We start from the raw sequence: 43199 nt of genomic DNA on the forward strand, positions 1-43199 counted from the left end.
CGCACGGTCCGCTCCAGCGCATCGCGGCGGGCCCGGTGCGCGGCGTGCGCCGCCATGGCCTCGGCCCGCCTGCTCTCACCGGCCCGGCCGCCGACGACGCCGTACCCGTACAGGGCGGCGTGCTCGGCGGCGAGCGCGGCCTGTGCCGCGTGCAGCGTGCTCATGCGCGGGCCCCTTTCGTCAGCAGGTAGGCGTGCGCGGCCCCAGCCGCGGCGACCGACGCGAGCAGCCGGGCGAATTCCGGCGGGGCGTCGGCCAGCGCGGCGGTGTGTGCGTCGGCGGTACTCCGCTCGGCCGAAGCCAGCTCCCGTACGGCCGTATCGGCGTCGGTGGCCACAGGCGTCGCGCCGGGGCGTGCGGTCGGGGACGCACCGGGGGTGGCCCTGCCGGACGCGGCCGCGGACGCGGACGCCGAAGGCCTCACTCCCGTGGGCGACAGCGCCTCCACATGGCGTGCGACCGCTGCTCGCAGCGGCGCCAGCCGGGACGCCAGCTCCGGATGGGTGATGAGGACCTCGTCGTATCGCCCGAGCAGCGCACTGCTCGCTGCCGCACTGCGACGCCGCAGCACGGTCTCCGCCGAGACGGGCGCCGGCGAGGTCCGCCGGACGGGGGGCTCGTCCGACGAGCACCCGGTCAGGGCCGCGGCCGCCGCCGCTCCCGTCGCCATGAGCGCACGTCTGCGTGTCGTCCCCGTGCGCTCCACGCTTCTCCCCTCGGGCCCGGGCCCTGTCCTTGCCGTGATCACCGCAGGCGAGCGTACCTGCGGGTCAGCCGTGGGTGGACGGCAACACCCCCCGGGACCGGATACCCTTTGTGCTGACACACGACGAAACCCACAACAGCACACGCGGCCGAGGAGTCACCCGGATGAGCACCACCCAGAGCGAGAGGCTGCGCGGACTGCTCGAACCGCTCGTCAGCGCCGCGGATCTGGATCTGGAAGAGATCGAGCTGTCCCGGGCCGGCCGGCGCCTTGTGCTCCGGGTCGTCGTGGATTCCGAAGAGGGCGTGGACCTCGACGCCTGCGCCGAGCTGAGTCGTGTCATCTCCGACAAGCTCGACGAGAGCGACGTCATGGGAGACGGCGAGTACCAGCTCGAAGTGACCTCCCCCGGGGCCGAGCGCCCGCTCAAGGAGCACCGCCACTACGTACGCGCCGTCGGCCGGCTGGCCAGGTTCCAGCTGCTCGAGAGCGGCGAGCTGGTCGCGCGGATCCTGACCGTGGATGACGATGGCCTCGACCTGGAGGTGCCGGGTGTGAAGGGCCGTAAGCCCACCGCCCGCCGGATCGCCTTCGACGAGATCGCCAAGGCGCGCGTCGAGATCGAGTTCAGCCGCAAGGACAAGAACGACATTCAGAAAGAAGAGGAGGCGTAGCCGTGGACATCGACGTGAAGCTCCTGAGGGGCTTGGCACAGGAGAAGGAGATTGCCTTCGACCTGCTGGTCGAAGCGATCGAGTCGGCCCTCCTCATCGCCTACCACCGCACCGAGGGAAGCCGCCGCCACGCGCGCGTCGTGCTCAACCGTGAGAACGGGCACGTGACCGTGTGGGCGAAGGAGGACCCTTCCGAGCTCGAGGAGGGGCAGGAGCCCCGTGAGTTCGACGACACCCCGCACGACTTCGGCCGGATCGCCGCGTCCACGGCCCGTCAGGTCATCCAGCAGCGGCTGCGGGACGCCGAGAACGATGTCACCTTCGGCGAGTACGCCCGCCGCGAGGGCGATGTCGTCGCCGGCCAGGTCCAGCAGGGCAAGGACCCCAAGAACGTCCTGGTGAAGCTGGACGACAAGCTGGAGGCCATCCTGCCGGTGCAGGAGCAGGTGCCGGGCGAGGAGTACACGCACGGCCTGAGGCTGCGCACGTACGTCGTCCGGGTGGCGAAGGGTGTGCGCGGTCCGTCCGTCACCCTGTCCAGGACCCACCCCAATCTGGTGAAGAAGCTCTTCGCCCTGGAGGTCCCGGAGATCGCCGACGGCTCGGTGGAGATCGCCGCCATCGCCCGCGAGGCCGGTCACCGCACCAAGATCGCCGTACGGTCCACCCGTAGCGGGCTGAACGCCAAGGGTGCGTGCATCGGTCCGATGGGCGGCCGTGTGCGCAATGTCATGGCCGAGCTGCTCGGCGAGAAGATCGACATCGTCGACTGGTCGGACGACCCGGCGGAGATGGTCGCCAACGCGCTGTCCCCGGCCCGCGTCTCGAAGGTCGAGATCGTGGATCTCAGCGCCAGGTCCGCTCGGGTGACGGTGCCCGACTACCAGCTGTCACTGGCCATCGGCAAGGAGGGGCAGAACGCTCGCCTGGCCGCCCGGCTCACCGGCTGGCGCATCGACATCCGCCCGGACACGGAGCAGGCCCCCGACCAGGCCGATCAGGGCTGAGGCCCGGCTCCGGCCGAGGATGACCCCCGGTCGACCGGACCGGGAATGGATCACGGCGGGTACCCGTTCGAGCACGGGGAGATCGCCACGAGTTTTGAGCCATCAACTGTTCGATTTTTGCCCCAAAGGGGTGAGGTCGGTACGGGGAGGTAGACTTAGTCGTGTCTGGCCGGACGCAAGACCGCGCATGCCCTGAGCGAACCTGCGTGGGATGCCGGGAGCGAGCGGCCAAGAGCGATCTGCTGCGCATCGTGGCGATCGAGGGCGAATGCGTCCCCGATCATCGCGGTACGCTGCCCGGCCGGGGTGCGTATCTGCACCCCGCCTCGGTCTGTCTCGACATGGCGGTGCGACGTAGGGCGTTCCCGCGGGCCTTCCGGGTCCAGGGGCCGCTCGACACCGCGGATGTACGCCGGACCGTCGAGGAGAAGGCGCAGCCGGCACCGTAAGAAAAGAAGTACGGCACGGAACCCCGTGCGGTCAGGTACCTCGCGAGTTGGAAGTAGGTCGAGATTGCGATGAGCACTCGATGAGTACGCGATGAGTACGCCCATGAAGTAGCGACGGTCCGGCGGTAACCCGGACCTAAAAGGAGCGAAGTGGCTAAGGTCCGGGTATACGAACTCGCCAAGGAGTTCGGTGTGGAGAGCAAGGTCGTCATGGCCAAGCTCCAAGAACTCGGTGAATTCGTCCGTTCGGCGTCCTCGACGATCGAGGCGCCGGTTGTACGCAAATTGACTGACGCTTTCCAGCAGGGCAGCGGCTCCGGCCGCGCCGCCGGAAAGCCTTCGGCGCCGCGCAAGGCGACGCCTTCCCCCGCAGCCAAGCCTGCCGCGCCGTCTCCGGTCTCCCCGGCACAGACGGCCCGTCCGGCTGCCCCGAAGCCTGGCGCGCCCACCCCGGCGCCCAAGCCGGTTGCTGCAGAGAAGCCCGCGGCGCCCACTCCGGGTCCGCGTCCCACCCCGGGCCCGAAGCCCGCGGCCGCGCCGAAGCCGGCTCCGGCCGCTCCGGCCGCGCCCGAGTTCACCGCGCCTCCGTCGGCTCCGGCCGCCGGTCCCCGGCCCGGTGCCACTCCGGGGCCGCGTCCTGCTGCCCGTCCGGGCCAGGGCGAGCGTGGCGGTGCCCGTCCGGGTGCCCCGCGCCCCGGTGGCGAGCGTGCCCCGCGTCCGGGCGGTGCCCGTCCCGCGGGTCCGCGTCCGGGCAACAACCCGTTCACCTCTGGTGGCTCCACCGGCATGGCGCGCCCGCAGGCGCCCCGTCCGGGCGGCGCACCCCGACCGGCCGGGGGCCACGGCGGCCACGGTGGCCAGGGCGCACCCGGTGGTCCGCGTCCGCAGGGCGCCGGTCAGGGCGGTCCCCGTCCGCAGGCCGGTTCCGGTGGGCCCCGCCCGACTCCGGGCGGCATGCCCCGTCCGCAGGCGCCCCGCTCCGCCGGTGGCCCCGGCGGCGGTCCCGGCGGTAACCGTCCGAACCCGGGCATGATGCCGCAGCGTCCCGCTGCCGGCCCGCGTCCTGGTGGCGGCCCCGGTGGCGGCGGTCGCGGTCCCGGTGGTGCCGGTCGTCCCGGTGGTGCCGGTCGTCCCGGTGGCGGCGGCGGCTTCGCCGGCCGTCCGGCCGGTCCCGGTGGCGGCGGTCGTCCCGGTGGTGGTCGTCCCGGTGGTCCCGGTGCCCGTGGTGGCACGCAGGGTGCGTTCGGCCGTCCCGGCGGTCCGGCGCGTCGTGGCCGTAAGTCGAAGCGGCAGAGGCGCCAGGAGTACGAGGCCATGCAGGCCCCGTCGGTCGGCGGTGTGATGCTGCCTCGCGGCAACGGCGAGACCGTTCGCCTGTCGCGCGGTGCGTCCCTCACCGACTTCGCGGAGAAGATCAACGCCAACCCGGCGTCGCTCGTCGCCGTGATGATGAACCTCGGCGAGATGGTCACGGCCACGCAGTCCGTCTCCGACGAGACGCTGCAGCTCCTCGCCGGCGAGATGAACTACACCGTTCAGATCGTCAGCCCGGAGGAGGAGGACCGCGAGCTGCTCGAGTCCTTCGACATCGAGTTCGGCGAGGACGAGGGCGGCGAGGAACTCCTCGTGTCCCGTCCGCCGGTCGTGACCGTCATGGGTCACGTCGACCACGGTAAGACCCGACTGCTGGACGCGATCCGCAAGACCAATGTGGTCGCGGGCGAGGCCGGCGGCATCACGCAGCACATCGGTGCGTACCAGGTCTCCACCGACGTCAACGACGAAGAGCGTCGCATCACCTTCATCGACACCCCGGGTCACGAGGCGTTCACCGCCATGCGTGCCCGTGGTGCCAAGTCGACCGACATCGCGATCCTCGTGGTGGCGGCCAACGACGGTGTGATGCCGCAGACGATCGAGGCGCTGAACCACGCCAAGGCGGCCGACGTGCCGATCGTGGTCGCGGTCAACAAGATCGACGTCGAGGGCGCGGACCCGGTCAAGGTGCGCGGTCAGCTGACCGAGTACGGCCTGGTGGCCGAGGAGTACGGCGGCGACACGATGTTCGTCGACATCTCCGCCAAGCAGGGTCTGCACATCGACTCCCTGCTGGAGGCCGTCGTCCTCACCGCCGACGCCTCGCTCGACCTGCGGGCCAACCCGGAGCAGGACGCGCAGGGTATTGCGATCGAGTCCCACCTCGACCGCGGCCGCGGTGCCGTCTCCACCGTCCTCGTCCAGCGCGGTACCCTCCGCATCGGCGACACGATGGTGGTCGGCGACGCGTACGGCCGAGTCCGCGCGATGCTCGACGACAAGGGCAACAACGTCGAGGAAGCGGGTCCGTCGACCCCCGTCCTGGTCCTGGGTCTCACCAACGTCCCCGGCGCCGGCGACAACTTCCTCGTCGTCGACGAGGACCGTACGGCCCGCCAGATCGCCGAGAAGCGCGCCGCGCGCGAGCGCAACGCCAACTTCGCCAAGCGCACCCGCCGGGTGTCCCTCGAGGACCTCGACAAGGTGCTCAAGGCCGGTCTGGTGCAGGAACTCAACCTCATCATCAAGGGCGACGCGTCCGGTGCGGTGGAGGCTCTCGAGTCCTCGCTGCTCCAGCTCGACGTCGGTGAAGAGGTCGACATCCGAGTCCTGCACCGCGGTGTGGGTGCGGTCACCGAGTCCGACGTCGACCTGGCGATGGGCTCCGACGCGATCGTCATCGGCTACAACGTCCGTGCGGCCGGCCGTGCCGCGCAGATGGCGGAGCGCGAGGGCGTCGACGTCCGGTACTACTCGGTCATCTACCAGGCGATCGAGGAGATCGAGGCGGCCCTCAAGGGCATGCTCAAGCCGGAGTACGAAGAGGTCGAGCTCGGTACGGCGGAGATCCGCGAGGTCTTCCGCTCGTCCAAGCTGGGCAACATCGCGGGTGTTCTCATCCGCTCCGGCGAGGTCAAGCGCAACACCAAGGCGCGCCTCATCCGCGACGGCAAGGTCATCGCGGAGAACCTCAACATCGAGGGTCTGCGTCGCTTCAAGGACGACGTCACCGAGATCCGCGAAGGCTTCGAGGGTGGTATCAACCTCGGAAACTTCAACGACATCAAGATCGACGACGTCATCGCGACGTACGAGATGCGCGAGAAGCCGCGCGGCTGACGCGTCAATGGTCGGGGCCGGTCGGCGGGACGAAATCCCGTCGATCGGCCCCGGCCGTGCGTGTACGGTTCCTGATGTCCCTGCCAAGAGCGGGCAGGGCACTACCCAACCCCGTACCGGCGGGACATCCGGACATACATGTATGTGGGGACGCTGTCCTTCGATCTGCTTCTCGGCGATGTGCACTCGCTGAAGGAAAAACGCTCCGTGGTCCGCCCGATCGTGGCCGAGCTCCAGCGCAAATACGCGGTGGCAGCGGCCGAAGTAGGCGGTCAGAACCTCCACCGCAGGGCCGAGATCGGCCTCGCGGCGGTGTCCGGGGATCCGCGACACCTCACAGAAGTACTGGACCGGTGCGAGCGCCTTGTCGCCGCCCGGCCCGAAGTGGAGCTGCTGTCGGTTCGACGGCGGCTGCACGGCGATGAAGACTGAATGACTGGATTCCCCGTGGGCCGTCACACTGCGGTTCTGCCGCGGGGCCCCGGGGAATCCGGTAGGAAATCAAGGAATGAGGAGAAGGACCGGTGGCCGACAACGCGCGGGCCCGCAAGCTGGCCGATCGCATCCAGGTCGTGGTCGCGGAGACCCTGGACCGGCGAATCAAGGATCCGCGGCTGGGCTTCGTCACGATCACGGACGCCCGGGTCACCGGCGACCTCCGGGAGGCCACGGTCTTCTACACGGTCTACGGAGACGACGAGGAGCGCGCCGCGTCCGCCGCGGCGCTGGAGTCCGCCAAGGGCATCCTCCGCTCCGAGGTCGGCCGCCAGACCGGAGTCCGCTTCACGCCGACCCTGACCTTCGTCCCGGACGCCCTCCCCGACAACGCGCGCACGATCGACGATCTGCTCGACAGGGCGCGCGCCAAGGACGCCGAGGTCCGCGAGGCCTCCACCGGTAAGACGTACGCCGGTGACGCCGACCCGTACCGCAAGCCGGAGGACGAGGACGAGGACGGGGACGCAGCCTCCGAATGAGCCAGCACAGCAAGACGCCCGACGGCCTTGTCATCGTCGACAAGCCGTCGGGCTTCACTTCGCACGATGTCGTCGCCAAGATGCGCGGCATCGCCAGGACCCGCAGGGTCGGGCACGCGGGCACCCTGGACCCGATGGCGACCGGTGTCCTCGTCCTCGGCGTCGAGAAGGCCACCAAGCTCCTCGGCCATCTCGCGCTGACCGAGAAGGAGTACCTCGGTACGATCCGCCTCGGCCAGAACACGATCACGGACGACGCCGAGGGCGAGATCACCTCGTCCACCGACGCGTCCAAGGTCACCCGGGACGGCATCGACGCGGGCGTCGCCGCGCTGACCGGCGACATCATGCAGGTGCCGTCCAAGGTCAGCGCCATCAAGATAGACGGCAAGCGGTCGTACGCGCGGGTGCGCGGCGGCGAGGAGTTCGACATTCCCGCCCGCCCGGTGACCGTTTCGCAGTTCACGGTGTACGACGTCCGCGAGGCCGTCGCCGAGGACGGCACGCCCGTCGTCGACCTCGTCGTCTCGGTGGTCTGCTCCTCGGGTACGTACATCCGTGCCCTCGCCCGTGACCTGGGCGCGGGACTGGGCGTGGGCGGGCATCTGACCGCGCTGCGCCGCACCCGTGTCGGGCCGTACAAGCTCGATGCGGCGAAGACGCTCGACCAGCTCCAGGAGGAGCTGACGGTCATGCCGATCGGCGAGGCCGCCGCCGCGGCGTTCCCGCGCTGGGACGTCGACGAGAAGCGGGCCCGGCTGCTCATCAACGGCGTACGGCTGGAGATGCCGGCGTACGACACGAAGGGGCCGGTGGCCGTCTTCGGTCCGGAGGACCGGTTCCTGGCGCTGGTCGAACAGCAGAAGGGCAAGGCGAAGAGCCTCGCGGTCTTCGGCTGAGGCCCCTTTCACCGAGGGCTCCCATTTCCACCGAGGGCCCCCATCGTGGAGCGGGCACGGCCGCTGCCCGCTCCACGATCCCCCTCGGAGGGTGTCTGTCCGCCCCGTCGCACGGATTCACACCATCGAGCAGGCGCTCGGAGTGAACCGAGGGGGCACTGGGGGGCGCTTTCGTCCCGCCACCTTCTTCCGTTGATCACCACGGACCTGCGGTCCGTCGCGCGCTCGCCGTCCTCGGCTGCTGCTCGTGCGCGTTCCCGAGGGCGCGAAACCGCTTCGACCGGCGGAGGCGCCGGGCAGCCCGGTGCCGATGCGAAGCGAGGACCGCGGGCATGGCAGTCTTAGACCTGCGTGAGCGGTCGTCCTCACGCACGCAGGTTCGATTCGGGTTCGGGCGAGGAGCGGTCACAGTGCAGCGCTGGCGTGGCTTGGAGGACATCCCCCAGGACTGGGGGCGCAGCGTCGTCACCATCGGTTCCTACGACGGTGTGCACCGGGGCCACCAGCTGATCATCGGGCGGGCCGTGGAGCACGCCCGAGAGCTGGGCGTGCCGTCGGTCGTGGTGACGTTCGACCCGCACCCCAGTGAGGTCGTCCGCCCCGGCAGCCACCCTCCGCTGCTCGCGGCGCACCACCGGCGTGCGGAACTGATGGCGGAGCTCGGGGTGGACGCGGTGCTGATCCTCCCGTTCACCTCGGAGTTCTCGAAGCTGTCGCCCGCGGACTTCATCGTGAAGGTCCTGGTGGACAAGCTCCACGCGCGCGCGGTGATCGAGGGCCCGAACTTCCGCTTCGGCCACAAGGCGGCGGGGAGCGTGGACTTCCTGGCCGAGCTGGGCCGTACCTACGATTACGAGGTCGAGGTCGTCGACCTGTACGTGCGCGGTGAGGCGGGCGGCGGCGAGCCCTTCTCCTCCACGCTGACGCGCCGCCTGATCGCCGAAGGCGATGTCGAGGGCGCCGCGGAGATCCTCGGCCGCCCGCACCGCGTCGAGGGCGTCGTCGTCCGCGGCGCCCAGCGCGGCCGCGAACTGGGCTACCCGACGGCGAACGTCGAAACCCTCCCGCACACCGCGATCCCCTCGGACGGTGTCTACGCCGGCTGGCTCACCGCGGACGGCGAACGCATGCCGGCCGCGATCTCCGTCGGCACGAACCCCCAGTTCGACGGCACGGAACGCACGGTCGAGGCGTACGCGATCGACCGCGTCGGCCTCGACCTGTACGGGCTGCACGTGGCCGTCGACTTCCTCGCGTACGTGCGCGGCATGGCGAAGTTCGAGTCCATCGAGGCCCTGCTGGACGCGATCGCGAATGACGTGAAGCGGGCGCGCGAACTGACGACGGAGTACGACGCGTAGCGCGTCCGGCGGGGTGGGTGGTCCTGCCCGGTGCCGTGGCTCGGGAATGTCTTCGAAGTAGCGTCGTCCGCTCGGAGGGCGGGCCCGGCGGCGTCTGGTGCGTGCGATCGCGGAGGATGGGGTCCCCCTGCCGCCGAAGGCAGGGCAAGAGTCCATGCGGAACATCGGCGACTGACGACAACGCAGTGTGGGGGCACCTCCCGTGCCCGAAGAGCTACGGGGGAGGGCGTGTCAGGCGTCGCCGGGCAGACGGGACTTCGAAGACACGACCGAAGGGTGCCTCAGCGCGCTGTCGCCCAGTGGCAGGCCACGGCCTTCGGGCCCGAGCCCGGGAGGATCGGTAGGTCGTCCGTGCGGCATCGGGTGGCGATGCCCGCGGCGTCCGCTTCGCCCGAGGCGAGGACCTGGCAGCGGGCGTGGAAGCGGCAGCCGGCCGGGATGCGGGAGGGGTCCGGGGGTTCGCCGGTGAGGACCACCGGCGGTTCGGTGGACTCGGGCAGCACCGACAGCAGCGCCCGCGTGTACGGGTGCCGAGGGTTCGTCAGGACGTCTTCCACCGGGCCCGACTCCACGATCCGCCCCAGGTACATGACGGCGACCCGGTCCGCGATGTTCCACGCCAGGCCCAGATCGTGGGTCACCACCAGCGCGGAGAGGCCCAGCTCGTCCCGCAGCCGCAGCAGCAGCGCGAGGATCTCGCCCCGCACCGAGGCGTCCAGTGAGGCCACCGGCTCGTCGGCGACGATGAGTTCGGGCTGGAGGACCAGCGCGCCCGCGATGACCACGCGCTGGCGCTGGCCGCCCGACAGCTCGTGCGGGTAGCGGAGGTAGAAGCGCTCGGGCGGCCGCAGACCCGCGCGCGAGAGGGCCTCCGCGACCGCGGCGCGTTCGTCCCCCTCGTACCCATGGATCCGCAGGCCCTCCGCCACCGCGTCGTACACCGTGTGCCGCGGATTGAGCGACCCGCTCGGATCCTGCAGCACCAGCTGCACCCGCTTGCGGTACGCCCTCAACGCCCGGGAGCCGTACGAGAGCGGCGCACCGCCGAAGGCGATACGGCCCGCCGTGGGCTCCACCAGGCCGAGCAGCGTCCGCGCAAGCGACGTCTTGCCGCAGCCGGACTCGCCGACGAGCGCGACGATCTCCCCGGCGCCGATGTCCAGGTCGACCCCGTCGACGGCGCGCGCCGCCGGTGCGCCCCGGCGCCCGGGGAAGGCCACGCGCAGACCCGCGGCCGACAGCAGGGGAGCGACGGCCATCCTGGACTCCTCGACGGCACTCATGCTTCCTCCGGTGCACCCGCGTGCACACACGCTGCCCGCCGTCCCGCCCCCGCCGCGCGCAGCTCCTGCTCGTCCCGCGCGCACGCGTCCAGCGCCACGGGGCAGCGCGGATGGAACGTACAGCCGCCCGGCAGCGCCGAAGGGTCCGGCGGGTCCCCGGGCAGCCCCCGCGGCGCCCGACGCGACGCCGGGTCCCCGATGCGCGGGAACGCCGCCGACAGCGCCCGCCCGTACGGATGCGCAGCCGCGTCGTACACGTCTCGCGCCGGGCCCTCCTCCACCACCCGCCCCGCGTACATCACCGCGAGCCGGTCGCACGTGTCGGCGAGCACCGCCAGATCGTGGCTGATCATCAGCAGGCTGATGTCCTGCTCGGCCACGAGTTGCTCGATCAGCCGAAGGATCTGCGCCTGGATCATCACATCCAGCGCGGTCGTCGGCTCGTCCGCGACGATCAGCCGCGGGCCGCAGGCGAGCGCCATCGCGATCATCACGCGCTGCCGCTGCCCGCCGGACAGCTCGTGCGGATACGCCTCCGCACGTGCGGCCGGCAGCCCGACCTGCTCCAGCAGCTCGCCCACGCGCCCCCGCGCCGCGCCCGCTGTCGACTGCCGGTGTACGAGCAGGGGCTCGGCGATCTGTTCCCCGATCCGGTGCACGGCGTTGAGCGAGTGCATGGCGCCCTGGAAGACGATCGACGCGCCCGCCCACCGTACGGCCCGCAGCCGCCCCCACTTCATGGTGAGAACGTCCTCGCCGTCCAGCAGGATCTCCCCGGTCAGCCGGGCCGAGGCGGGCAGCAGCCGCAGCAGCGCCAGCGCCAGCGTGGACTTCCCGCACCCCGACTCGCCTGCGAGGCCCAGCTTCCGGCCCGTCTCCACGGTCAGGTCGACACCTCGTACGGCGGGCACGGCTGCCGCCCCGGTCCCGTACGTGACCTTCAGGTCCTTGATCTCGAGGAGGCTCAACGACCCACTCCCAGCCTCGGGTTGAGCACCGACTCGACCGCCCGCCCGCACAGCGTGAACGCCAGCGCCACCAGCGCCACCGCGATCCCCGGCGGGGCCAGGTACCACCAGTGCCCCGACGACACCGCGCCCGCCTCCCGCGCGTCCTGGAGCATGCCGCCCCACGACACCACCGTCGGATCGCCGAGCCCGAGGAACGCGAGCGTCGCCTCCGTCAGGATCGCGGTGGAGATGCCGAGCGTGGTCTGGGCCAGGACCAGCGGCATCACATTGGGCAGCACATGGCGGGCCATGACGTGTCCGTGCCCGCCGCCGAGCGCCCTCGCCCGTTCGATGTACGGGCGCGACTCGACCGCGATCGTCTGCGCGCGCACGAGCCGCGCCGTCGTCGGCCAGGTCGTGACGCCGATCGCCAGGATCACCGTCCACACACTCCGCGACAGCACCGTGGCCAGGACGATCGCCAGCACCAGCGTCGGCATCACCAGGAACCAGTCGGTGATCCGCATGACGACCGTCGAGAGCCGGCCGCCGTAGTGCCCGGCGATGATGCCCACGAGCGTGCCGATGCCCACCGAGAGCGCCGCGGCGAGCAGCCCCACGGTGAGCGAGATCCGCGCGCCCCAGACCAGCAGCCCGAGCAGCGACCGCCCGAACTGGTCCGTCCCGAGCGGGAATGCGGAGCTGGGAGACTCCAGCGCCGTCCCCGGCGCGTTGGTGACGCTCTGCACGTCGCTGCCGACGAGCACCGGCGCGGCGAGCGCGACCAGGGCGAGCAGCGCGAGTCCGCCGAGGCCGACGACCCCCGCCCGCTGCGTACGGTACGCGCGCCAGAACCGGGCCACCGAGTCGCGGCGGCGTGTCCAGAGCAGAGACCTCGTCATCGGCCCACCCTCGGATCGAGCAGCGGATACAGCAGATCGGCCAGGAGGTTCATCAGGATCATCGCGCCGGCGAAGACCACGAACAGCCCCTGCACCAGGGGCAGATCGGGCACGCTCAGCGCCTGGTAGAACAGTCCGCCGAGCCCCGGCCAGGAGAAGACTGTCTCTACGAGGATCGACCCGGCCGCCACATGACCGAGGTTGATGAAGACCATCGTGACGGTCGGCAGCAGCGCGTTGGGAACGGCGTGCCGGCGCCGTACGGCATCGTCACGCAGCCCCTTCGCCCGGGCCGTCGTCAGATAGTCGCTGCCCATCTCGTCCAGCAGCGAGGAACGCATCACCAGCAGCGTCTGCGCGTACCCGACGGCGACCAGCGTCAGCACCGGCAGCACCATGTGGTGCGCGACATCCATGACGTACGCGAAGCCCGTGGCGTCGCCGGACTCCATGCCGCCGGTCGGGAACAGGCCCGGGAGCGGCCCGGCGCCCACCGAGAAGGTGATGATCAGGAGCAGCCCGAGCCAGAACGACGGCACCGACCACAGCGTCAGTGCCACCCCCGTGCTGAGCCGGTCGCCGAGCCCGCCGTGCCGCCACGCGGAGCGCGTACCGAGCCACAGCCCGAGCCCCGAGTAGATCACCACGGCGACACCCGTGAGCAGCAGCGTCGCCGGCAGCTTCTGTCCGATCAGCTCGCCGACCGGGGCGTGGAACTGGTACGACGTGCCCAGATCGCCCGTGAGCGCGCCCGCGCAGTACTCCGTGAACTGCTGCCACAGCGGCAGATCGAGACCGAACTGACGGCGCAGCGTGGCCAGTTGCCCCTCGCTGGTCGGCATACCGTGCGTCATGGCCTTGACCGGGTCGCCGGGGACGATCCTGAAGAGGAAGAAGCTGGTGACGAGGACGGCGAACAGCGACACGGCCGCGCCGCCCAGCTTGCCCGCCACATACACCGGATACGCGCTCGCACGGCGGCCGCGTGCGGCGCGGGCCCCGGGGGATCCGGGTGGCCGCGCCGCCTCGGCCGGGACGGAGCCGGTCGTCGTGCTCGTGGTGCTGCTCATCGGCTACTCACGGTCTTCCGCGGTGGCACGGCGGCGCCGGCTGCCGATGACACCGATCGCGACGACCACGACGACGGACACCCCGATGCCGATGGCCACGGCCGTGGAGGAACCGCCGCCGGCCGACGTCGCGGCGCCGCTCCCGGCGGCCGGTTCGGCGGACCACCAGCTCCAGTAGCCGTCCTGGCCGTAGAGGTTGCCGGCGGCCTCCGGCATGGTCGTGATGGACTTGATCTGGTCCGTACGGTACGCCTCGACCGCGTTCGGGTACGCCATGACATTCATGTACCCGGTCTCGTACAGGCGGGCCTGCATCTGCTTGACCAGGGCGCTGCGCCTGGCCGCGTCGTACTCCACGGCCTGTTGCGCGTACAGGTCGTCGAACTGCCTGTCGCAGATGAAGTTGTCGGTGGCGCCCGTGTCCTTGGGCGTGGCGGGCAGGGCGGCGCACGTATGGATGGAGAGGACGAAGTCCGGGTCGGGGTTGACGGACCAGCCGTCGAACGCCAGGTCGTAGTCGCCCTTGAGCCACGGGTCGGAGACGTTGTCGAGACAGTCGACCTTCAGCCCGACGCCGAGCGCGCCCCACCACTCCTGGAGGTACTTGCCGATCGCCTTGTCGTTCGGGTCGGTGGCGTGGCAGAGGATCCGCAGGTCCAGCGCCCTGCCGTCCTTGCCCACGCGCTTGCCGCTGCCGGTCTTGCGGTATCCGGCGCGGTCGAGGAGCGCGGCCGCCTTGCCCGGGTCGTACCCGATCCTCCGGTCCGCCTCCGGCTTCCAGAAGTACGGGCCGAAGCGCGGCGGGATGTACCCCTCGCCCTCCACGGCATGGCCCTGGAACACCTTGTCGACGATGGTCCTGCGGTCGACCGCGTGGAACAGCGCCTTGCGGACCATCGGGTCGAGCAGCGCGGGGTGTCCGCTGCCGAACTTCCCGCCGTCCCTGGCCCGGGCGCCGGGGTTGGTGGCGAGCGCGAAGAAGCGCCGACCCGGAGCGTCGTTGACCTTGATGTTCTCGGCGTTCCCGAGTGACGCCGCCTGGGCCGGGGTGAGGTTGGAGACGAAGGACACCTCGCCCTTTCGCAGCGCCGCGACCGCCGCGTCACCGTCCTTGTAGTACTTGAACACCAGCTCGTCGAACTTCGGTGCGCCACGCCAGAAGTTCTTGTTGGGCTTGAGCCTGATGTACTGGTCGACCTTGAAGTCGGTGAGGATGAACGGGCCGTTGCCGACGACGGGGAACTGCTTGTCGTTGTTGAACTTCGAGAAGTCGCCGACCTTCTCCCAGACGTGCCTGGGCACGATCGGGACGTCCAGCGCGGTCATCGTCGCCTGTGGCTTCTTCAGCTCGATGACGAGCGTCCCGGGATCGGGGGCGGTGACCTTCCTGAAGTTGGCCGTGAAGCTGCCGTTGGCAGTGGCGGCGTTCTCGTCCGTCATCATCTTGTTGAAGGTCCAGGCGGCGTCCTCGGCCGTGGCCTTCTCGCCGTCGGACCAGGTGGAGTCCTTGCGGATGGTGTACGTCCACGTCAGCTTGTCCGGGGACGACGACCACTCGGTGGCGAAACCCGGGACCGGATGTGCGTCCTTGACGTCGTAGTTCGTCAGGTAGTCGTAGATCAGCCGGTGGACGGTGGTGGAGACCAGCCGCTGCGCCAGGAACGGGCTGAGGGAGTCCACGCTCTGCGAGACGGCGACCGTGAGGACGCGGCCCTTGCCGTCCTTGCTGTCCTGGCCGTCCCTGTCGTCGGTCGCCGCGGCGTGCGACGGCACTGCCACGAGCGCCGAGGCCGCGATGCCGGTGGCGAGAATCAGCCGGAGGAACGGACGCCGGCGTGAGGTGTGGGGTGGAGCCGTTGTGATCATAGGACGTTGACCTCGCGTCGTAACTCGCTTGGAGGACGCACGTGGATCTTTTGGGCGCCAACTGGTGAAGCGAAGGTCTATCAGCGTGGTCTAGACGTGTCAACGATATGGCGACACGGCGTCAAACCCCTTGTCTGCTGGGCAAATGCGAGAGGGCTCGCACCGCGGAGAACGGTGCGAGCCCTCAGAGGTCTGAACCACTGACGCCCTACTGCTGAGGGGCCGGCGGCGCCTGCGGAGGCTGCTGATGCGGGTAGCCATAACCGGCGGGCGGGACGGGGCCCTGGAGTTCGGGCTGGCCCGGCTGACCGGGTGCCTGGCCCGGCTGACCGTGCTGGCCCTGCTGGCCCGGGAAGGGCTGCGGCGGTAGCGCCGACTGCCCGTGCGGCGGTTGCTGCTGCGCGGGCGGCTGTGCGGCCGGGCTCGGCACGGACTGCGCCTGGGACGGCTGCGACTGCTGCCACGGCTGCTGCACACCCGGCTGCGGCGGATACGGCTGCTGTCCCCCGTACGGAGGCTGTCCACCGTACGGCGGCTGCTGCGGGTCCGGTGCGTACGGCTGGGCCGGCTGCTGACCCGCGTACGGCTGGTTGGGCATCGGCGGCGCCATGTGCGGCGGCTGGTGGCCCTGGCCCTCCGACGTCCACAGCCCCTGTACCTGCTGCGCCCGTACGAAGTCCTCCGCGACCATCGCGGACAGATTGAAATACGCCTCACGGGTCTTCGGACGCATCATGTCCAGGTCGACCTCGGCGCCCGCCGACAGATGCTCGTCGAACGGCACCACGACGACCCCGCGGCAGCGGGTCTCGAAGTGCTGCACGATGTCCTCGACCTTGATCATCTTGCCCGTCTCGCGGACACCCGAGATCACGGTGATCGAGCGCTGCACCAGGTCCGCGTAGCCGTGCGCCGACAGCCAGTCGAGCGTGGTGCTCGCGCTGCTCGCGCCGTCCACCGACGGCGTGGAGATGATGATGAGCTGGTCGGCGAGGTCCAGCACTCCGCGCATCGCGCTGTAGAGCAGACCGGTGCCGGAGTCGGTGAGGATGATCGGGTACTGCTTGCCCAGCACCTCGATCGCGCGCCGGTAGTCCTCGTCGTTGAACGTCGTCGAGACGGCCGGGTCCACGTCGTTGGCGATGATCTCCAGACCGGAGGGCGCCTGCGAGGTGAACCGGCGGATGTCCATGTACGAGTTCAGGTACGGGATCGCCTGGACCAGGTCACGGATGGTCGCCCCGGTCTCGCGGCGCACCCGGCGGCCGAGGGTGCCGGCGTCCGGGTTGGCGTCGATCGCCAGGATCTTGTCCTGCCGCTCGGTGGCGAGGGTCGAACCGAGCGCGGTGGTCGTCGTGGTCTTGCCGACACCGCCCTTGAGGCTGATGACCGCGATCCGGTAGCAGGACAGCACCGGCGTACGGATCAGTTCGAGCTTGCGCTGGCGCTCGGCCTCCTCCTTCTTGCCACCGAGCTTGAAGCGTGCGGCGGCGCCGGAGGGGTTACGGCTCGACTTGGCCTTCTGCTTGTTGTTGCGCATGAGGCGGTCGGAGGAGAGCTCCACGGCCGCCGTGTAGCCGAGCGGTGCGCCCGGCACGGAACGCTCACGCTGGTCGTGCGTGACGGGCGTCGGCCAGGCGCCACCGGTCCGCGGGTCGACGGGGGCCGCGGTGGGAGGCTGCTGCGCCTGGCCCGGCACCTGCTGCGCGGGCGCGTGGGGCGTGGCGGGCGCGGGGAGGTTCGGTGCCTGGGGTGCGTGCGGTGCCTGAGGCGGCAGGTGGGCGGGCAGGCCGGGCTGGGGCTGGGCGGCCTGCGGGAAGCCGTAACCACCTTGTGGGACCTGCGGAGCCTGGGGAGCTTGCGGAACCTGCGGGTTCGGCCCGGGGGCGGCGGGCTGCGGCTGGGCGGCCTGTGGGAAGCCGTAGCCACCTTGCGGTGCCTGGGGCGCGTGGGGTACGTGCGGGGCCGGGGCCTGCGGGGCCTGCGGTGCCGGTGCGTGCGGGGCCGGGGCCTGGGGCGCTTGGGGTGCCTGCGGGGCGGGCGCGCCGGCCTGGGGTTGCTGCGGCTGCGCCAGGGGGAACCCGTAGCCGCCCTGCTGCACGGGCGCGCTCTGCTGGGGCTGCTGCGGCTGCGGGAACCCGTAGCCACCCTGCTGCGCGGGCAGGTTGGGGGTCTCGGCGCCCGGCTGCGGGAAGCCGTAGCCGCCCTGCTGCGGGCCGGCGTCCGTGGCCGGTACGGGGGCGGGGGCGGGGGCTTCAGCGGATGCGCCCTGCGGCTGGGCCGGGTGCTGCGGGGCGGGCCACTGGGGCGCGGTGGTCGGTGCGGCGGGCTGGAACGCGGGCGGCAGCGGCGGCAGTGCCCCGATCTGCGCGGCCGGGGCGGGAGCCCAGGGCTGTGCGGCCACGGGACCCGGGGGAGTGTCCTGCGGTGCGTCCACGGGAACGGAGTCCTGCGGAACCACGTCGGCGGGTACCTCGGCGGGCACGGCGTCGGCCGGCTCGTCCGCCGTGGCGTTGTGAGCCGAGCCGGATTCAGAGCCCGACTCCGGGCCCGACTCCGAGCCTGCGTCCGGGTCGGCGGCCGTGTCCCGAACCTGGGCCGCATCTATCGGCGTTCCGGAGTCGGAGTCGGCGTCGCGCGCCTCGTCCACCGTGGCCTCGGGCCCGCCCACGGTTTCGTCCGCGGTCGCTGCCGCGTCCGTGCTCGTACCCGCGTCCGTGCTCGTACCCGTGCTCGTGGAGTCATCGGGCTCGGCCTCGGCGCCGACGCCCTCGGTTCCGTCGGCCGCCGCGGCGGCAGCCGCCTCCCGCTCCGCGATCTCACGCTTCAGCGCGGCGGGGGAGAAACGCATCGTCGCCCCGCTCTCCACATCCCCACCGCCGAACGGCTGCGGCGCGCCGGCCCCCGAGTCGGCAGAAGCGACAACTGGGGCGGGAGCGACAGGAACAACAGGGGCCGGAGGAACGGGTGCAGGGGCCGGGGCAACGGGCGCGGGGGCAGCAGGCGCGGGCACAGGGGTTGCGTCGGGCGCAGGCACGGGGGTTGGCGCAGGGGCGGCGGGCGCCGGCGTCGGCGCGGGCGCCCAGTTCGGCTCGAAACCACTGCCCGGGGGCAGTCCCGGCACCGCTATCGGCGCTCCGGGCGGCGGCGGAGGCGTCGCTCCCTGCGCACCCGAGCCGCCCGCCGGCTCCCCCGACGCGTTCTGCGTGTACCAGGCCGGCGGGGTGTAGTCGATGGTGAACTCACCCGTCATGTCTGCGGGCTCCGCGTCGGACTGATCATCGACGGGCATGTTCCAACCCCCGCGGATCTCGTCCCGATCGCCGTTCACTTTGCCTCCTGTGGTCGAGCACCCTCGTGCCGTGGTGGGTGGGGGCGACCGCTACCGTCGTCCGGTCCGCCCGGCTCTCCCCCCTTGGGACGCCGCGCACCTGCCGGCAGGTTCTTGCCGCGCCCTGACCCACCCTAATCGTCAACGGTGTCAGTACGGCAGGGCGGACCTCCCGCCATCGACTGTCCCGTACATCACCCCTGCCCCCAAGTGACATGGGTACGCCGGAGCGTGAGTGTCGAAGGGGTCAAACCCGCACGAACATCGTCAGTCCATCCGGCGCGCGCTGCCCAGCAGTCCGGTCTCGGCGTCCGTGGCCTGGGTCATCACGAACTGCCGGTCCCGTGCCGTGCACCACAAGGTCACACCGTCGGCGAGCGTGGACAGCGCCTCCGTCTCGGCACGCGGCAGACCCAGGATGCGGCTGATCTGCGCGGCCTCGTCCGGGGACACCCGCTGGATGCCGACCAGCCCCGACTTCTCCATCAGCCGCGGCGCCACCGGACTGAGATACGGGAGCAGCGTCACGACCGACTGCCAGGGACCCGAGACCACACGCCCACGGGGCGGCCGCATCCCGCAGTCCCGCACCACGACCACCGGACTGCCGGCCGAGGCACCCTGCGGCGGCACCCGGCCCACATCGTGCAGTGTGATGCACGGCTGGCCGCCGCCCGCCGCCTGGGCGAGACTCGTCCAGGCCGGCGCCCGACCGGTCTCGACGGCGATCCGCGCACCCGTCGCGGCCGCGCGCAAGGCCATCACCTGGGCCGTCCACAGGCCACCGATCAGCGTGATCTCGTACGGCGTGGGCCGGTTGATGCCGAGCACCGCGGGCCGCCCCCCGGCGTCCACGCCGATCACCATGCCGTCGTCACCGACCGGAAGAGCCAGCGACTCCAGTTGCTCCAGCGGTACCGAGTGGCGGTCGCGGCGCGGTCCGATGAGCCCGAACCCGATCCGCGGCTTGCCGCCGCGCCCGCGCGGCACGGGTACCGACGGCACAGCAGGCGCGGGTGCGGGTGCGGGTGCGGACGCGGGCGCGGACGAAGGAGACGAAATAGTGGGCATGGACATCAGCGGGCACCTCCGAGCGGCAGCGTGGCGAGCATCCCCGGCAGCTGCTCGCGGTCGAGCCGGACCAGCCCGGTCTTCACCCCGCGTGCCGCACGCTCCAGTTCATGACGGGCGGTCACCAGCTCCTCGTCGCTGCGCCCGGTGATCCGCACATGACCGGTGACCGTCACCTCCTGCCGGTCGCCGCGCCCCAGCGTGAGGCTGAACGTCGTGGCGAGCGCGGGCAGCGAGGTGAGCAGCGCGACGAGTTGCGGCATCGACGCGCCGCCCGCCGAACCGCGGCCGCCCAACTGGGGCCAGCGGCCCACCCAGTACGTCGTGTGCCTGCGGTCGTCCACGCGCCAGGTCCGCGAGGTCTCCTGGGTGCGCCGCCCCGGCACCTCCGCGCGGCTCGCATGCGCCGTCGCCATCGGGTTGGCGCACGCGGACGTCGCGATCGCGGCGGTGAGCTCCTGCTCGGTCAGTACGGTCGCGCTGAATCCCGCTCCGGCCAGCCGGCTCGCCAGCTGGTCCGCCGCCCGGACCACACACTTCTGCGCGCCCTGCAGCCCGCCGCCGCGCGCGGCAACGGCCTCCGGGCAGAGCTCCGGGTCGAGTTTGAGCGCGATCCACGTGATGCGCACCCCCGGCGAACCCGTCTGTGCCTGCAGCGGCGCATAGTTCCGCGCGGCCACCGACTGCTGCGGCAGATGCGGCGCCGGCGCGGGCTGCGTGTGCTGCACGACCTGCGCGGACTCCAGCCGTATGCCGTCGACGTCCATCACGTCCCGCAGGAGACCCACGGGCAGAGGGTGCGCGGCACGGTCGGGTCGCAGAGCCGTCTCTTCCGGCTCCACCTGCAGCAAGGCCGTCAGGAACGTCCCGTCGCCGACCATTCCCACCGGGCGCCGGTCGCGGTCGCTGTACGAGTACGTCCGCAGCGCCGGATCGCACTCGACGGCCGGCGCGAGCCCCGGCTCCGTGCCCGGCGGAACGACCAGCGAGGCCGCTCTGCGGGAGCGTGCGCGCAGCGCGAGAACGGTGGACAGCCACTCGGGCAGCGAACGGCGGTGCCTGCGGACCAGGGCCAGCAGCACCAGCAAGGCGGCCACCGCTCCGGCCGGCACGACCAGCAGCGGCTCGACCACCCAGGCGACGAGGAGAACCGCGGCAGCGCACTCGATCAGTACAAGCTGTTGCAATCGGAACGAACCGAAGTGTCCCGGGCGCCCCTTCAGTCGGGGCGCGGTCGTTCCCTGCGACGCCGTGGGCGCCGGAGCCGGCGCCGGCGCTGACCCGGGCGCCGGAGCGGAGGGAGGCGCGGAGGTCCGCGCGGCCGCGGCCGTCCGCCTTCGCGTCGCGGAAGCCATGATGGAGAATCCCCCCAATTCATCCCGATCACCCTGGCCTGCCAGGGTATTGGCGGCCGCATCACCCTACCCGCCCGCCGAGCGCCCTCGATCAACGGGCATAGTAGGGGGCCGGTCCGACAACCGGTCCGGGGGAGCGCACTCACCGCCGGGGCGTCGATGACTGCGGCTGTTTCGACCAATGGGGACTCATGGCATCACGGCGGGATGAGCTCAACGCGTACACCTTTGCGAAGAAGCGCACGGTGGCCGCGTTCCTCCAACCCTCAATCACGGGTACGGAGGAGGGGGCTCCGCGCCCGCTGCGCGCGGTCGTGCCGAGTCTGGTGGTCGGTGCCCTCATCCTGGCCGGATTCGGCGCCTGGGGCATGTTCAAGCCCAAGGCCCCCCACGGCTGGGACGAGCCGGGTGCCAAGGTGATCGTCGGCAAGGAGTCCACGACCCGCTACGTGGTGCTCAAGACCGGCGGCAAGAAGCTTCTGCACCCCGTGCTCAACCTGGCCTCCGCCCGGCTGCTGATGAATCCGCAGCACTTCGGGGTCATCCAGGTCAGCGATGACGTACTCGACGCGGGCAATCCCCCGCGCGGACCGATCCTCGGCATCCCCTACGCCCCCGACCGCCTCCCGAGCGCCACGGATGCGGCGAAGGCCAAGCGCTGGGTCGTGTGTGAACAACCGGGCGGCGGCAAGGGCGCCAGCGTCCAGAAGGCCACGTTCGTCCTCGCCGAGCGGGACGCGTCCAGGACCGAGGGCAAGGAGCGACTGACCGGCGGGCAGGTCCTCTACGTCAAGGGGCAGAACGGCGCCCGCTATCTGGTGGACGCGGCAGGCACCAAGTACCTCGTACGCGGCGAGGGCACCGAGGCGGCGTTCCTCACCCGTGCCCTCGTGGGCAGCGAGCAGCCGCAGGCCGTCACGGACGACTGGCTGGCCACGCTCCACGACGGCAGCCCCGTCGACTTCCCCCGGATCCCCGGGACGGTCGGCGCGAGTGCCGGCATCGGCGGCGGACTCGACGACTCCGAGGACAAGGTCGGCATGGTCCTCAAGGCGCAGACGGGTTCGGGACCGCAGCACTACGTCGTCCTGCAGGGAAAGGTCCAGCCGGTCTCCGACTTCATCGCCTGGCTGCTCATCAACTCCCCGCAGACCGACCCTCTCGACATGGGCGGCGAGGCGGCCACCGTGGACGCGGCGTCGTTCAGGCCCGAGTCCGAGGCGTTCGGCGCGCAGTACCGCTGGCCGTCGCAGAGGTCCGACCAGGTCAACTCCACAGGCGGGGAGGGCGCCAGGGACACGGTCTGCAGCGTCCTGCGCTCGGTCGACGGCAAGGGCCGTACGACCCTGTCCACCTGGGCCGGCAGCAAGTACCCGGCGGAGATCACCGCGGGCGGCACCAGCACCTACGTCACCCCGGGCAGCGGCCTGCTCTACACCCAGGTCCAGGGCAAGCAGACCAAGCCCGACGGCTCGCTCTTCCTGGTCACGGACACCGGACTGCGGTACGCGGTCCAGGCGAACGGCGACAGTGACGCGGCCCGTTCGGACATCGGCACCGGCGGCCAACAGAAGCAGCAGGACGGCCGGCCCGAGCCGAGCCTCGCGCAGGTCCGCCTCGGCTATGAGAAGGTCACGCCCGCCCTCGTCCCCATCACCTGGTCGGAGTTCCTGTCCAAGGGGCCGCGGCTGGACACCAACAGCGCACGTCAGCCGCAGGGTTCGTGAGGGGGACGTCAGTGACGTACCGCAGGACTGCCCTGCTCGGCGCCGTGGTTCTCACCGGGCTGCTGGCGGCGCCGTCGTCAGCGCACGCGGAGGAGTTCCCCGGCCGCCTCGGCATCGACGGCAGCGGCGAATGCACCTTCCCGATGAAGAAGCAGATCGCGAGCATCCCCTGGTCGCTCCAGCGGGTGCTCCTCGACGAGCTGTGGCAGGACACCAAGGGCAAGGGAGTCCGGGTCGCCGTCATCGACACCGGCGTCGACGACGTCAACCCACAGCTCAAGTCCGCCGTGGACGCCTCCGCCGGCAAGGACTTCCTGCAGCCCGACAAGGACTCCCGGGACGACAAGCGCGGCAAGACCGACGGCACGGTCGACGAGGTCGGCCACGGCACCAAGGTCGCCGGCATCATCGCCGCCCGCCCCCGCAAGGGCACCGGCTTCGTCGGGCTCGCCCCCGAGGCGACGATCATCCCGATCCGCCAGAACGACGAGAAGAACAGCGGCAAGTCCAACACGATGGCCCTGGCGATCGACCACGCCATCGACAAGGGCGCCGATGTCATCAACATCTCGCAGGACACGACTCAGCCGCTGACCCCGCAATCGGACCTCGGCAAGGCGGTCGCGCGCGCCGTCCAGAAGGACATCGTCGTCGTCGCCTCGGCCGGGAACGACGGCATGGACGGCAAGCTCAAGAACACCTACCCGGCGGCCTTCGACGGTGTCCTCGCCGTCGCCTCCTCCGACCGCAACAACGAACGTGCCGCGTTCTCACAGGCGGGCATCTTCGTGGGCGTCGCCGCGCCGGGCGTCGACATCGTCTCCACCGTCCCCGGCGGCGGCCAGTGCGTCGACAACGGCACCAGCTTCTCCGCCCCGTACGTTGCCGGCGTCGCCGCCCTCCTGCGTGCCAAGCACCCCGACTGGAAGGCGCACCAGATCGTCGCCCAGATCGAGCAGACCGCCGAGCGCAGCATCAACGGCCGCGACAACTTCGTCGGCTGGGGCGTCGTCGACCCGGTCCGCGCCCTGGCCGAGGACGACCGCCCCCTGGAGTCCCCCCGCCCGGACCCCGGCCCGCCGAAGCCCCCGGCCCCCGAGCCGGCGTATCTGACGCTCTCGGAGACCGCGCAGGAACGGGACGAGCGGTACGCGACGTACGCGCTCGGCATCGCCGGGGTCCTGGTCGCGGTGGTGGCGGGGACGGCGATCGTGGTGCGGGACACGGGGCGTCGGCGGCGGGGGAGTTTGCAGTAGCGGTTCGCAGACATGAGCAGAAGTACTCATGCGGAGCCTGAGGACGCATTGGATATGATCGCATTCACGAGTGCGACAAGGGGGCGCTGACGTGGCGGGGCCGAGCGGGGACGGCAAGAAGGATCTCGAAGTCGAGGGCGTGACTCTCCAGAGCTTCAGATCGCGCATGGAAGTACTGCTCTCAGAGCTGGAGAAGTCACCGGCCGAGCATCGCAAACTGGGCGACAACAAGATCACGGCCGACTCGTACGGGCAGGGCTTCGGCGCGGCCGACGCACTCTCCAAGGCGTACGAGCAGGTCCGCGCCAAGCTGGAAGAACTGTCGCGGACGTTCGGCGAGACGATCGAAGGCATGGGCATCGCTGTCCATGTCGCCGAAAAGGGCTACACGGGCGTGGATCTCGAGGAGCGCGAGCGCTTCCAGCAGATCCAGAAGCGCGCACAGGAGCGCTACGACAACCCGGACGGTACCAAGGCCGCCCCGACCAAGGGCGACACCGCCGCCAAGAACCCGGACGCCGGTCCTGACACGACGGACACCGGCGACTCGGGCGGACTCGGCTGACGGGGGACGAGGAGCAGATGGCAGGCAACGAGTTCGAGGGCCAGTCCCTCGACGCTCTGTACGCGATGATCGCCTCCGCCAAACCGGGCGAACTCACCGGCGCGGGCGAGGCGTTGGCCGCCGCGGTGCCCAAGATTCTGGACATCGCGGCCGACCTGCGCCACTACATCAGCCGCGTCGAGTGGGAGGGCGCGGGTGGCGACGCGTTCCGCAAGTGGGGCGCTGGCATGGTCTCGGAGACCCTGGTCCTGGGCGACTACACCAAGGTCGTCAGCAACGAGATGAAGCGTGCGGGCCAGGCCCTCAACGAGGCGAAGGCGGCGGTGCCGAAGCCGGCGGGGCAGTGCTTCGCGGACCCGGAGAAGGAGAAGGCCCGGATCGAGGCGGAGACGGGACCGAAGCTTCAGGAAGCGATTCATCAGCTGGAGCGGCTGTCGTCGTATTACGAGGCGACGCGGGACCGGATGGGGGCGGAGCGGGAGCCGCAGTTCAAGCCTGTGCCGGGGTACGTCGACGTCGAGACGGACGAGCGGCGTTACGGAGCTGGGGCGTCCGCATCCCCCTCGTCGTCGTACGCGGCAGCACCGGTTACGGCATACGAGGGGCAGCAGGGAAGCGCACGTACCTCTGTGGACAGTTCGGGCGATCGTGGCCCAGCACAGCCGTCGGCTCCCTTTACCCGACCTGTCGTGCCCGATGGGAATGTGAGCACGGGTCTCGACTCCGTAGCGGTGGCGCCGCCGCCAGAGGGTGCGACCCGTCCTGTGCCGCCGCCCGTTGGTCCTACGACACCTGTCAATGGTGGCCCCGGCATCCCCATGCCCCCGCCGCCCATCGTCGCGGGACCGCCGGGAGGACCATCACGCATCCCCACTCCGGGGCCCGTAACTGGCAATGGGCGCGGCCTCTTTCCTCCGACGGGACCGATGGGAATGCCACCCAGGCCCGGGGTCGGCGATGGCATCGTCGGCGGCAAACAGGTCCCTGGGCGCGGAGGTGGCTCCCCCAACAGCCCACGACTCCCCATGGGCACAGTGGTGGGTGAGGAACGCGGTCCTCTCGGCCGAGGCGCTGCTGGGATGCCGGGTGCCGGTTCCGGTATGCACGGGGCACCGGGTGGCGGCACACAGCCGGGTCGCAGGCTGGCGACGCAGCCTGGTGGAACGGTCGGTTCGCCGCGTACGTCTGCTGCCGGTTCACGTGGCACATTCACGCCCGGTGGCACAGGGCTCGTCCGGCCGGCCTCGTCCACCACGTCCGGAAACGAGGAGCGCCGCACAGCCACCACTCCCAGGCCCGACTACCTCGAAGAAGATGCGGAGACCTGGGCCATGGGCCAGCGCAAGATCGTCCCTCCTGTCATTGACTGAGGAGTCCCCACCGATGTCTCACGCCGCCCGCGTGATCCGCCGCCGAACGACCGGCCTGCTTGGCGCCCTGATGGCAGCCATGGCCATCTCGACAGCCGCTGCTCCTGCCGCCCACGCGGACGACATGAGGTCCAAGCAGTGGTACCTGGACGCGATGAAGGCCGATCAGTTGTGGAAGGTCTCCACCGGCAAGGGGATCACTGTGGCGGTGATCGACAGCGGCGTCGACGCTTCCACCCCGGAGCTGCGCGGCAAAGTTCTTCCGGGCCCGGACTTCCTCCATGGCAAGGGCGACGCGCGCCACGATGAAGATGGTCATGGCACCTCGATGGCACTCACGATTGCCGGCAGTGGGACGGGTGGCGGCGTCTTCGGGGTGGCTCCGGATGTCAAGATCCTTCCGGTGGTCGCGAGCGACGGTGTGACCATCTTCGGTGGCCGCGAGGCCACTGCCAAAGGCCTCCGCTACGCGGCTGATCACGGTGCCCGAGTCATCAATATCTCCCTCGCGGGACACACGCCGGGACAGGACCTGACGGAGCTGCAGTCGGCGGTGGACTATGCGGTCCAGAAGGGTTCGTTGATCTTCGCCGGGTCCGGTAACGACGGCGACAAGGGCAACCCTGTCGAGTACCCCGCCGCCACGCCGGGCGTCGTTGCAGTCGGAGCTGTGGGCACCGACGGCAAGGTCACCAAGTTCTCCGGCTACGGTGACCACGTTGCCCTGGTGGGCCCCGGCGACAAGATGCCCACGCGCTGCTCGGACGGCAACGGTTACTGCGAGAGCGGGGGCACCAGCCATGCCACCGCCTACGCCTCCGCCTCCGCCGCCCTCATCTGGTCAGCCCACCCCAACTGGACCGCGAACCAGGTCCTGCGCGTCATGATGGAGACCGCAGGCCACAACGGCCCCGTCCCCAGCAAGTACATCGGCTACGGCTCCATCCGCCCCGCCCAGGTCCTCCTGGAGGGCAAGGGCAACCCCGGGCCCCCCGATGTGAACCCGCTGCTCGCCGCGCGGGCGAGTGCGTCACCCACACCCGAGACTTCCCCCTCTCCTGAGAGCACGGGGGCAAGCGGCAACGGCCAGGCCCAGGAGCCCAAGGCTCCTGAGGCGGCCGCCGGGTCCGACGAGGGCGGCTTTCCGCTCTGGGCCATCGCCGCGAGTGCAGCCGCCGTCGTCGCCGTCATCGGCGCCGCCGTGGCGGTGAGCGTACGCAACAGGAGAGCGTAGCCAAACGCACGGAGATCCACCTGGCCGGAGACTGCCGGCCGGGTCAGGGATATCGAGAATGAGGAGCTCCATATGACCAGCCCCGCAGGTGGGTTCGGACTTGCCGACGATCCGGTAACCAAGGCGAAGATCAAGATCGCTCAGACCGGCGAGGCGGTGACCAAGCAGGCCCGCGAGCTGGCCAACATCATCGAGACGGTCAGCGCCGGATGGACCGGTGCGGGCGCCGGCGGCTTCAAGACCGCCCAGGTCGTGATCAACGAGGACCATGACGAGATCCGACGGCTGCTCCGGGTTCTCTACAACGCCGTTGCCGAGACCAAGAACCTCAGCAACGCCAATGACCAGGAAGTGGACGACGTGTTCAAGGCCGCCGCAGCCAAGTCCGGCCTGAACAACGTCTGAATCTCAAGGAGCAGAACATGTCCGGAATTGACCAGAGCGGTACCAAGGTTCGGTACGACAGCGTTCAGGAGATCGCGAACCGTATCCGCGTCGTATCGCAGAACATCATCAAGGACCTTGAGGAGATGGACAATGCCCTCAAGGTCGTCACCGGTACCTGGGACGGTGAGGCCCATCAGGGATACGTGGACCTCCAGAAGAAGTACAAGTTCAAGGCGGAGGACATGAGGGACCGCCTGGAGGTCGTCGCGAAGTTGGTGGAGCAGGGCAAGGACAGCTACCGCTCCACGGACATCAAGGCATCGCGGCTGTTCACCGAGGCCTTCTGACGATCGCCCGGACCCACGCGGAAGGGGCACGCTCTTCACAGAGCGTGCCCCTTCGGCATGTTTGGCGCTCGGGTCGACGGAACAACTGATCCCGGCGCCCCAGAGTCAGACCGAGCTAGGTCAATCGGTGGCACCAGGCTCCTTGGCCGGCGCCTCCGGCTCTTGCGACAGCCGCTCCGCCACGAATGTGCCCAGCCTCGGAACGGTGTAGACGACGCCCTCGTCCCGCAGGTGCGCGATCACCTTGCGGGCAGTGCCGCGCGCGATGCCGAACTCTCCCATGAGTTGATTCTCGGACGGCATCGGCTGGCGCGGCTGGTATGTGCCGTCGGTGATGCGTTTCCGCAGCTCCTCGGCGACCTGGACCCACCTGTAGCGGTCTGCAGCGAACTCCATGCATGGAACGTAAACGCACACGGATGAGTGAGCGCGTTCGGGTATCAACATGGTTAAGCATGTACAAGCATGATGTAGCCGCGCTACGGTTGTCAGACACAAGAAGAACCCCGGCGACGGAGGCAAGCCGTCCCGGGGCATGGCCGATCTGAATGGAGCAGACCGACATGCAGGACCTTATCCATGCCCTCAGCCTTTGGGCGAGGCTGGTGTTCTCACCACGGCCCGGTGGCCGACACCGTTGCCGGCCGATTCGGCGTGGGACGCCGTCGCGGACCCCGCTCCACCCCGTCGCCTCCGCAACCCCGTCCCGGCGTCCGCGCACGGTAACGCTTCCGGCGCCCCGCTCTCCGTACGGGCTCGACGTGCGGCTGGACGGAAGCGACACGGCTCTGGTCCGCCCGTACCTCGTCGCGGACGAGGAGCGGGCGCGGCAGTGGCGGCTCACACCGGCGTCCCCGGCAATCTTCGGCACCCGGGCGGCGGCTCGATGAGCGCGGAGGCTCAGCGTCCACGATCGAACGAGCCCGATTGCTTCCGTTGCGGTGACAGACACGGCCCGTGGCGGCCGACGGGCGAACGCTACCCGTCCGGCGAGTCAGTGCTCCTGTGCACCTGCTGCCCGGGCGTGACATCCGGATCCGAACTATCCGCAGCCGGCACCCGCACTCGCCGCGCGGTGCGGATGTGCGTGCGCTGCGAAAGGCTGACCGACGCCCCGGTCGTGGTCTCCGAGGTACACGCCGGTTCGGGGCCAGGGTTCAACGTCTACGCCTGTCCGGCGTGTGCCCTGTTGGTCCCGAAGCCGCCGGGTGCGTTCGACTTGCTGGCGTCAGGCTGGCACGAGCGGGCGGAAAGCGACGATCGTGAGGGAGGCGCGTGATGCATGCCGGACGCCCGTGATGCGGTGACGCGTGAGGCTGTAGCCCGACCGTAGACAGGGGGAGGGGTCCGCTCCAAGGAACGGACCCCTCCCCTTCACGAGCCGGGCCGACTCACTGCAGGTCGAACTCCCCGTCCTTGGCGCCCAGGACGAACGCACGCCACTCCGCCTCGGTGTAGCGCAGTACGGTCTCCGGTTCCAGTGACGACCGCATCGCGACGGCTCCACCCGGCAGGTACGCGACCTCCACGCGCTCCTCGTCCGGGCTCGTGCCGGGCGCGCCCTGCCACTCCACCCCGCTGATGTCGAGCGCGTACAGCTCGTCCTTCTCCTGCTGAGTCCCCATGGGTGGCCCTTCCCTCGGTGGTGCGGCAGTGCAGTGCCGTTTGGCGATACCGATTATTCCGTGAAGGTCAGCCGCACTTCAGCGTCTTGACGGTCTCCGTCATGTAGGTGCGCATGAATTTCTCGATCGTGGGCCGAAGATCGGGCTTGTTGGAGGAGGCGCGCGAGACGAACATTCTGAGGGTGAAGTTGTCCGCCTTCTCCGACTTGCACCGGGTGGTGGCTATCGCACCGTGGTTGGCAACCACGGAGTCCGAGAAGCCCAGATCAACGTGCGTCGCACCGTCGAGCGGCCCTCCGGCGACGTTCTTGGCCGCTGACTTCAACAGATCCCCTGCCGTGCCCGTGTGCCACGAGAAGGTGAAGTACAAGGCGGGCTTTCCGTCCACGGCGATGACACAGGGCGCATACCAGCCGGTGTCCCAGTCAACCCTGTTGTCTTCGGAGATCTCGCCTGGCTCGAGCAGTGGCTGGGTGAGGTCGGGGTCGATCTTGGTGCCGCAGATTGTGTCCGGGACCTCATCTGCCTCGTTGAAGGGCGAGCCGCTGCACGCGATGAGCGAGGCGAGCAGAACGGCACACATGAGGCCCAGCGCCCTGTGCTTCGCTTGGCTCATGACGGGGTGCTTGCGGTGAGGGGCTTCACCACGGGTTCCTTCGCCAACGGCTTGTTCTCGCAGCCGAGGGACTCCGTCGCCCTTCGCGTCATGAGATAGAGCAGGGTGATCTGCTCGTCCTGCGTACCGTGATCGTGCACCGGGCCGAGATTGACGGTGTACGACGCATCGGCGTGCAGGGAAACCTTCGCCGACTTTTCGCGCAGATCCCCGGGCATGACACAGGTGACGTCCAGCGTCGAGGTCACATCAGAGGAGGTCCCGAAGGCATTGCCGAAGTCGTAAGAGAAGGTCTCATCCTCCTGCGAGGGCCCGCTCGCGTCGACCCGGGGGACCCACTTGTACTCGATCCTTGTCCGGCCGATGTCCTTCTGGCCGTTGGGGAGGTACTGGCAGGCCATCACCGCGTACATCCTCGAACTATCGGGGAAAAGTCGGAGATTTTCATTCATCTTCTCCGCGAACCTGTACTCCCTATTGTTGATTTCGGTCGTGAAGTCGTCCGCCCGCATGATTTGCCGCAGCAGTTTCTCTTCGGTCGACTTCGCCGAGATGTCGCACAGGTAGTCGTCCGGACGTCCTCCTTGTGGCGCTTCGCTGGTGCAGGACGTCACTGTGAGGAGGGCGGCGATGGCCAAAAGTGGCCAGAGGCGTGTGCTTCGCATGGTCACACCAGGTACCCCTTGGCAGCGCCGATTCCAGCGTCGTGACCCTCGCCCGCGGCGTCCCTCGCCGAATTGAACGGACCCGTGCCCAGGTTCTCGCGCTTGTTCCATTCGTCAAACATACGGTTCATGCCATCCTTCCCGGACGAGTAGGTGTCGCTCGACTTGCGGACATGTACCTGGAGTCCAGGCCTCCCAGCATCTCGTGCGTGTCCGCCGTGTACGTGGCGAGGGGCTCCTGGATACGCGGTACCGAGCAAATCACCCTCCGGCGCAGCCGAGAGACTTGACGGTGGCGGTCATGTACGCACGCATGAACTTTTCGATCGCGGGACGCAGCTCAGGGCTCGTCGCTTGGGCTCGCGGGACAGTCAGACCGAGTGTGAAGTGGTCTCCACGCGGAGACTTGCAAAGCGTGGTGGCCATTGCACCTTCGTTGCCGACGACGGAGTCCTGGAAGCCCAGATCCACACGTGTTGGCTCGGTGAGGTGTGTGACGGAGCTGTCTGTAGCAATCTCTACGAGATCGCCCGGCGACCCGGAATGCCATGCGAACCGGAGTTGAAGAGCGCGCTCATCGTCGATCAGGATGATGCATGGCGCAGTTTGCGCCTCTTTTCGGTCGACTCGGTTGTATTCGTGGAACTTGCCCAGTGGCTCAAGCAGTGGTCCTGAAAGCTCGGTGTCGATCTTGGTGCCGCAGATGACATTCGGGATCTTGTCGTCGGACGATCCGCCGCATGCGACCACGGTCGCCAGCGACGCACAAGTCAGCGTGAGTGCGAGATATCTGTTCATGTTCACTAGGTAGGCTCCCCGGCAACCTCTTTGGCGCGGTCCTGGCCCCGCCCAGAGGCCTCTTCGATGACCTCTTTAAGTTGGAACGAGCCTTTGCTCTCGGCGTCGTGCACCTTGTCCCACTGCTCAGCCAGTGCCATCAGCTGGTGGTTGCGCTTCTCGGCAGCTTTGTAGGTCTTGTCCGCATGCTCGTCGTCGATCCGCTTCTGCTCGTCCTCCAGCCACTTCTCCGTCACATAGTCGAATCCGCCCTGCACCAAGTCACCGCCTACTGGCAGGTATCCGATGGCCTGGTCGAACATCCACTTCTCGTCCCAGGCCGCTACCTCGGGATCGCCGACCGCTTCGGTGCGTGCCTGCTCCAGGAATCCCACTGTGCGCCCTGCCCGGATCAGTGACTCCTGTGGGTCCTTCTGGCCGTCAGCATGAATATCGGTCACCATCGCGTGATTGATCCCCACATTGAGTGCTGCGTAGGAATCCTGGTCCTTGGAGACCTGCTTGATGACCTCGAACAGGTCGTTCTGCTCGAGCGGTGACGCCCCCATGTCAACGCTGCTTGCGGACTGGTGAACGGTGTCGCCGTGGTTGACGAGGATCTTCGCCATCGGGTCGCGCAGAGACTCGGGGAACTCGTCTTCGGCCCCGGCCATGTACTCGATCGAGTTCTTGAGGACCGCCACGTTGTCTGCGGAGTGCTTGGGGGGCTTTGCATACTCCTGAGACGGGTCCATCCCCGTCGCCCCCGCCACCAGCGCCGCCCCGAACCCCGCCCGCTCGTCCCCGTCGAGCGCCGGCGAGTAGTGCGTGGCGTTGCCGACCTCCTTGGCCTCCAGCACCACCTCCCAGTCGCGCTTCATGAGGTGTGCCATACGGTCGTCGTCCTTGAGGAACGACGCCGCCGCCGCGGGGTCATGGCTCATGACACCGAGCAGGCCGTCCATCGGGTCATTGGCGAACCAGCCGTCCTCCTTGCCGCTGTAGTCGCCCTTCATGACCCAGACGTCCGTGCCGTCCTTCTCGGCCTTGATGATGTCGTCGCCGATATCGTGCAGGAACTGCTTCGAATACCCGTCACCCTGCTGCATCAGCGTGACCAGCGACTGGTATCCCCGTGCCTTCTCCAGTCGCAGGTCCGTGAACGACGTGCTGTACCGCTCCATACCGGCCTTCTGCAGGTCGGAGCGGAACTTCTGGTAGAAGTCCGACTTCGGGTTCTGCGTGGCGGAAGCCAGCGAACTCGCCAGCCCCTTCTCCAACGCCGCGTAGTCGCCCTTGTTCTTCACGTCCTTGACGTGGATCAGGTCGTTCAGCTTGTTGGTGAACTCGATCGTTCCCTTGGCCCCGAGCCCGTTGAGAAGTGTCTGACTGAACGCGGCAGTGCCGGAGTTGTCCCGGAACGCGCGCTTGAGCTCCGCCATCTCCGCCGCGGAGACGTCCTTGCCGCTGGTGATCCGGGTCGCGATGTCCTCGGCGTTCTGAGCCTCGTACACCTCGATGTCGCCCTGGGCCCGGCCGTTGAAGCCAACGCCGAGCGTCGCGTCGTTCTTGTCGCCGTAGCCGTCGGTCACGGCGGCCTCGAGGGCGAGCTTGACGCCCTGGTCGGCGTCGTCCACCGCGCGGACGCAGTCGTCGATGCGCTTCTGCCATGACGCGACTGCCTTGTGGCAACTGTCTTGGTACTCGCGATCGTGGACGTAGGCCTGGTACTCGCCCTTGGTGAGCCGTTGCGTGTCGAAGCTGACATGGCCCTGTTCGGAGACCGACATTCCGGCCTTCACGGCTTCCGCACGCGCCGACTCGAGCCTCTTCTTGAGGTCAATGAACTGATCCCGGGCATCACGCAGGAGCGAGGCGATGGCCTTCGCCTGGATCTGGGCCGCGGAGTACTCGTATCGCGTTCCGGCGAAGTTCGTGTGGGCCGCGTCCGCGCTGACGCCGGACCAGTTGGGACCCGTCGTGATCTTCTGGACGGAGTCCCTGTAGAGGTCCTCCATCTTCTTGATCTCACCCGCCATGGCGTCCCATTTACCAGCCGTCGTGGTGAGCTGGCCGAAGTTCGTGTTCATGACCTCGTAGTACGTCAGCATCCGTTCCCCCGTCAGAGTCGTTCGGTGGCATGTCCAGGTCCTCCATCGCCATGAGCAAGGATCACACCCCGTCGAGCCCCGACCTCGGCTTCGCCAGCGGCGTGAACTGTGAATGGATACCGATATCGGTCCTCGCGAAGTAGCCGGAGGCCACGCGCAGGTTGTTCATCTCCGATTCGAGTCGCCCCATGAGGACCTTGACCTGCTGGTCCCACGTCTTCTGGACCTTCTTCAGTCCCGCCGCCGTATCCCAGCCGTCAAAAGCCTTGATGGCGTTGTTGGACTCCTCGTCCGCCCATGCTGTGGCGGTCCCCGTCCCCGGCTTGAGCTCGGTCTCGATCGTGTTCGCCGCGGCGTACTTCTCCGCCGGCGTCGACGCCAGGTCCTGCTTGCCGCCCGGCAGCCCCGCAGGACCGCTGCCCGTCCCGTTCAGCTGCATACTCGTCGCGTGCTCTGCCTGCCGGGCCGCAGACTCCGCCCGCGCCGATGTCCACTCCTGCTCGAAGCTCATGCTTCCTCCCCGTTCCGGTGTACCCACCGGGCCGGAACCCGGCGGCTTCCTGCACCCTCAACACGGCACTCGTCGAGTCCCTCACCACGTCCCTCACCGCGCGGCACTCGTCGAGTCCCTCACCACGACCCTCACCACGTCCCTCACCGCGCTCCTCACGCCTCCGGCAACCGCCCGATCTGCACCAGCGACGCCCCCCGCCTGCGCGAGGCGAAGTACCCACGCCCCGGCGGCATCGCGTGCGGACGTACGTTCCCGATCAGATCGCCCTCGGACGGGTCGCCCGACAGCACCACACCCTGCGCACCCAGCTCCTTGATGCGCTGCATGAACGCCTCGTACATGGAGCGCGAAGCCCCCGCCGAGTTGCGCGCGATGATGAAGCGGACGCCGGTGTCCCGGGCGAAAGGCAGATACTCGGCCAGCGGGCCGAGTGGGTTGCCGGCGCTCGTCGAGACCAGGTCGTAGTCGTCGACGATGATGAAGACCCGCGGCCCCGTCCACCAGCTGCGGTCGCGCAGCTGCTGGGGGGTGACGTTGTCCGGGGGCTGCCTGCGCGAGAACACGCCGGCCAGCGCCTCCATGTGCGTCTGCATCGAGCCGGCCATGGGCGCGTACTCGAGCAGATGGCTTTCCGGCAGTGATCCGAGCAGCGTCCGCCGGTAGTCGCCGACGACGATCTTCGCCTCGTCCGGGGAGTACCGCTCGGCGATCTGCTTGGCCATGAGACGCAGCAGATTCGTCTTGCCGGACTCGCTCTCACCGAAGATCAGGAAGAACGGGTCCGTCTCGAAGTCGACGAACACCGGCTCCAGGTTGGTCTCGTCGATACCGATCGCGATTCCGTGCTGCGGGAATTCGAAGCCCTTCGGCAGCTGATCCGCGCGGAGCATGCGCGGCAGCAGGCGGACGCCCGGCGCCGCGGGACCCGTCCAGCCGGCCTTCACCGCCTGCACGAACGCCTGCGTGCCCTCTGCGAGATCACCCGAGCTGCTCGATCCGTCGATCCGCGGCAACGCCCCCATGAAGTGCAGCTTCTCCGGTACCTGGCCACGTCCTGGCACACCCGTCGGCACGTTCGCCGCGACCTTGCGGTCGAACTCGGAGTCCATGACGTCACCGAGGCGCAGTTCCAGACGGCCCAGCATCTGGTCCTTCAGCGCCGCGCGCACCTCCATGTAGCGCGCGGCCGTGATGACGACATGGATGCCGTAGCCGAGGCCGCGCGCCGCGAGATCCGCGACGACCGGCTCCAGGCCCTCGTAGTCGTTCTTGAAGCCGCCCCAGCCGTCGATGACCAGGAACACATCGCCCCAGGCCTCGCTCGGCAGCTCGCCCGCGGCTCGCTTGCGCCGGTAGGTGGCCATGGAGTCGATCGAGTGCGCGCGGAAGAACTCCTCGCGCCGGTTCAGTACGCCCGCGACCTCGGCGACCGTACGCCGCACCCGCTCCGGGTCCAGCCGGGACGCGACTCCACCGACATGCGGCAGGTCCGCGAGCGAGGCCAGGCCGCCACCGCCGAAGTCCAGTGCGTAGAACTGCACTTCGTGCGGCGTGTGGGTCAGGGAGAACGACGAGATCATCGTCCGCATCAGCGTCGACTTGCCGGACTGCGGACCACCGACGACCATCATGTGGCCGGCGGCACCGGAGAAGTCCCGGTACAGCACCTCGCGCCGCTGCTCGAACGGCTTGTCGATCAGACCCAGCGGCACGACCAGCCCGCCGGGGCGCGTGTACTCGGTCGCCGTCAGCCCGCGGTCCGCGGTCTGCGCGAGCCCCGGCAGCAACTGGTCCAGCGACGGAGCCTGGTCCAGCGGCGGCAGCCACACCTGGTGGGCCGGCACGCCCTGCCCCTCCAGCCTGCGCACGATCACGTCGAGCACGGTGTCCGCGAGCGCGTCGTCCTCGCTGTCGCGGGACGCGGCGAGATATGCCGGGTCGGGCGCCGCGTACACGACCGGCACCGGCGCCGCCGTGAAGACAGCCGGCCGCCGCTCGATCGGCAGCTGGTCCGCCGACAGCCGCGGCCGGTCCGTACGGTACGTACCCGACACGTACGCCGCCTTGAAGCGGGTCATCTCGTCCGTGCCGAACTTCAGATAGCCCGAACCGGGTACCGACGGCAGGTGGTACGCGTCCGGCACGCCGATCGCCGTACGCGATTCCGCCGCCGAGAACGTCCGCAGACCGATCCGGTACGACAGGTACGTGTCCAGGCCGCGCAGCTTGCCCTCCTCCAGACGCTGCGAGGCGAGCAGCAGATGCACACCGAGCGACCGGCCGATGCGGCCGATCTGGATGAACATGTCGATGAAGTCGGGCTTGGCGGTGAGGAGTTCGGAGAACTCGTCGATGACGAGGACCAGTGAGGCCAGCGGCTCCAGCGGGGCACCGGCCGCGCGTGCCTTCTCGTAGTCGTGGATGTTGGCGTAGTTGCCCGCGGAGCGCAGCAGCTCCTGGCGGCGCTGCAGCTCACCGCGGATCGCGTCGCCCATGCGGTCGACCAGCGTCAGATCGTCGGACAGGTTGGTGATGACGGCGGCCACATGCGGCATCTGCGACATGCCGGCGAAGGTCGCGCCGCCCTTGAAGTCCGCGAGGACGAAGTTCAGCGTCTCGGACGAGTGCGTCACCGCGAGACCGAGCACCAGCGTGCGCAGCAGCTCCGACTTGCCGGAACCCGTCGCACCCACACACAGACCGTGCGGGCCCATGCCCTCCTGCGCGGCCTCCTTGAGGTCCAGCATCACCGGCTGGCCGTCCTCGCCGACACCGATCGGCACCCGCAGCCGCTCCGCGGTCGACCGCGGCCGCCAGGTGCGCGCCACGTCCACCGAGGCCGCGTCGCCCAGATTCAGCAGATCCGTGAAGTCCAGGTTGGCGAGCAGCGGCTCGTCGTCGTCGCCCCCGCCCATGCGCAGCGGCGCCAGCTGCCGCGCCAGCGCCTCGGCGGCCGGCAGCGAGATGCCGTCCGGCAGACCCTCGTACGCCACGCCGGCACCGGACTCCAGCCGCAACCGGCCGGGCCGTACGACCACCGAAAGGCCGCCACGCGGCTCGTCCAGCTCGCCCTGCACCACCTCGACGATGGTGACGCCCTGCAGTCCCTCGGCCGCCGCGAACAGCGAGTCCGGCGGCACCAGACCCCGAAGGGAATCACTGTCCAGCACCACCACGATGTGCGGCTGGTCCAGCACCGGCTGGCTGTCCCGGCCGAACCGCGGCCGCCCGTCCAGCCTGCTGCGCAGCAGCTCCTCCAGCTCGCCCAGGTCGTCGCCGAACAGCCGCTTCGTACCGGCCCCGTCGATCTGTCCCGGCACCTGCGTGTGGGGCAGCCACTTCGTCCAGTCCCAGCGCGCCACCGCACCCGGCGCGGCCACCACCGCGACCATCAGGTCCTCGGGGGAGTGCAGCGTCACCAGCTGCGACACCAGCGCCCGGGCCGCCGCATGCGCCGACTCCGGCTCCCCGGACACCGTCACGTGGTAGAACGCCCGCATCGACACGGCCATCGGCAGCCCGTCCAACGAGCCGTGCACCGCCAGGAACTGCTGCATCGCGCCCGCGCACAGCGGCTCCAGCTCATCCACCGGAGCCGTGTCCGGAGCGATCAGCGGCGTCGCCAGCTGCTGCGCGCCGAGCCCCACCCGTACCTGACCGAAGTCCTTGTCGCCGACCCGCCGTTCCCAGACCCGCGAACCCTCGGCGACCACCGACCACAGCTGCTCGGGCGAGGGGTGCAGATACAGCTGCGCGTCGCGCTGCCTGCGCGCCGTCCTGCGGACCGTACGCCGGGTCTGCGCAAGGTATTTGAGGTAGTCGCGCCGGACATCGGCAATTTGCCCCTGCGTACCCTTCCGGAACCGGACGAGCTGTGCGATGGCCATGGCGACCGTCGACACGAGCATCAGAATGCCCATGATCCGCATGAACGGATGGGCGTTCGGCATGAAGAAGAAGACCACCGAAGAACCCATGCCGAGCATCGGCAGGAGCTGCATCAGCATGGACTCCTGCTGGCCTCGAGGCAGTTCGGGCGGGGACTCGAGGGTCAGTTCCTCGGTGGGCACTTCCGGGGGAAGGGAGCGCGGCGGGCGTTTGACGACGATCTGGCTCACCGGAACATCAATCCCTTGATACGGATGAGTCGGAGGTCGGATTCCGCACCGGCGCCCCCGCTGACTGCCTCTGCTTCGCGGGCCTTCCCGCGCGGCGATGATCCTACTTGCAGGCGGCAGAACCATGTCCCGGTAGGGTTGCCGCGCATCGTGCGCAACCGCGAATCAGGGGGTCCCACACGTGAGTACGACCGCAGCGACCGGCTTCTGCCGCGTCACTGTCGTGGCACCGGACAGCCGTATCGACGTCGCCCTCCCCGAGGACATCGCCGTCGCCGACGTCTACCCGGAGATCCTCCGGCTCACCGGCCAGACGCAGTCCGCCGGCACCCCCACCGGCTACCACCTGGTCCGCCGTGACGGCACCGTCCTCGACGGCGCCAGGTCGCTCGCCGCCCAGCAGGTGCTCGACGGCGAGGTGCTCAGTCTGCGGCCGTTCGCCCAGTCGCTGCCGCCCGCGGTCTTCGACGACGTCTCCGACGCGGTCGCCTCCGCCGTCACCCGCGACCGTCATCTGTGGAGCCACGACCTGCTGCGCGGCGCCGGACTCGTCGGCGGGGTGCTGCTGCTCGTCCTCGTGGGTTTCGTGCTCTGGTTCGCCGACCCCGTCCGGCACGACATGCACGGCCTGCCCGGCATCGTCGCGGGCGCGGCCGGTCTCCTGCTGACCGCGTTCGCCGGCGTACGGGCCCGGGTGTACAGCGACCGGGCCACCGCGGTCACCCTCGGCCTCGGCGCCCTTCCGCTGCTGCTGATCGCCGGCTCCGGGATCATCGGCCAGGAGCCCGGTCACGGGCCCGGCCGGCTCCAGTTCCTGCTCGGCTGTGTGACCGTGCTGGTCGCCTCGGTCGCCCTGGTCGCGCTCACCCCGAGCGGGGACGCCCCGTTCGTCGCCGCCACCTTCGTGGCCACCGTCGGCACCCTCGCGACCTTCGTCATGATCCTCACCGAGGCTTCCGCCACGATGACCGCCGCGGTCTGCGCCCCCACGGCCATCGGCCTGGTCGCCTTCCTGCCCGGCCTCTCGGCGCGCTTCGCCCGGCTCCCCATCGGCTACGCCTCCCCGCACAGCGCCACCGACGACGACTTCCACACGGACCCCAACGTGACCCCCCAGGCCCAGCCCGTCGACGCCGAGCGCATCGCCGCCCAGGCCCGCCGGGGCCACGAGATGCTGCTCGGCCTGGTCGGCGGCTGCGCCGCGGTTGTCGTCGGCTCCGCCGCCGTCCTGGGTTTCGCAGGCAACGTCTGGGGCCAGATCCTCACGCTCGCCGCAGGCCTCGCGATGCTGCTGCGCGCCCGGCTCTTCCGGTACACCTCGCAGGTCGCCTGCGTCCTGGTCGCCGGCCTCGCCTCGATCGCCCTGCTGGTCCTCGGCCTCTCCCTGAAGCCGCCGTCCGACCTGGTCAGGGACCTGCTGGTGTACGGGGACCGGGGCGGCCTGGACATCCGTACGATCTGGCTGACCGCCGCCGTCGCCTCCGGAGCGGCCCTGATCACCGCGATCGGCCTGATCATCCCGAGGAAGGGCCTCTCGCCCTTCTGGGGACGGCTGCTCGACCTCACCGAGGGGCTCGTGCTGCTCTCGTTGGTCCCGCTCTGCCTGGCCGTGCTGGACGTCTTCGACCGGGCCCGGTCCCTGACCAGCTAGAGCCTGTCCGGCCGGGGCGAGCGCGGGGCGGACCGGCTCAGGACCAGCTAAGGACCAGCTCAGGACTGGCCCAGGAGCAGCCCAGGACCGGGGCCGGTCCTGGGCCGGGCGGCGGGACTGGTACGCTGTGTGACGGCCGTTTGTGTACGCGTACCCCGGAACGTCGAAATTCTGGAGTGCAGCGCCCATCGCGCCTTCGCCTCCGAGTCACGGAAGCTCCCCTGAGACCAAGACCAGGGGCACTCGTGGGCGCATCGAATCACCAGAGGAGTACCGAGTGTCTCTCGACGCCGCTACGAAGAAGCAGATCATGGCCGAGTTCGGCACCAAGGAGGGCGACACCGGCTCCCCCGAGGTCCAGGTTGCGATGCTCTCCCGCCGCATCTCGGACCTGACCGAGCACCTCAAGACCCACAAGCACGACCACCACTCCCGCCGTGGTCTGCTGATCCTGGTCGGCCAGCGCCGCCGTCTGCTGCAGTACCTGGCCAAGAAGGACATCCAGCGCTTCCGTACGCTGGTCGACCGCCTCGGCATCCGCCGCGGTGCGGCCGGCGGTGCCAAGTAAGACGCCGTGAAGGGAGCGGTTCCCACTCTTAGGGGGCCGCTCCCTTTGCTGTACATGCGGTCTTGCGGCAAACCTCAGTAATCTGGTCGCACAACGCAATGTCGCAGTATCTGAAGTACGCAGTACCCGTAGTACCGCGGTACCCCTGAAGTACACCGCGGTACCCCTGAAGTACGCAGTACCCGAAAACGCAATACCGAACGAGGAGGAGCGCCCCTCCGCCGCCGGTCCTCGGTAGTGGCCCCCGGAACCCATCACCCGGGTGCTTCGATCGAAGACCGGCCCGCACACAAGGCGCGCTTCTCCGCCACCGTCTCCCCGCCACACGGGCCGGGAGACGCAGACGAGGAGATATCGCTAGTGGAGAACGAGACCCACTACGCCGAGGCCGTCATCGACAACGGCTCCTTCGGCACCCGTACCATCCGCTTCGAGACGGGCCGCCTGGCCAAGCAGGCCGCCGGTTCCGCCGTGGCGTACCTGGACGACGACACCATGGTGCTGTCGGCCACCACCGCGTCCAAGAACCCCAAGGACCAGCTGGACTTCTTCCCTCTGACGGTCGACGTCGAGGAGCGGATGTACGCCGCGGGCAAGATCCCCGGTTCCTTCTTCCGCCGTGAGGGCCGCCCGTCCGAGGACGCGGTCCTCACCTGTCGCCTGATCGACCGCCCGCTGCGCCCGTCCTTCAAGAAGGGCCTGCGCAACGAGATCCAGATCGTCGAGACGATCATGGCGCTCAACCCCGACCACCTGTACGACGTGGTCGCGATCAACGCCGCCTCCTGCTCCACGCAGCTGGCCGGCCTGCCCTTCTCCGGCCCGATCGGCGGCACCCGTGTCGCGCTGATCAACGGCCAGTGGGTGGCCTTCCCGACCCACACCGAGCTCGAGGACGCCGTCTTCGACATGGTGGTCGCGGGCCGCGTCCTGGAGGACGGCGACGTCGCGATCATGATGGTCGAGGCCGAGGCCACCGAGAAGACCATCGAGCTGGTCAAGGGCGGCGCCGAGGCTCCGACCGAGGAGGTCGTCGCCGCCGGTCTCGAGGCCGCGAAGCCCTTCATCAAGGTCCTCTGCAAGGCCCAGGCCGACCTCGCCGCGAAGGCTGCCAAGCCGACCGGCGAGTTCCCGGTCTTCCTCGAGTACCAGGACGACGTCCTGGAGGCGCTCACCGCCGCGGTCAAGGGCGAGCTCTCGCAGGCGCTGACCATCGCGGGCAAGCAGGACCGCGAGGCCGAGCTGGACCGCGTCAAGGGTCTGGCCGCCGAGAAGCTGCTCCCGCAGTTCGAGGGTCGCGAGAAGGAGATCTCCGCCGCGTACCGCTCGCTGACCAAGTCCCTGGTCCGTGAGCGCGTCATCAAGGAGAAGAAGCGCATCGACGGCCGTGGCGTCACGGACATCCGTACGCTCGCCGCCGAGGTCGAGGCCATCCCGCGCGTGCACGGCTCGGCCCTGTTCGAGCGTGGCGAGACCCAGATCCTGGGCGTCACCACCCTCAACATGCTCCGTATGGAGCAGCAGCTGGACACCCTTTCCCCGGTGACCCGCAAGCGCTACATGCACAACTACAACTTCCCGCCGTACTCCGTCGGTGAGACCGGTCGCGTCGGTTCGCCGAAGCGCCGCGAGATCGGCCACGGCGCCCTCGCCGAGCGCGCCATCGTGCCGGTGCTGCCGACGCGCGAGGAGTTCCCGTACGCGATCCGTCAGGTGTCCGAGGCCCTCGGCTCCAACGGCTCGACGTCCATGGGCTCGGTCTGCGCCTCCACCATGTCGCTGCTGAACGCCGGTGTGCCGCTGAAGGCCCCCGTCGCCGGTATCGCCATGGGTCTGATCTCCCAGGAGATCGACGGCCAGACGCACTACGTCGCCCTCACCGACATCCTCGGTGCGGAGGACGCCTTCGGCGACATGGACTTCAAGGTCGCCGGTACCAAGGAGTTCGTCACCGCCCTCCAGCTCGACACCAAGCTGGACGGCATCCCGGCCTCCGTCCTGGCCGCGGCCCTCAAGCAGGCCCGCGACGCCCGCCTCCACATCCTCGACGTGATGATGGAAGCGATCGACACCCCGGACGAGATGTCCCCGAACGCCCCGCGGATCATCACCGTCAAGATCCCCGTGGACAAGATCGGTGAGGTCATCGGCCCCAAGGGCAAGATGATCAACCAGATCCAGGAGGACACCGGCGCCGAGATCACGATCGAGGACGACGGCACCATCTACATCGGTGCCTCCGAGGGCCCGGCCGCCGAGGCCGCCCGCGCCACGATCAACTCGATCGCCAACCCGACCATGCCGGAGGTCGGCGAGCGCTACCTGGGTACGGTCGTGAAGACCACAACCTTCGGTGCCTTCGTCTCCCTGATGCCCGGCAAGGACGGCCTGCTGCACATCTCGCAGATCCGCAAGCTCGCCGGTGGCAAGCGCGTGGAGAACGTCGAGGACGTGCTCGCGGTCGGCTCCAAGGTGCAGGTCGAGATCGCCGAGATCGACCAGCGCGGCAAGCTCTCCCTCATCCCCGTGATCGCGGACGAGGACGCTGCCGGCGACGACGCCGAGAAGAAGGACGACACCGACAAGTGACGTCCCGTAGTTCCAGGACGAC

General features: G+C 69.5%; 38 protein-coding genes. 19 read left to right on the plus strand and 19 right to left on the minus strand.

Annotated elements, in window-relative coordinates; translation table 11 throughout:
- Together ACWGI8_RS05945 and ACWGI8_RS05950 are read right to left on the minus strand one after the other, a co-directional pair.
- A partial coding sequence (locus tag ACWGI8_RS05945) for a DUF4439 domain-containing protein (protein ID WP_453658918.1) occupies positions 1-164 on the minus strand: 164 nt, incomplete at its 3' end.
- A complete protein-coding gene (locus ACWGI8_RS05950) occupies positions 161-706 on the minus strand; it encodes a hypothetical protein (protein WP_453658882.1) in 546 nt (181 codons plus the stop codon). The genes ACWGI8_RS05945 and ACWGI8_RS05950, both read right to left, overlap by 4 nt.
- Before the next feature lie 164 nt (positions 707-870).
- Here ACWGI8_RS05950 and rimP point away from each other — a divergent pair, with 164 nt between their 5' ends.
- From rimP to ACWGI8_RS05990, 8 genes are all read left to right on the plus strand, one after another.
- Entirely contained in the window at positions 871-1380 is a 510-nt protein-coding gene (rimP, locus tag ACWGI8_RS05955; RefSeq protein ID WP_453658883.1) for a ribosome maturation factor RimP, read from the plus strand.
- A gap of 2 nt (positions 1381-1382) precedes the next feature.
- Entirely contained in the window at positions 1383-2387 is a 1005-nt protein-coding gene (gene nusA, locus ACWGI8_RS05960; RefSeq protein WP_453658884.1) for a transcription termination factor NusA, read from the plus strand.
- A gap of 161 nt (positions 2388-2548) precedes the next feature.
- Positions 2549-2836 (plus strand): YlxR family protein, encoded by a 288-nt coding sequence (locus ACWGI8_RS05965; RefSeq protein WP_453658885.1) that lies wholly within the window; start codon positions 2549-2551, stop codon positions 2834-2836.
- A 150-nt stretch (positions 2837-2986) separates the two neighbouring features.
- Complete coding sequence (gene infB / locus ACWGI8_RS05970) at positions 2987-5992, plus strand: translation initiation factor IF-2 (RefSeq protein WP_453658886.1); 3006 nt, start codon at positions 2987-2989, stop codon at positions 5990-5992.
- Positions 5993-6130: 138 nt separating this feature from the next.
- Positions 6131-6424: a DUF503 domain-containing protein gene (locus ACWGI8_RS05975; RefSeq protein WP_453658887.1), complete on the plus strand. Its 294-nt coding sequence runs from the start codon at positions 6131-6133 to the stop codon at positions 6422-6424.
- A gap of 92 nt (positions 6425-6516) precedes the next feature.
- Positions 6517-6969: a 30S ribosome-binding factor RbfA gene (gene rbfA, locus ACWGI8_RS05980; RefSeq protein WP_453658888.1), complete on the plus strand. Its 453-nt coding sequence runs from the start codon at positions 6517-6519 to the stop codon at positions 6967-6969.
- Entirely contained in the window at positions 6966-7868 is a 903-nt protein-coding gene (gene truB, locus ACWGI8_RS05985) for a tRNA pseudouridine(55) synthase TruB (RefSeq protein WP_453658889.1), read from the plus strand. Before rbfA ends, truB begins: the two co-directional genes overlap by 4 nt.
- Positions 7869-8278: 410 nt before the next feature.
- Positions 8279-9229: a bifunctional riboflavin kinase/FAD synthetase gene (locus ACWGI8_RS05990; protein ID WP_453658890.1), complete on the plus strand. Its 951-nt coding sequence runs from the start codon at positions 8279-8281 to the stop codon at positions 9227-9229.
- A 281-nt stretch (positions 9230-9510) separates the two neighbouring features.
- On the opposite strand, the gene ACWGI8_RS05995 is transcribed toward ACWGI8_RS05990, so the two are convergent.
- From ACWGI8_RS05995 to eccE, 8 genes are all read right to left on the minus strand, one after another.
- Positions 9511-10488, minus strand: coding sequence for an oligopeptide/dipeptide ABC transporter ATP-binding protein (locus ACWGI8_RS05995; protein ID WP_453658891.1), 978 nt, complete (start codon positions 10486-10488; stop codon positions 9511-9513).
- 20 nt (positions 10489-10508) lie between these two features.
- Positions 10509-11480 (minus strand): ABC transporter ATP-binding protein, encoded by a 972-nt coding sequence (locus ACWGI8_RS06000; protein ID WP_453658892.1) that lies wholly within the window; start codon positions 11478-11480, stop codon positions 10509-10511.
- Positions 11477-12364, minus strand: coding sequence for an ABC transporter permease (locus ACWGI8_RS06005; protein ID WP_453658893.1), 888 nt, complete (start codon positions 12362-12364; stop codon positions 11477-11479). The genes ACWGI8_RS06000 and ACWGI8_RS06005 overlap by 4 nt, the downstream gene beginning before the upstream one ends.
- Positions 12361-13434 carry an ABC transporter permease gene (locus ACWGI8_RS06010; RefSeq protein ID WP_453658894.1) on the minus strand — a complete coding sequence of 358 codons (1074 nt, stop codon included), beginning with the start codon at positions 13432-13434 and terminating at the stop codon, positions 12361-12363. Before ACWGI8_RS06010 ends, ACWGI8_RS06005 begins: the two co-directional genes overlap by 4 nt.
- A gap of 3 nt (positions 13435-13437) precedes the next feature.
- Positions 13438-15300, minus strand: a complete 1863-nt coding sequence (locus ACWGI8_RS06015; protein WP_453658895.1) for an ABC transporter substrate-binding protein — start codon at positions 15298-15300, stop codon at positions 13438-13440.
- A 208-nt stretch (positions 15301-15508) separates the two neighbouring features.
- Positions 15509-18631, minus strand: a complete 3123-nt coding sequence (locus tag ACWGI8_RS06020) for an SCO5717 family growth-regulating ATPase (RefSeq protein ID WP_453658896.1) — start codon at positions 18629-18631, stop codon at positions 15509-15511.
- A gap of 267 nt (positions 18632-18898) precedes the next feature.
- The gene (locus tag ACWGI8_RS06025) at positions 18899-19708 is read right to left on the minus strand and encodes a hypothetical protein (RefSeq protein WP_453658897.1); all 810 of its coding nucleotides are present in this window, start codon (positions 19706-19708) and stop codon (positions 18899-18901) included.
- Positions 19708-21057: a type VII secretion protein EccE gene (eccE, locus tag ACWGI8_RS06030; RefSeq protein WP_453658898.1), complete on the minus strand. Its 1350-nt coding sequence runs from the start codon at positions 21055-21057 to the stop codon at positions 19708-19710. Before eccE ends, ACWGI8_RS06025 begins: the two co-directional genes overlap by 1 nt.
- Before the next feature lie 191 nt (positions 21058-21248).
- Here eccE and eccB point away from each other — a divergent pair, with 191 nt between their 5' ends.
- The 7 genes from eccB to ACWGI8_RS06065 all read left to right on the plus strand — a co-directional run bounded on the left by eccB (position 21249) and on the right by ACWGI8_RS06065 (position 27943).
- The gene (gene eccB, locus ACWGI8_RS06035; protein WP_453658899.1) at positions 21249-22784 is read left to right on the plus strand and encodes a type VII secretion protein EccB; all 1536 of its coding nucleotides are present in this window, start codon (positions 21249-21251) and stop codon (positions 22782-22784) included.
- Between the two features lie 11 nt (positions 22785-22795).
- Entirely contained in the window at positions 22796-24040 is a 1245-nt protein-coding gene (gene mycP / locus ACWGI8_RS06040) for a type VII secretion-associated serine protease mycosin (RefSeq protein WP_453658900.1), read from the plus strand.
- Positions 24041-24131: 91 nt separating this feature from the next.
- Complete coding sequence (locus tag ACWGI8_RS06045; protein WP_453658901.1) at positions 24132-24605, plus strand: hypothetical protein; 474 nt, start codon at positions 24132-24134, stop codon at positions 24603-24605.
- 17 nt (positions 24606-24622) lie between these two features.
- Positions 24623-25975, plus strand: coding sequence for a hypothetical protein (locus tag ACWGI8_RS06050; RefSeq protein WP_453658902.1), 1353 nt, complete (start codon positions 24623-24625; stop codon positions 25973-25975).
- 13 nt (positions 25976-25988) lie between these two features.
- Positions 25989-27209, plus strand: coding sequence for a S8 family serine peptidase (locus ACWGI8_RS06055; RefSeq protein WP_453658903.1), 1221 nt, complete (start codon positions 25989-25991; stop codon positions 27207-27209).
- 72 nt (positions 27210-27281) lie between these two features.
- Complete coding sequence (locus ACWGI8_RS06060; RefSeq protein WP_453658904.1) at positions 27282-27614, plus strand: hypothetical protein; 333 nt, start codon at positions 27282-27284, stop codon at positions 27612-27614.
- 17 nt (positions 27615-27631) lie between these two features.
- On the plus strand, positions 27632-27943 hold the full coding sequence (locus tag ACWGI8_RS06065; protein ID WP_453658905.1) for a WXG100 family type VII secretion target: 312 nt from the start codon (positions 27632-27634) through the stop codon (positions 27941-27943).
- 120 nt (positions 27944-28063) lie between these two features.
- Here the strand turns inward: ACWGI8_RS06065 and ACWGI8_RS06070 are convergent, their stop codons facing one another.
- Positions 28064-28339, minus strand: a complete 276-nt coding sequence (locus tag ACWGI8_RS06070) for a GntR family transcriptional regulator (RefSeq protein WP_453658906.1) — start codon at positions 28337-28339, stop codon at positions 28064-28066.
- A gap of 365 nt (positions 28340-28704) precedes the next feature.
- Here ACWGI8_RS06070 and ACWGI8_RS06075 point away from each other — a divergent pair, with 365 nt between their 5' ends.
- Positions 28705-28833 (plus strand): hypothetical protein, encoded by a 129-nt coding sequence (locus ACWGI8_RS06075; RefSeq protein WP_453658907.1) that lies wholly within the window; start codon positions 28705-28707, stop codon positions 28831-28833.
- Between the two features lie 501 nt (positions 28834-29334).
- Here ACWGI8_RS06075 and ACWGI8_RS06080 read toward each other — a convergent pair.
- The 8 genes from ACWGI8_RS06080 to eccCa form a co-directional block, all read right to left on the minus strand.
- Positions 29335-29568: a DUF397 domain-containing protein gene (locus ACWGI8_RS06080; protein WP_453658908.1), complete on the minus strand. Its 234-nt coding sequence runs from the start codon at positions 29566-29568 to the stop codon at positions 29335-29337.
- Positions 29569-29635: 67 nt separating this feature from the next.
- Positions 29636-30184 carry a hypothetical protein gene (locus ACWGI8_RS06085; RefSeq protein ID WP_453658909.1) on the minus strand — a complete coding sequence of 183 codons (549 nt, stop codon included), beginning with the start codon at positions 30182-30184 and terminating at the stop codon, positions 29636-29638.
- The gene (locus tag ACWGI8_RS06090) at positions 30181-30855 is read right to left on the minus strand and encodes a hypothetical protein (RefSeq protein ID WP_453658910.1); all 675 of its coding nucleotides are present in this window, start codon (positions 30853-30855) and stop codon (positions 30181-30183) included. Before ACWGI8_RS06090 ends, ACWGI8_RS06085 begins: the two co-directional genes overlap by 4 nt.
- Complete coding sequence (locus ACWGI8_RS06095; protein ID WP_453658911.1) at positions 30852-30980, minus strand: hypothetical protein; 129 nt, start codon at positions 30978-30980, stop codon at positions 30852-30854. Before ACWGI8_RS06095 ends, ACWGI8_RS06090 begins: the two co-directional genes overlap by 4 nt.
- 130 nt (positions 30981-31110) lie before the next feature.
- Positions 31111-31647, minus strand: a complete 537-nt coding sequence (locus ACWGI8_RS06100) for a hypothetical protein (RefSeq protein ID WP_453658912.1) — start codon at positions 31645-31647, stop codon at positions 31111-31113.
- Between the two features lie 5 nt (positions 31648-31652).
- Positions 31653-33737, minus strand: coding sequence for a hypothetical protein (locus ACWGI8_RS06105; protein ID WP_453658913.1), 2085 nt, complete (start codon positions 33735-33737; stop codon positions 31653-31655).
- A 61-nt stretch (positions 33738-33798) separates the two neighbouring features.
- Positions 33799-34248 carry a hypothetical protein gene (locus tag ACWGI8_RS06110; protein ID WP_453658914.1) on the minus strand — a complete coding sequence of 150 codons (450 nt, stop codon included), beginning with the start codon at positions 34246-34248 and terminating at the stop codon, positions 33799-33801.
- A gap of 155 nt (positions 34249-34403) precedes the next feature.
- Complete coding sequence (gene eccCa / locus ACWGI8_RS06115) at positions 34404-38369, minus strand: type VII secretion protein EccCa (RefSeq protein ID WP_453658915.1); 3966 nt, start codon at positions 38367-38369, stop codon at positions 34404-34406.
- A gap of 181 nt (positions 38370-38550) precedes the next feature.
- Between eccCa and eccD the strand changes: the two genes are divergently transcribed.
- From eccD to ACWGI8_RS06130, 3 genes are all read left to right on the plus strand, one after another.
- Complete coding sequence (gene eccD, locus ACWGI8_RS06120) at positions 38551-40020, plus strand: type VII secretion integral membrane protein EccD (protein WP_453658916.1); 1470 nt, start codon at positions 38551-38553, stop codon at positions 40018-40020.
- A gap of 277 nt (positions 40021-40297) precedes the next feature.
- Positions 40298-40588, plus strand: coding sequence for a 30S ribosomal protein S15 (gene rpsO / locus ACWGI8_RS06125; protein ID WP_006346214.1), 291 nt, complete (start codon positions 40298-40300; stop codon positions 40586-40588).
- Between the two features lie 360 nt (positions 40589-40948).
- Positions 40949-43177 carry a polyribonucleotide nucleotidyltransferase gene (locus tag ACWGI8_RS06130; protein ID WP_453658917.1) on the plus strand — a complete coding sequence of 743 codons (2229 nt, stop codon included), beginning with the start codon at positions 40949-40951 and terminating at the stop codon, positions 43175-43177.
- The last annotated feature ends 22 nt before the right edge of the window (positions 43178-43199 follow it).

The sequence above is a fragment of the Streptomyces sp. NPDC054841 genome (assembly GCF_053611045.1).

Excerpts from the sequence above, each read along its gene's own strand:
- ACWGI8_RS05975 (WP_453658887.1), top strand. The coding sequence starts at position 6,131 with ATGTATGTGGGGACGCTGTCCTTCGATCTGCTTCTCGGCGATGTGCAC.
- ACWGI8_RS06065 (WP_453658905.1), top strand. The coding sequence starts at position 27,632 with ATGTCCGGAATTGACCAGAGCGGTACCAAGGTTCGGTACGACAGCGTT.
- ACWGI8_RS06110 (WP_453658914.1), bottom strand. The coding sequence starts at position 34,248 with ATGAGCTTCGAGCAGGAGTGGACATCGGCGCGGGCGGAGTCTGCGGCC.
- ACWGI8_RS06025 (WP_453658897.1), bottom strand. The coding sequence starts at position 19,708 with ATGTCCATGCCCACTATTTCGTCTCCTTCGTCCGCGCCCGCGTCCGCA.
- ACWGI8_RS06085 (WP_453658909.1), bottom strand. The coding sequence starts at position 30,184 with ATGAGCCAAGCGAAGCACAGGGCGCTGGGCCTCATGTGTGCCGTTCTG.
- eccB (WP_453658899.1), top strand. The coding sequence starts at position 21,249 with ATGGCATCACGGCGGGATGAGCTCAACGCGTACACCTTTGCGAAGAAG.
- ACWGI8_RS06060 (WP_453658904.1), top strand. The coding sequence starts at position 27,282 with ATGACCAGCCCCGCAGGTGGGTTCGGACTTGCCGACGATCCGGTAACC.
- eccE (WP_453658898.1), bottom strand. The coding sequence starts at position 21,057 with ATGGCTTCCGCGACGCGAAGGCGGACGGCCGCGGCCGCGCGGACCTCC.
- ACWGI8_RS06050 (WP_453658902.1), top strand. The coding sequence starts at position 24,623 with ATGGCAGGCAACGAGTTCGAGGGCCAGTCCCTCGACGCTCTGTACGCG.
- ACWGI8_RS06095 (WP_453658911.1), bottom strand. The coding sequence starts at position 30,980 with ATGAACCGTATGTTTGACGAATGGAACAAGCGCGAGAACCTGGGCACG.
- ACWGI8_RS06055 (WP_453658903.1), top strand. The coding sequence starts at position 25,989 with ATGTCTCACGCCGCCCGCGTGATCCGCCGCCGAACGACCGGCCTGCTT.
- ACWGI8_RS06100 (WP_453658912.1), bottom strand. The coding sequence starts at position 31,647 with ATGAACAGATATCTCGCACTCACGCTGACTTGTGCGTCGCTGGCGACC.
- ACWGI8_RS06015 (WP_453658895.1), bottom strand. The coding sequence starts at position 15,300 with ATGATCACAACGGCTCCACCCCACACCTCACGCCGGCGTCCGTTCCTC.
- ACWGI8_RS06080 (WP_453658908.1), bottom strand. The coding sequence starts at position 29,568 with ATGGGGACTCAGCAGGAGAAGGACGAGCTGTACGCGCTCGACATCAGC.
- ACWGI8_RS05995 (WP_453658891.1), bottom strand. The coding sequence starts at position 10,488 with ATGGCCGTCGCTCCCCTGCTGTCGGCCGCGGGTCTGCGCGTGGCCTTC.
- truB (WP_453658889.1), top strand. The coding sequence starts at position 6,966 with ATGAGCCAGCACAGCAAGACGCCCGACGGCCTTGTCATCGTCGACAAG.
- rimP (WP_453658883.1), top strand. The coding sequence starts at position 871 with ATGAGCACCACCCAGAGCGAGAGGCTGCGCGGACTGCTCGAACCGCTC.
- ACWGI8_RS06070 (WP_453658906.1), bottom strand. The coding sequence starts at position 28,339 with ATGGAGTTCGCTGCAGACCGCTACAGGTGGGTCCAGGTCGCCGAGGAG.
- ACWGI8_RS06010 (WP_453658894.1), bottom strand. The coding sequence starts at position 13,434 with ATGAGCAGCACCACGAGCACGACGACCGGCTCCGTCCCGGCCGAGGCG.
- ACWGI8_RS06105 (WP_453658913.1), bottom strand. The coding sequence starts at position 33,737 with ATGCTGACGTACTACGAGGTCATGAACACGAACTTCGGCCAGCTCACC.
- ACWGI8_RS06005 (WP_453658893.1), bottom strand. The coding sequence starts at position 12,364 with ATGACGAGGTCTCTGCTCTGGACACGCCGCCGCGACTCGGTGGCCCGG.